Annotated in this window: 46 protein-coding genes and 2 pseudogenes (1 of these 48 running past the window's edge); 25 read left to right on the forward strand and 23 right to left on the reverse strand. The window is 63.1% G+C overall.

The genetic code is table 11. The annotated features are described in order from the left end of the window. Positions 1–198: 198 nt before the first annotated feature. Together hutC and NKI31_RS13125 are read right to left on the reverse strand one after the other, a co-directional pair. Complete coding sequence (hutC, locus tag NKI31_RS13120) at positions 199–939, reverse strand: histidine utilization transcriptional repressor HutC (RefSeq protein WP_023724862.1); 741 nt, start codon at positions 937–939, stop codon at positions 199–201. Next, a complete protein-coding gene (locus tag NKI31_RS13125) occupies positions 936–2288 on the reverse strand; it encodes a formimidoylglutamate deiminase (RefSeq protein ID WP_352651788.1) in 1353 nt (450 codons plus the stop codon). The genes hutC and NKI31_RS13125 overlap by 4 nt, the downstream gene beginning before the upstream one ends. A 90-nt stretch (positions 2289–2378) precedes the next feature. Between NKI31_RS13125 and hutI the strand changes: the two genes are divergently transcribed. The 10 genes from hutI to NKI31_RS13175 all read left to right on the forward strand — a co-directional run bounded on the left by hutI (position 2379) and on the right by NKI31_RS13175 (position 22727). Then, on the forward strand, positions 2379–3614 hold the full coding sequence (gene hutI, locus NKI31_RS13130; protein ID WP_352651789.1) for an imidazolonepropionase: 1236 nt from the start codon (positions 2379–2381) through the stop codon (positions 3612–3614). Beyond that, positions 3611–5149 (forward strand): histidine ammonia-lyase, encoded by a 1539-nt coding sequence (hutH, locus tag NKI31_RS13135; protein WP_352651790.1) that lies wholly within the window; start codon positions 3611–3613, stop codon positions 5147–5149. The genes hutI and hutH overlap by 4 nt, the downstream gene beginning before the upstream one ends. Before the next feature lies 1 nt (position 5150). Continuing rightward, positions 5151–5963, forward strand: a complete 813-nt coding sequence (hutG, locus tag NKI31_RS13140; RefSeq protein ID WP_352651791.1) for an N-formylglutamate deformylase — start codon at positions 5151–5153, stop codon at positions 5961–5963. 28 nt (positions 5964–5991) lie between these two features. Beyond that, positions 5992–7662 (forward strand): urocanate hydratase, encoded by a 1671-nt coding sequence (gene hutU, locus NKI31_RS13145; protein ID WP_352651792.1) that lies wholly within the window; start codon positions 5992–5994, stop codon positions 7660–7662. Between the two features lie 12 nt (positions 7663–7674). Continuing rightward, positions 7675–8274 carry a HutD/Ves family protein gene (locus NKI31_RS13150; protein ID WP_352651925.1) on the forward strand — a complete coding sequence of 200 codons (600 nt, stop codon included), beginning with the start codon at positions 7675–7677 and terminating at the stop codon, positions 8272–8274. Between the two features lie 289 nt (positions 8275–8563). Then, on the forward strand, positions 8564–17143 hold the full coding sequence (locus tag NKI31_RS13155) for a glycoside hydrolase family 94 protein (protein ID WP_352651793.1): 8580 nt from the start codon (positions 8564–8566) through the stop codon (positions 17141–17143). Positions 17144–17487: 344 nt separating this feature from the next. Continuing rightward, positions 17488–19260 (forward strand): glucan ABC transporter ATP-binding protein/ permease, encoded by a 1773-nt coding sequence (locus NKI31_RS13160; RefSeq protein WP_023672897.1) that lies wholly within the window; start codon positions 17488–17490, stop codon positions 19258–19260. A 174-nt stretch (positions 19261–19434) separates the two neighbouring features. After that, positions 19435–20196, forward strand: a complete 762-nt coding sequence (locus NKI31_RS13165; protein WP_023715243.1) for a heme ABC transporter permease — start codon at positions 19435–19437, stop codon at positions 20194–20196. Positions 20197–20388: 192 nt separating this feature from the next. Further along, positions 20389–21060 (forward strand): outer membrane protein, encoded by a 672-nt coding sequence (locus NKI31_RS13170; protein ID WP_023689643.1) that lies wholly within the window; start codon positions 20389–20391, stop codon positions 21058–21060. Positions 21061–21095: 35 nt separating this feature from the next. Then, entirely contained in the window at positions 21096–22727 is a 1632-nt protein-coding gene (locus tag NKI31_RS13175; RefSeq protein WP_352651794.1) for a tetratricopeptide repeat-containing sulfotransferase family protein, read from the forward strand. Between the two features lie 47 nt (positions 22728–22774). Here NKI31_RS13175 and NKI31_RS13180 read toward each other — a convergent pair whose 3' ends face one another. The 3 genes and pseudogenes from NKI31_RS13180 to NKI31_RS13190 all read right to left on the reverse strand — a co-directional run bounded on the left by NKI31_RS13180 (position 22775) and on the right by NKI31_RS13190 (position 24496). Next, complete coding sequence (locus NKI31_RS13180; protein WP_352651795.1) at positions 22775–23071, reverse strand: addiction module antidote protein; 297 nt, start codon at positions 23069–23071, stop codon at positions 22775–22777. After that, positions 23064–23368 (reverse strand): annotated as a pseudogene (locus tag NKI31_RS13185) (type II toxin-antitoxin system RelE/ParE family toxin). The gene NKI31_RS13180 and the pseudogene NKI31_RS13185 overlap by 8 nt, the downstream one beginning before the upstream one ends. Positions 23369–23437: 69 nt before the next feature. Beyond that, positions 23438–24496 (reverse strand): D-TA family PLP-dependent enzyme, encoded by a 1059-nt coding sequence (locus NKI31_RS13190; RefSeq protein ID WP_352651796.1) that lies wholly within the window; start codon positions 24494–24496, stop codon positions 23438–23440. Positions 24497–24646: 150 nt separating this feature from the next. On the opposite strand from NKI31_RS13190, the gene NKI31_RS13195 reads away from it, so the two are divergent. Further along, positions 24647–25333: a D-lyxose/D-mannose family sugar isomerase gene (locus NKI31_RS13195; RefSeq protein WP_023750474.1), complete on the forward strand. Its 687-nt coding sequence runs from the start codon at positions 24647–24649 to the stop codon at positions 25331–25333. 15 nt (positions 25334–25348) lie between these two features. Here NKI31_RS13195 and NKI31_RS13200 read toward each other — a convergent pair whose 3' ends face one another. From NKI31_RS13200 to NKI31_RS13235, 8 genes are all read right to left on the reverse strand, one after another. Continuing rightward, the gene (locus tag NKI31_RS13200; RefSeq protein WP_352651797.1) at positions 25349–25525 is read right to left on the reverse strand and encodes a hypothetical protein; all 177 of its coding nucleotides are present in this window, start codon (positions 25523–25525) and stop codon (positions 25349–25351) included. 123 nt (positions 25526–25648) lie between these two features. Continuing rightward, the gene (locus NKI31_RS13205) at positions 25649–26083 is read right to left on the reverse strand and encodes a hypothetical protein (RefSeq protein WP_155921574.1); all 435 of its coding nucleotides are present in this window, start codon (positions 26081–26083) and stop codon (positions 25649–25651) included. Positions 26084–26109: 26 nt separating this feature from the next. After that, positions 26110–26976 (reverse strand): RDD family protein, encoded by an 867-nt coding sequence (locus NKI31_RS13210; RefSeq protein ID WP_352651798.1) that lies wholly within the window; start codon positions 26974–26976, stop codon positions 26110–26112. After that, positions 26963–27982, reverse strand: coding sequence for a stage II sporulation protein M (locus NKI31_RS13215; RefSeq protein ID WP_352651799.1), 1020 nt, complete (start codon positions 27980–27982; stop codon positions 26963–26965). Before NKI31_RS13215 ends, NKI31_RS13210 begins: the two co-directional genes overlap by 14 nt. After that, positions 27979–29289, reverse strand: coding sequence for a DUF58 domain-containing protein (locus NKI31_RS13220; protein WP_352651800.1), 1311 nt, complete (start codon positions 29287–29289; stop codon positions 27979–27981). The genes NKI31_RS13215 and NKI31_RS13220 overlap by 4 nt, the downstream gene beginning before the upstream one ends. Next, positions 29286–30242 carry an AAA family ATPase gene (locus NKI31_RS13225; RefSeq protein ID WP_023715251.1) on the reverse strand — a complete coding sequence of 319 codons (957 nt, stop codon included), beginning with the start codon at positions 30240–30242 and terminating at the stop codon, positions 29286–29288. Before NKI31_RS13225 ends, NKI31_RS13220 begins: the two co-directional genes overlap by 4 nt. Then, a complete protein-coding gene (locus tag NKI31_RS13230) occupies positions 30229–31437 on the reverse strand; it encodes a hypothetical protein (protein WP_023715252.1) in 1209 nt (402 codons plus the stop codon). Before NKI31_RS13230 ends, NKI31_RS13225 begins: the two co-directional genes overlap by 14 nt. Further along, positions 31434–32066: a DUF4129 domain-containing protein gene (locus tag NKI31_RS13235; RefSeq protein WP_023715253.1), complete on the reverse strand. Its 633-nt coding sequence runs from the start codon at positions 32064–32066 to the stop codon at positions 31434–31436. Before NKI31_RS13235 ends, NKI31_RS13230 begins: the two co-directional genes overlap by 4 nt. A 145-nt stretch (positions 32067–32211) precedes the next feature. On the opposite strand from NKI31_RS13235, the gene NKI31_RS13240 reads away from it, so the two are divergent. Further along, on the forward strand, positions 32212–33069 hold the full coding sequence (locus tag NKI31_RS13240) for a hypothetical protein (protein WP_031253510.1): 858 nt from the start codon (positions 32212–32214) through the stop codon (positions 33067–33069). A gap of 145 nt (positions 33070–33214) precedes the next feature. Then, a complete protein-coding gene (locus tag NKI31_RS13245; protein ID WP_352651801.1) occupies positions 33215–33988 on the forward strand; it encodes a hypothetical protein in 774 nt (257 codons plus the stop codon). Positions 33989–34052: 64 nt separating this feature from the next. On the opposite strand, the gene NKI31_RS13250 is transcribed toward NKI31_RS13245, so the two are convergent. From NKI31_RS13250 to NKI31_RS13270, 5 genes and pseudogenes are all read right to left on the reverse strand, one after another. Further along, positions 34053–34406, reverse strand: a complete 354-nt coding sequence (locus NKI31_RS13250; RefSeq protein WP_023821145.1) for a tetratricopeptide repeat protein — start codon at positions 34404–34406, stop codon at positions 34053–34055. Between the two features lie 66 nt (positions 34407–34472). Continuing rightward, positions 34473–34877 (reverse strand): hypothetical protein, encoded by a 405-nt coding sequence (locus NKI31_RS13255; protein ID WP_352651802.1) that lies wholly within the window; start codon positions 34875–34877, stop codon positions 34473–34475. 173 nt (positions 34878–35050) lie between these two features. Continuing rightward, a complete protein-coding gene (locus NKI31_RS13260) occupies positions 35051–36691 on the reverse strand; it encodes an ABC transporter substrate-binding protein (protein ID WP_352651803.1) in 1641 nt (546 codons plus the stop codon). A 425-nt stretch (positions 36692–37116) separates the two neighbouring features. Then, positions 37117–38103, reverse strand: coding sequence for an alpha/beta hydrolase (locus NKI31_RS13265; protein WP_031196895.1), 987 nt, complete (start codon positions 38101–38103; stop codon positions 37117–37119). A 3-nt stretch (positions 38104–38106) separates the two neighbouring features. After that, positions 38107–38385: pseudogene (locus tag NKI31_RS13270) on the reverse strand (isochorismatase family protein); the annotation flags it as partial. A gap of 64 nt (positions 38386–38449) precedes the next feature. Here NKI31_RS13270 and NKI31_RS13275 point away from each other — a divergent pair. The 3 genes from NKI31_RS13275 to NKI31_RS13285 all read left to right on the forward strand — a co-directional run bounded on the left by NKI31_RS13275 (position 38450) and on the right by NKI31_RS13285 (position 40464). Then, the gene (locus NKI31_RS13275; protein ID WP_352651804.1) at positions 38450–38818 is read left to right on the forward strand and encodes a GFA family protein; all 369 of its coding nucleotides are present in this window, start codon (positions 38450–38452) and stop codon (positions 38816–38818) included. A gap of 150 nt (positions 38819–38968) precedes the next feature. Continuing rightward, positions 38969–39619, forward strand: a complete 651-nt coding sequence (locus NKI31_RS13280; protein WP_023667470.1) for a YiaD family glycine zipper/OmpA-like lipoprotein — start codon at positions 38969–38971, stop codon at positions 39617–39619. A gap of 236 nt (positions 39620–39855) precedes the next feature. Beyond that, positions 39856–40464 carry a hypothetical protein gene (locus tag NKI31_RS13285; protein WP_023681486.1) on the forward strand — a complete coding sequence of 203 codons (609 nt, stop codon included), beginning with the start codon at positions 39856–39858 and terminating at the stop codon, positions 40462–40464. 227 nt (positions 40465–40691) lie between these two features. Here the strand turns inward: NKI31_RS13285 and NKI31_RS13290 are convergent, their stop codons facing one another. Next, positions 40692–41822 carry a DegT/DnrJ/EryC1/StrS family aminotransferase gene (locus tag NKI31_RS13290; RefSeq protein ID WP_050588626.1) on the reverse strand — a complete coding sequence of 377 codons (1131 nt, stop codon included), beginning with the start codon at positions 41820–41822 and terminating at the stop codon, positions 40692–40694. After that, positions 41819–43465: a B12-binding domain-containing radical SAM protein gene (locus NKI31_RS13295; RefSeq protein ID WP_196813702.1), complete on the reverse strand. Its 1647-nt coding sequence runs from the start codon at positions 43463–43465 to the stop codon at positions 41819–41821. Before NKI31_RS13295 ends, NKI31_RS13290 begins: the two co-directional genes overlap by 4 nt. Before the next feature lie 79 nt (positions 43466–43544). Here NKI31_RS13295 and NKI31_RS13300 point away from each other — a divergent pair, with 79 nt between their 5' ends. The 5 genes from NKI31_RS13300 (at position 43545) to NKI31_RS13320 (ending at position 47541) form a co-directional block, all read left to right on the forward strand. Continuing rightward, positions 43545–44234 (forward strand): class I SAM-dependent methyltransferase, encoded by a 690-nt coding sequence (locus NKI31_RS13300; protein ID WP_196813703.1) that lies wholly within the window; start codon positions 43545–43547, stop codon positions 44232–44234. A gap of 64 nt (positions 44235–44298) precedes the next feature. Next, positions 44299–44967: an acetyltransferase gene (locus NKI31_RS13305; RefSeq protein WP_023738924.1), complete on the forward strand. Its 669-nt coding sequence runs from the start codon at positions 44299–44301 to the stop codon at positions 44965–44967. Next, complete coding sequence (locus NKI31_RS13310) at positions 44967–45920, forward strand: hypothetical protein (RefSeq protein WP_023738923.1); 954 nt, start codon at positions 44967–44969, stop codon at positions 45918–45920. The genes NKI31_RS13305 and NKI31_RS13310 overlap by 1 nt, the downstream gene beginning before the upstream one ends. An 86-nt stretch (positions 45921–46006) precedes the next feature. Beyond that, complete coding sequence (locus tag NKI31_RS13315; RefSeq protein WP_352651805.1) at positions 46007–46873, forward strand: hypothetical protein; 867 nt, start codon at positions 46007–46009, stop codon at positions 46871–46873. Then, positions 46870–47541, forward strand: coding sequence for a WbqC family protein (locus tag NKI31_RS13320; protein WP_352651806.1), 672 nt, complete (start codon positions 46870–46872; stop codon positions 47539–47541). Before NKI31_RS13315 ends, NKI31_RS13320 begins: the two co-directional genes overlap by 4 nt. Positions 47542–47583: 42 nt before the next feature. Here the strand turns inward: NKI31_RS13320 and NKI31_RS13325 are convergent, their stop codons facing one another. The 3 genes from NKI31_RS13325 to NKI31_RS13335 form a co-directional block, all read right to left on the reverse strand. Next, positions 47584–49197, reverse strand: coding sequence for a DEAD/DEAH box helicase (locus NKI31_RS13325; RefSeq protein WP_031243648.1), 1614 nt, complete (start codon positions 49195–49197; stop codon positions 47584–47586). A gap of 192 nt (positions 49198–49389) precedes the next feature. Beyond that, positions 49390–50157, reverse strand: coding sequence for an NAD kinase (locus tag NKI31_RS13330; RefSeq protein ID WP_023681482.1), 768 nt, complete (start codon positions 50155–50157; stop codon positions 49390–49392). Between the two features lie 444 nt (positions 50158–50601). Then, on the reverse strand, positions 50602–53577 hold the full coding sequence (locus NKI31_RS13335) for a caspase family protein (RefSeq protein WP_352651807.1): 2976 nt from the start codon (positions 53575–53577) through the stop codon (positions 50602–50604). Positions 53578–53863: 286 nt separating this feature from the next. On the opposite strand from NKI31_RS13335, the gene NKI31_RS13340 reads away from it, so the two are divergent. From NKI31_RS13340 to NKI31_RS13355, 4 genes are all read left to right on the forward strand, one after another. Next, on the forward strand, positions 53864–54898 hold the full coding sequence (locus NKI31_RS13340; RefSeq protein ID WP_352651808.1) for an extracellular solute-binding protein: 1035 nt from the start codon (positions 53864–53866) through the stop codon (positions 54896–54898). Between the two features lie 101 nt (positions 54899–54999). After that, complete coding sequence (locus NKI31_RS13345; protein ID WP_352651809.1) at positions 55000–56427, forward strand: amidase; 1428 nt, start codon at positions 55000–55002, stop codon at positions 56425–56427. A 69-nt stretch (positions 56428–56496) separates the two neighbouring features. Then, positions 56497–57186 carry a TetR/AcrR family transcriptional regulator gene (locus tag NKI31_RS13350; protein WP_023681477.1) on the forward strand — a complete coding sequence of 230 codons (690 nt, stop codon included), beginning with the start codon at positions 56497–56499 and terminating at the stop codon, positions 57184–57186. Positions 57187–57424: 238 nt separating this feature from the next. Beyond that, positions 57425–57671 carry the 5' portion of a DUF2569 family protein gene (locus NKI31_RS13355; protein ID WP_352651810.1) on the forward strand. The gene runs 212 nt beyond the window's last position, so 247 of the gene's 459 nt are visible here — the first part of the coding sequence; it begins with the start codon at positions 57425–57427; its stop codon lies off the right edge, out of view.

Here is a 57671-nt window from a genome sequence, read left to right on the forward strand (position 1 = left end):
TTTTGTTTTGGTGGAGTCTTCATACGCCCCCTCCCCCCCCCCCCCCCCGGGGGGGGGGGGGGTGGGGCTCGCGCCCCCCCGCTGGCTCCTGGCGGGGGGGGGGGGGCCGGGCCGCGAGGCTGCACCGACCCCACCCCGCGTCACAAGTGCCGCCTTGCGGCACTTGCTCCGCGACCCTCCCCTCGAGGGGGAGGGTAATCACCCCTGCGAAGGCCTGAACCTCGCCACCAGCGTGTGGCTCTCCGCGGCATAAGTGAACCTCACCTGCGTCACCGGGTGCTCCGCGCTCCAGGTCCGGCGCTCGACCACCAGGCAGGGCGCGCCGGTTGCGATGTCGAGCGCTTCGGCAATATGTCTGTCGGCCGCGACCGCGCGGATACGGTGCTCTGCCTCGCTCCATGGCACGCGGCCGATCAGCCAAGGGCCGGGGGCGATGTCGAGAAACTCCTCCTCGGCGGCTTCCGCGACGGCGGCGAGATTGATCAGCCGCTGTTCGTGCGCGAACGGCCGCTTGCCGGCAAAATGCCGGCATTCAAGCGCCAGCACCTGTCCGGCTGCGTCCAGTTCCAGCAAGGCGCGATCCTCGGCGCTGCTGCGCCTTTTCTGCCGCGCCAAGCGTTCGTAACGATAAGCCAGGCCAAGCGACTCAACCTCGATCCTGATGTCGTGGATTTCCAGCACCGCGGCCTGCGACTGCGGCTGGCGGACAAAGCTGCCCGAACGGCGGCGGCGCTCTATCAGCCCGGCCTTGGCCAACTGCGACAGCGCCTTGTTCACTGTCATGCGCGAGCAATTGTATTCGGCCGTCAACTCGTGCTCGAACGGGATGCGGTGACCCGGCGCCCAGGCGCCGGACATTATTTTCTCGCTGATGTCGGACAGGATGCGCTGGTGCAGCGAACCGCCGCCTTCCACCGCCGCTGTCTCTGATATGCTCATGCCGAAAGCGCCGTCATCACATGGCGAAAGCGCTCGGCGATCGTCTCACGCGCTGCATGCCGGCCGCCGCTGACCTGTTTTTTTCCGTGCACCCAGACGCAATCGACCTTGCCGCCATTGGCAAAGATCCAGGCGTCGAGGATCGCATCGCCACTTTTTCCGGCCAGCGAAGGATGGTTTTCGTCGAGGGAGACGAAATCAGCCGCGGCGCCGGCGGCGATCCGCGACGGGCCGGCGCCGAGTGCGGTGCTGCCGCCATCGAGGGCGGCGTCGAACAGAGCCCGCCCGGTCGAGCCGCCGGCCACCGCCAGCACATTGCGGGCGCGGTGTGCGAGGCGCTGCGAATATTCGAGCTGGCGCAATTCATCCGGCAGGCCGATCAGCACGTTGGAATCCGAGCCGACGCCGAAGCGGCCGCCATGTTCGATGAACAGAGGTGCTGAAAAGGTGCCGTCGCCGAGATTGGCCTCGGTGATCGGGCAAAGCCCGGCAATGGCGCCGCTTCTGGCCATGCCGGATGTCTCAGCCTCGGTCATGTGGGTGGCGTGAATCAGGCACCAACGCTTGTCGATCCCGGCATTGGCGAGCAGCCATTCGACCGGTCGCGCACCCGACCACGCCAGGCAATCCTCGACCTCCTTCACCTGCTCGGCGACATGGATGTGGATCGGTCCGTCCGGCGCAATGGCGGCAACAGCGCTGAGTTCCTCCGGCGTCGCGGCGCGCAGGCTGTGCGGGGCGACGCCGACGACAGCCTGATTCAACGCACGAACCGATTCGCGGCTTTTCTCAAGCAAGCGTTCGAACCGATCCACATCGTTGATGAATCGCCGCTGGCCTTCATTGGGCGCAGCGCCGCCAAAGGACGAATGCGCATAAAACACCGGCAGCAGCGTCAGGCCGATACCGGTCTCGGCGGATGCAGCGGCAATGCGCTCGGCCAATTCGGCAAGGTTGGCATAGGGATTTCCATCGCGGTCATGGTGGAGATAGTGGAACTCGCCGACGCGCGAGAATCCGGCCTCCAGCATTTCGACATAAAGCTGGGCGGCGACCCCCTCGACCTGGTCCGGCGTCATCGACAGCGCGAAGCGGTACATCACCTCGCGCCAGCTCCAGAAGCTGTCGGCGGAGGGACCGCGCAGTTCGGCAAGCCCGGCCATGCCGCGCTGGAAGGCGTGGCTGTGCAGGTTCGGCATGCCGGGCACCAGAATGGCGTGGCGTTCGTCACCGCGCCGCGGCGACGTGTCGACTTCGACGGTTGCGATGCGACCGTCCGTGACGACGATCCGCACCTTGTCATGCCAGCCATCGGTCAGCAGCGCCTGTTCCGCAAAGATCGCCGTCACGTTTTTCTCCGCATTCCCTGAACAATTGCACTTGCAGTGCTTTTCAATATGTATATACATAATCGCCATCCAATCAAACGGAAAAAGATGATGGCGGCACAGAACAAAAGCCGGGCAGGGGGCCTTCACCTTTGGCGCAATGCGCGCCTGGCAACCATGGCCGAAGGCGTTGCCGGACTTGGCATTGTCGACAAGGGCGCGATTGCCGCCCGCGACGGTCTCATCGTCTATGCCGGCCCGGAAGCCGACATGCCTTCCGCCTTGGCTCAGGGCGCCGCGACCACCGATTGCGAAGGCCGCTGGGTCACGCCCGGCCTGATCGACTGCCACACCCATCTCGTCCATGCCGGCAACCGCGCCAACGAATTCGAGATGCGGCTGGCCGGCGCCACCTATGAAGAAGTCGCCAGAGCCGGCGGCGGCATCGTCTCCTCGGTCAAATCCCTGCGTGCCGCGAGCGAAGACGAACTGGTTGCGCAGACTCTCCCGCGCCTTGACGCGCTGATGGCCGAGGGCGTCACCACGGTAGAGGTAAAGTCGGGTTACGGGCTCGATCTCGGAAATGAACGGAAGTCGCTTCGCGCCGCGCGGCAGCTGGACAAGCAACGCCCGGTCACGGTCCGCACCACCTTCCTCGGCGCGCATGCGCTGCCGCCGGAAGCAAAAGGCGACAAGGACGCTTTTGTCGATCTCGTCGCCAACACCATCCTCCCCGGAATCGCCGCCGAGGGCCTGGCTGACGCCGTCGACGGCTTTTGCGAGGGCATTGCCTTTTCGCCGGAACAGATTGCCCGCGTCTTCGACAAGGCCAAGGCGCTTGGCCTGCCGGTCAAACTCCATGCCGACCAGTTGTCCAACCTGCATGGCGCCGAACTCGCCGCCCGCTATGGCGCGCTGTCGGCCGACCATCTCGAATACACCGACGAGGCCGGCGCCGCAGCGATGGCCAAGGCCGGCACCGTGGCGACCATCCTGCCCGGCGCCTACTATTTCATCCGCGAAACCAGGAAGCCGCCGGTCGGCCTGTTCCGCCAGCACGGCGTCAAGATGGCGGTCGCCACCGACAACAATCCCGGGACGTCGCCGCTGACCTCGCTGTTGCTGACCATGAACATGGCGGCGACGCTTTTCGGCCTGACCGTCGAGGAGTGCCTGGCCGGCACCACTCGCGAGGCTGCCCGTGCGCTGGGATTGCTCGGCCAGACCGGCACGCTTGAAGCAGGAAAATCCGCCGACCTGGCGATCTGGGACATCGAGCGTCCGGCCGAACTCGTCTACCGCATGGGCTTCAACCCGCTCCATGCCCGCATCTGGAGAGGACAATGACCGAACTTAACCTGAAGCCCGGCAATGCGACGCTGGCCGACTGGCGCGCTATCTATCGTGGCGCCATGCCGAAGCTCGACGCCTCCTGCCGGCCAAAAATCAAGGCCAGCGCCGAGGCAGTCGCCCGCATCGTCGCCAAGGGTGAGCCGGTCTACGGCATCAACACCGGCTTCGGCAAACTGGCCAGCGTCCGCATTCCGGCCGAGGATCTAGAGACCCTGCAACGCAACATCGTTTTGTCGCATGCCGCCGGTGTCGGCGAGCCGATGCCGGTTTCGGTGGTTCGGCTGATGATGGCGCTGAAGCTCGCCAGCCTTGCGCAGGGCGCGTCGGGCGTACGGCCGCAAACCATCGAGTTGCTGGAAGCGATGCTGGCCAACGACGTCATCCCCATGGTGCCGGCGCAGGGCTCGGTCGGCGCCTCCGGCGATCTCGCGCCGCTGTCGCACATGACGGCGGTGATGATCGGCGTCGGCGAATGCTTTACACCGCATGGCCGCTTCCCGGCCAAGGTCGCTTTCGTCTCGCACGGCCTGGAGCCCGTGACGCTCGGCGCCAAGGAAGGTCTGGCGCTGCTCAACGGCACGCAGTTTTCCACCGCCTACGCGCTGGCCGCTCTGTTCGAGGCCGAAGTGCTGTATCAGTCGGCGCTGGTCGCCGGGGCGCTGTCGACCGACGCTGCCAAGGGCTCGGACGCGCCCTTCGATCGGCGCATCCATCTCCTGCGCAAACATCCCGGCCAGATCGAGACGGCGGAAGCGCTGCGCAACCTGATGGCCGGCAGCGCCATTCGTGAATCGCACCGCGTCGGCGATGAGCGCGTGCAGGATCCGTACTGCCTGCGCTGCCAGCCGCAGGTGATGGGTGCGGCGCTCAACGTGCTGCGCCAGGCCGCCGATACGCTCGGCACCGAGGCCAATGGCGTCACCGACAATCCGCTGATCTTCGCCGAGGACGATACTGCGCTGTCCGGCGGCAATTTCCACGCCGAGCCGGTGGCTTTCGCTGCCGACATGATCGCGCTTGCCGTCTGCGAGATCGGCTCGCTGTCGGAGCGCCGCATCGCCATGCTGGTAGACCCCGCGCTGTCCGGCATGCCGGCCTTCCTGACGCCGAAGCCCGGCCTGAACTCCGGCTTCATGATCCCGCAGGTGACGGCGGCGGCGCTCGTCTCTGAGAACAAGCAGAAGGCCTATCCGGCAAGTGTCGATTCCATCCCGACCTCGGCCAACCAGGAAGACCATGTCTCGATGGCCGCACACGGCGCTCGCCGGCTGATCGGCATGATCGAAAACGCCACGGCCGTCATCGGCATCGAACTCCTGGCCGCCGCGCAGGGCTGCGATTTCCATGCGCCGCTGGCGTCGAGTGCAGCTCTGGAAGCGGTTCGCAAGCTGGTCCGCGCCGAGGTGCCGCATCTCGACAATGACCGGCATTTCCACCCTGACATTGAAAAAGCCATCGCCATGGTGCGCAGCGGCGCTGCCATCAAGGCTGCGAGCGCGGTGACATTGCCTTCGATCTCGGGAGTCTGACATGACCGACTGGCTGACAGTGACGGAAGGCACGGCACCCCTGTTGGTGTCCATCCCGCACACGGGTATCGATCTCGCCGGCATCGACAATCGGCTGGTCTCGCCCTGGCTCGGCCGCCGCGATTGCGACTGGTGGATCGACAATCTCTACGATTTTGCCGCCGGCCTTGGCGCGACTGTCGTGCACACGTCGATCTCGCGCACCGTCATCGACGTCAACCGCGATCCCTCCGGCGCCTCGCTCTATCCCGGGCAGACGACAACGACGCTATGCCCGACCGAGACCTTCGACGGCGATCCGCTGTATCTGCCCGGCGCGGAACCGACGCCGTCGGAGATAGACCAGCGCCGCATAGCGTATTTCGTGCCCTACCATGAAATGCTGGCGGCCCAGGCCGTCAGGCTGCGCGGCCTGCATGAGAAGGTCGTCATTTACGATTGCCACTCGATCCGTTCGGTGCTGCCGCGGCTGTTCTATGGCACGCTGCCGGTGTTCAATCTCGGCACCAATGACGGCCAGACCGCGGACCCAATGCTTCAGGCGCTGGTCGGCCAGATCATGGCCGAAAGCGGTGAAAGCAATGTCATCAACGGTCGTTTCAAGGGCGGCTGGATCACCCGCTATTTCGGCAATCCGCCAGGCGGCTACCATGCGCTGCAAATGGAACTTGCCGATCGCGGCTATTTGCGCGAGCCCGAGAGCAAGGGCGAACCGGACAATTGGCCGGTGCCTTATGATGCCGAGTTCGCCGCGCCGATGCGCGCCACACTGACGAAAATCCTCCAATCCGCCATTGACTGGGCCGGGCGCTGAGACGCCGCCTTACTCCAAAGGGACAATGATGAACAATCCTCGCCACAACATCCGCGAAGTGCGCGCGCCCCGCGGCGACAAGCTCAACGCCAAATACTGGACGACCGAAGCGCCGCTGCGCATGCTGATGAACAACCTCGATCCCGATGTCGCCGAAAACCCCAATGAGCTCGTCGTCTATGGCGGCATCGGCCGGGCCGCGCGCACCTGGAACGATTTCGACAGCATCGTCGCCTCGTTGAAGACCCTCAATGAAGACGAGACGCTGCTGGTCCAGTCCGGCAAGCCGGTCGGCGTCTTCCGGACGCACACCGATGCGCCGCGCGTGCTGATCGCCAACTCCAACATCGTGCCGCATTGGGCGACCTGGGACAAATTCAACGAGCTCGATAAAAAAGGCCTGATGATGTACGGCCAGATGACGGCCGGCTCTTGGATCTATATCGGCACGCAAGGCATCGTGCAGGGCACTTACGAGACCTTCGTCGAAGCCGGCCGTCAGCACTACGATGGCAATCTTAGGGGCAAATGGATTCTGACCGGTGGCCTCGGCGGCATGGGCGGCGCCCAGCCGCTTGCCGCCGTCATGGCTGGCGCCTGCTGCCTGGCCATCGAATGCAACCCGGACTCGATCGATTTCCGGCTGCGCACCCGCTATGTCGACGAGAAGGCCGAGACGCTCGACGAAGCGATGGAAATGATCGAGCGCTGGACCAAGGCCGGCGAGGTGAAGTCGGTCGGCCTGCTCGGCAATGCGGCCGACATCGTGCCGGAAATGTTCAAGCGGGGCATCCGCCCCGACATGGTCACCGACCAGACCTCGGCGCATGACCCGATTAACGGCTATCTGCCCAAGGGCTGGACGATGGCTGAGTGGCGCGAGAAGCGCGTCTCCGATCCCAAAGCTGTCGAGAAGGCCGCCCGCGCCTCAATGCGCGAGCATGTCGAGGCGATGGTCGCGTTCTGGAATGCCGGCGTGCCGACGCTCGACTATGGCAACAACATCCGCCAGGTCGCCAAGGACGAAGGCTTCGAGAACGCCTTTGCTTTCCCGGGTTTCGTGCCGGCCTATATAAGGCCGCTGTTCTGCCGCGGCATCGGCCCGTTCCGCTGGGCTGCTCTTTCGGGCGATCCCGAGGATATCTACAAGACGGACGCCAAGGTGCGCGAACTCACCCCCGGCAACACCCATCTGCACAACTGGCTGGACATGGCACGTGAGCGCATCGCCTTTCAGGGCCTGCCGGCGCGCATCTGCTGGGTCGGCCTCGGCGACCGCCACAGGCTGGGGCTCGCCTTCAACGAGATGGTGGCCAGGGGCGAACTCAAGGCGCCCGTCGTCATCGGCCGCGACCACCTCGATTCCGGCTCGGTGGCTTCGCCCAACCGCGAGACGGAAGCGATGAAGGACGGCTCCGACGCCGTCTCCGACTGGCCGCTGCTCAATGCGTTGCTCAACACCGCGTCGGGCGCAACCTGGGTGTCGCTGCATCATGGCGGTGGCGTCGGCATGGGCTTCTCGCAGCATGCCGGCATGGTCATCGTCGCCGACGGCACGCCGGACGCCGCAAGGCGCCTGCAGCGCGTGTTGTGGAACGATCCGGCGACAGGCGTCATGCGCCACGCCGATGCCGGCTACGACATCGCCATCGAGTGCGCGAAGGAGCACCAGCTCAATCTGCCCGGTATTTTAGGCTGATTGGCTTAAATGATGCGCATCCTACGGGCCGCCGACTACCGCGTCATGCCGTGGAAGAATGGCGGCGGCACGACCACCGAGATCGCCGTCTCGCCGGACGGCGCCGGGCTGGACGATTTCGACTGGCGCGTTTCCATGGCGCGAGTCGAGGGCAGCGGCCCGTTCTCGGGGTTTGCCGGCGTCGACCGCACGCTTGCCGTGCTGGAAGGCGAGGGTATCGTGCTTGATATTGCCGGCCGTCCGCCGGCCGAAGTGACGGCGGCTTCCGCCCCGCTGTCCTTCCCGGCCGATGTGCCGACCACGGCCGCGCTGATCTCCGGTCCGATCACCGACCTCAACGTCATGACCCGCCGCGTGCGGGCCACGCACACGGTCGAGCGCCTGGTGGTTTCGGTTCCGACCGATATCCGGCCGACCAGCGCTATGACCCTGATCCTGCCGTTCGACGGCGAGGTCGGCCTCAGCGGCCCGACATCGTCTCGTCTTGGACCCCTCGACACGCTGTTGCTCGGTCCGCAGGCGAAACTACGGGTTGAACCGGTACGGCCGACGACCGTGTTCGTCATCCGGATAGCCAGGCTGGGCCAGCCGCACCGCCAGCACAACGATTAACGCCTGTTGCCAAACATGATCGCACGCCGGAGAAATCTGGCGTAAGCTGTTGTCTGGATCACGAAAAAGCCCGAATCCTTCCGTCGTTCCAAGGCGGACGGGAGGGCAGGGGTGCTCGTCCTTAAGTTGTCGAAAGCCCCACTTAAAATGTCGAAGGGATAACGCCTCTGGCGTGGTGCGAAGCAAAACTTTCGGCCAGTGTAATCATGCAACCAATTGCATTTGAATCGGTTTTAGGGACATTGCCGTGGCGGTGGCGCCGCATCGCGTCCCCCATGCGGAATTTTCAATGAATATCCAGACAAATCCTGCCCATATCGAAAAGTCCAGCGCCGGCTTCCCGGTCATCACCGAAGAGCCGATACGCTCCAATTTCCTGCCCGAAGAGCGGCTGCGCGCGCTGGGCGAAAGCCTTGCCAAGGGCGACCTCAAGGACCTGTTCGGCCTGACGCCGTTCGATTTCCAGGCCCGCATCCGCGACAGCGCCAAGAAAATCCTCGAAGTCTACCGCTCGACCAATGCCGCCCAGGCCAAGGGCGAAACCATCACGCCTGCCGCGCAATGGCTGCTCGACAACAATTATCTCGTCGAGGAGACCATTTTTCAGGTTAAGCGCGACCTGCCGCGCCGTTTCTACCGGCAGTTGCCGACCCTGGAAGTGGCCGATCGCGCCGCGGTGCCGCGCGCGCTGGCCCTGGCCTGGAGCTATGTCGCCCATTCCGACAGTTCGGTTTCGGCGACCATGTTCAAATCCATCGTCGAGGGTTTTCAGTCGGTCGAGCCGCTCAAGATCGGCGAGCTCTGGGCGCTGCCGTCGCTGCTGCGCTTCGTTTTGATCGAGAATCTGCGCCGCATCGCCGTGCGCGTCGACCGCACCAGGCAGATGCGCCATATCGCCAACGAGGTCGCCGACCGCGTGCTGGCGACCGACGACAATGCAGACCGCCGGAAGATCCTGTCGGGCTACGGCGCGCATGCGCAGGACACCACCTTCGCCACCCAGTTGCTCTACCGCCTGCGCGACGGCTCGCAGAATGCCGGCAGGGCGCTGGAATGGCTGGAGGTCGAGCTCGAGAAAACCGGCTCCGACGCCGAGGAAATCATCATTTCCGAGCATCGCACGCTGTCCAGCGGCAATGTCACCACCGGCAACATCATCCGCGGCCTGCGCCTCATCAACGACGTCGACTGGACGGTGTGGTTCGAGGGCGTCAGCCGCATCGACACGCTGTTGCGCGAGCGCACCGATTTCGCCGCGCTCGATTTCTTTTCGCGCGACCAGTACCGCACGTCGATCGAGCAACTGGCGCGCCGCTCCGACCTGTCCGAATTCCGTGTCGCCGAAAAGGCCATCGAGCTGGCCAGCCATGTTCCCGGGGTCACCGATGCCTCCGGCGTGCCGGATGCATCAGCCGATCCGGCCATGCATACCGATGTCGGCTTCTTCCTGGTCGGCCCGCGCCGGCCGGATCTGGAAAAGGCGATCGGCTACCGGCCGCCCTTCCATGTGACCTTCAAGCGCGCCTTCACCGCCACGGGCTGGCTCGGCATCGTTGTGCCGGTCTTCCTGCTGACGGTGCTACTGCTGGTTGTCTCCGGCAATGCGCTTGCCCATCTCGGCCTGTCGGTGGAATCCATCACGCTGATGCTGGCGCTGTTTGCGGTGCCTGCCAGCGAAGGCGCGCTCGCCTTCTTCAACACCGTTGTTTCACTGTTCCTGAAGCCGACGCGGCTCGTCGGCTATGATTACAAGCACGGCATTCCAGCGGCATCACGGACCTTGGTCGTGGTGCCGTCGCTGATCGGCTCGCGCGATGATGTCGAGGAAAACATCCGCAACATCGAGGTGCATCACCTCGCCAACACGGCCGAAGAAATCCATTTCGCGCTGCTGTCCGACTGGCCGGATTCCAAGACCGAGATCGACGCCGCCGACATCGAGATCCTGCAATATGCGCGCGACGAGATCGCCAGGCTCAATGCCCGTTATCCCTCGGAAGGCGCGCCGCGTTTCTATATCCTGCATCGCCGCCGGCTCTACAACCAGGCGCAGGGCGCCTGGATGGGCTGGGAGCGCAAGCGCGGCAAGCTGCATGAGCTGAACCTTCTCTTGCGCGGCGACAGCGACACCACCTTCCTGCCGCTCGACGTGCCGCTGCCGGAAAAGGTCGTCTATGTCATGACGCTCGACGCCGACACGCGCACCACGCGCGACGCCGTGTCGTCACTGGTTGGCAAGCTCGCCCATCCGCTCAACCGCCCGCATTTCGACGCGACAAAGCGCGTCGTCACCGCCGGCTACACCATCCTGCAGCCGCGCATCACAGCCTCGCTCACCAGCGGCGACGACGCTTCCTTCTTCCAGCGCGTCTTCTCGTCCAACAGCGGTCTCGATCCTTACGTCTTTGCCGTTTCGGACCTCTACCAGGACGTCTTCAGCGACGGCTCCTTCACCGGCAAGGGCCTTTATCACGTCGACGCTTTCGAGGCGGCGCTGCAGGGCCGCATCGAGGAAAACACCGTCCTCAGCCACGATCTGCTCGAAGGTGCGCTGGCGCGCGCAGCACTTGTCACCGATGTCGAACTGGTCGAGGACTATCCTACCCGCTACTCGGTCGACGCCTCGCGCCACCACCGCTGGGCGCGCGGCGACTGGCAGCTGCTGCGCTTCATCTTCTCGCCGCGTTCCGGCGTGCCGGCGCTGTCGCGCTGGAAGATGGTCGACAATCTGCGCCGCTCGCTCACCCCGATCTTCTGGGTGATGGCGGCGATCGCCGGCTGGACGCTGCTGCCCTTCACGCAGGCCGCGCAGTGGCAGGCGCTGCTGATCCTGTCGCTGTTCATGGCGCCGACCTTCGATGTCGTCAACGCCATCCTGCCCAAGAGCGGCGACCAGACGCCGCGCGGCCATTTCTCCGCGCTGGCGCACGACACCGTCTTCGGCACGGCCCTTGTGGCGCTGAAAGTGCTGTTGATGGCGCACAATGCCTGGATGATGGGCGACGCCATCGTGCGCACGCTCTACCGCCTGTTCGTCAGCCGCCAGAACCTGCTGGAATGGCGCACCGCGTCGCAGGCGCACAAGGGCGGCGACAACGATCTCGGCTCCTATTACAGCATGATGTATGGCGCCGTGATCATCGGCGTCGTCGGTCTCGCTATCCCCGTGTTGGCCGATTCCACCGGTGCCTTCGTCGCCTTCTTCTTCGCTCTGTTCTGGATCGGTTCGCCGGCGGTTGCCTGCTGGATCAGCCGCTCGGCCGAGACCGAGGACCGCCTGCGCATATCGCAGGCCGACATCCACGCGCTGCGCACCGTGGCGCGCCGCACCTGGCATTATTTCGAAACCTTCGTCACGGCCGAGCACCACAATCTGCCGCCCGACAATTTCCAGGAAAGCCCGGCGCCGGTTGTAGCGCCGCGGACGTCGCCGACCAATATCGGCGTCTACCTGCTGTCGGTGGTGTCGGCACGCGATTTCGGTTGGATTGCGCTCTCCGACGCCATCACCCGGATCGACGCCACGATGACGACCATCGAGAGCATGCCGCGCAACCGTGGCCACCTCTTCAACTGGTACGACACCACGACGCTCAAACCGCTCTATCCGCTCTACATCTCCGCCGTCGACAGCGGCAATCTCGCCGGACATCTGGTCGCGGTGGCGGCTGCCTGCGCCGAATGGGCGGAAGCCCCGTCCGTTCACCTGCAGGGCGATTTCGAAGGCGTCCTCGACACGGTGAGTATCCTCGACGAGAGCCTCGAGGAATTGCCTGACGACCGCCGGCAACTGCGGCCGTTGCGCCAGCGTCTGGCCGATCGCCTCGATGGCATGCGGCGCGCCGTCATGACCATCAAGGCGCAGCCGGAGATGGCCTCGATCCGCACCATTAACCTGGCCGTGCTTGCCGGCGAGATCCGCAAGCTCGCCACCGCCATCCACACCGAGGCCGGATCGCAGCGCAGCGACATTATCGCCGACTGGGCGGCACGGCTGGAAGCGACCTGCGAGGCGCATGTGCATGACTCGCACAGCGACGAAAACGCCGTCGAAGCCTTGCGCGCCAAGCTGCTGGCGCTGCGCGAACGCTGCCGCCGCTATGCCTTCGAGATGGATTTCTCTTTCCTGATGCGTCAGGAGCGCAAACTGCTGTCGATCGGCTACCGGGTCGAGGAGCATCAGCTCGATGAGAGCTGCTACGATCTGCTCGCCTCCGAGGCGCGGCTGACCAGCCTGTTCGCCATCGCCAAGGGTGACCTGCCGACGGAGCATTGGTTCCGGCTTGGAAGGCCGATCGTCGAGATCGGCTTCCAGGGTGCGCTGATGTCCTGGTCGGGCTCGATGTTCGAGTATCTGATGCCGCCATTGGTGATGAAGGAACCGCAGGGCTCGATCCTCAACCAGACCAGCAAGCTGATCATCAAGCGTCAGATCCAGTACGCGCGTTCGAAGAACGTGCCCTGGGGCATTTCGGAAGCGGCCTACAATGCCCGCGACCGCGAACTGACCTACCAGTATACCAATTTCGGCGTGCCCGGACTTGGGCTCAAGCGTGGCCTTGGCCAGAACACGGTGATCGCGCCTTACGCCACGATCCTCGCGGCGCAGTTCACACCGCGCGAATCCGTCCAGAATCTGGCCAGGCTGCGCTCCATCGGCGCTCTCGGCCGGCATGGCTTTTACGACGCCGTCGACTTCACGCCGCAGCGCGTGCCGGAAGGCACCGACCATGCCGTTGTCCTGAACTACATGGCGCATCACTCCGGCATGTCGATCGCCGCCGTTGCCGACGCCATCTTCGAGGGCCGGCTGCGCGACCGCTTCCATAGCGATCCGGTGATCGAGTCTGCCGAACTCCTGCTGCAGGAGAGGGCGCCGCGCGACATCCCGACCGCCACGGTCAGGACCGAAGCCGACGAGCGTTCGAAGGACGAGACCGAGGTCGAGAGCCCGGACTCGCGCATTATCCTCGACCCGCTGAGGGCGTTGCGCGCCACCAGCGTCATGTCCAATGGCCGCTACTCCGTCATGGTCTCGGCCACCGGTTCCGGTTACAGCCGCTGGGGCGAACTCGCCGTCACCCGTTGGCAGCCCGACCCGACCGAAGACCGGCTCGGCTCCTACATCTTCCTGCGCGACGCCGGCAGCGGCGACTGGTGGTCGGCCACCGCAGAGCCGAAGCAGGCGACCGGCGAGAGAGTGCAAACGCTGTTTTCCGACGACAAGGCGAGCTTCGTCAAAACAGTGGGCTCGCTGCGTTCGGAGGTCGAATGCATCGTCATCTCGGAAGGCAATGGCGAGGGACGGCGCGTCACGCTCTACAACGACGGCGCCACTGACCGGCATATCGAGGTGACCTCCTTTGCCGAGCTGGTGCTGGGCAACGAAGCCTCCGACAATGCCCATCCTGCGTTCTCGAAAATGTTTATCGAGACCGAGATCGCTGCCAATAACGGCGCCATCTTTGCCACCAGGCGCAAGCGCGAGAAGAACGAGCCTGACGTCACCATGGTGCATTTCGTCACCGATCCGTCCGGGTCGGCGCGCGATGCCGAGGCCGAAACCGACCGCCGTGCCTTCATCGGCCGTGGCCGTACCATCGCGGAAGCGGCGGCCTTCGATCCCGGCGCCAAGCTTGGCGGTCACCACGGCTTCACCCTCGATCCGGTAGCGGCCCTGCGCCGCCAGGTGCGGGTGCCGGCCAACAAGAAGATATCGCTGACCTTCTGGACCGCCGTCGGCGCCAACCGCGCCGAACTGGACGAGGCCATCGCCAGGCTCGACCATCCCGAAAGTTTTGCTCGCCAGGCGATGCTTGCCTGGACGCGTTCGCAGGTGCAGACCCGCCATCTTGGTCTCAGCCTGACCGACGCCGCCAACGTGCAGAAGCTGGCGCGCTTCCTGATCTACCCCGATCCGTTCCTGCGCCTTCCCGGCGAATCCATCGCTTCGGGGCTGGGCAAGCAGTCCAGCCTGTGGCCGACCAGCATTTCGGGCGATTTCCCGATCTTCCTGGTCCGCATCGGCGACGTGGCCGACCTCGAAATTGTCGCCCAGGCGCTGCGCTTCCAGGAGTATATGCGCGCCCGCGGCATGATGATCGACTTCGTGGTCGTCAACGAGCAGGCATCGTCCTATGTCCAGGACCTGCAGCGCGCGGTCGAGACGCTGTGCGAAAACAGCCGCCTGCGCGGCAAGGAACTCGGGCCGCGCCAGCACATCTTCGCCGTGCGCCGCGACCTGATGGACGAGGCGACGTACAAGACGCTGCTGGCGGTTGCCCGCGTGGTTCTGCACACACGCAACGGCACCATCTTCGACCAGATCGAACGCGCCGAGGCGGCAGCCTTGCAAGCACGCGATGCCCTGCAGCCGGCGGCCCCCGCGTCACTGCGCGAGCCGTCTCTGCCGGTGCCGGCGGCGCCTGCATACCATGCCGCGTCCGACAGCAGCGCCGACGGCAGCGGCCTCAGCCAGTGGAACGGCTTCGGCGGTTTCGAAGGCGATGGCCGTCACTATGTCACGCGTCTCACCGGCCGGCGCACGACTCCGCAGCCCTGGATCAACGTCGTCTCGAACGCCTCGTTCGGCTTCCATGTCTCGGCCGAAGGCGCTGCCTTCACCTGGAGCCGCAACAGCCGCGATTACCAACTGACGCCATGGTCGAACGATCCGGTCACCAACCGGCCGGGCGAGGGCATCTACATCTACGATCAGGCCAGCGGCAAGGCATTCTCGCCGCTGGCTGCCGTGGTCCGCGATCCCTCGATGACCTATGAGACATGGCACGGCCAGGGCTTCTCGACCTTCCGGTCCAAACGCGGCCCGCTGTCGATGGATCTGACGCACGTCGTCGATCCCGTCGATCCAGTGAAGATCACGCGGCTGCGCATCCAGAACTCGGGCTCGGCGCCGGCGCGGCTGCGCGTCTATGCCTATGCCGAATGGGTTCTCGGCAGCCATCGCTCGAGCACGGCTGCGACCATCATCCCGTCCAGGGATCCAGCGACCGGCGCGCTTCTGGCGCAAAACCCCTACGGTCTCGATTTCGGCGACCGGGTGGCCTTCCTGGCCGCCACTGGTCCGGTGCATTCGGTGACAGCCGATCGCGGCGAGTTCATCGGCAGGCATGGCACCAGCGCCTTCCCGCACGCCGTCGTCAGCGGAGCCGGCCTGTCGGGCCGCGTCGAGGCCGGCGACGATCCGTGCGCAGCTGTCGCCAGCGATGTCGACATCCCCGCCGGCGGCGACGTCACGCTGGTCTGGCTGCTTGGCGACGCCGCCACATCAGCCGAGGCGAGCGCGTTGGTGCAGACCCATTCGGGCAAGGATTTCGACCAGCGGCTGGCCGACAATGAACGCGTCTGGCGCGGCTTCCTCGACACCATCCAGGTCGAGACGCCCGACAAGGCGCTCGACGCCATGGTCAATCACTGGCTGCCCTATCAGAGCCTGGCCTGCCGCATCCGCGCCCGCTCGGCCTTTTATCAGGCAAGCGGCGCCTTCGGCTTCCGCGACCAGCTGCAGGACACGCTGGCCCTGCTTGCGCATGATCCGAAACTGGCGCGCGACCAGATCCTCAATGCGGCGCGCCGGCAGTTCCCCGAAGGCGATGTCCAGCATTGGTGGTTGCCGCGCACCGACGCAGGCGTGCGCACCATGATCTCCGACGATGTGGTCTGGCTGGCGCATGCCACCAATCGCTACATCGAGGTGACCGGCGATACAGGGATCCTGAAGGAGCAGCTGCCTTTCATCGACGGGCAGGTGCTGGGCGAGGGCGAGCACGACGCCTTCTTCACGCCGGAAATCTCCAAGACGAACGCGTCGCTCTACGACCATTGCGCGCGTGCGCTCGACCTTGCGGTCAAGCGCAGCAGCCCGGCCGGGCTGCCGCTGATCCTCGGCGGCGACTGGAACGACGGCATGAACCGCGTCGGCGAAGCCGGCAAGGGGGAGAGTGTCTGGCTCGGCTGGTTCCTTTTGACGACGCTGGGCGACTTTACCACCGTGGCCAAGGGGCAGGGCGACACCAAGCGGGCGCAGGCCTGGACAAAACACGCCGATGTGCTGAAGCGGGCGCTGGAAAGCACCGCCTGGGACGGCCAGTGGTATCGCCGCGGCAGCTACGACGACGGCACGCCGCTTGGCTCGCATAATTCGGACGAGTGCAAGATCGACTCCATCGCGCAGTCGTGGAGCGTGCTCTCCGGCGAGGGCGACCCCGCGCGCTCGACCACGGCGATGCAGCAGGCGACGAACCTGCTGGTCGACGACAAGCTCAAGATCGTCAAACTGTTTACCCCGGCCTTCCAGAACACGAGAAAGGACCCTGGTTACATCAAGAGTTATCCGCCGGGCGTGCGCGAGAACGGCGGCCAGTACACCCATGCGGCGACCTGGTTCGTGATCGCGCTCGCCGAAATGGGCCGCACCGACGATGCCTATCGCTGCTTCTCGATGCTGAACCCGGTCAACCATGCGCTCGACGATGCATCGGCCGAGCATTATCGCGTCGAGCCGTACGTCGTCGCCGCCGACATCTATTCCGGTGAGGACAAGGGCGGTCGCGGCGGCTGGACCTGGTATACGGGCTCAGCGGGATGGCTCTACCGTGCTGCGGTCGAAGGCATTCTGGGCATTGAGCGGCGGGGCAAGCAGATCACGTTCCGGCCGAAACTGCCCAGCCATTGGGACGGCTATTCTGCCACGCTCAAGATGCTGGGGTCGGAGATCAAGGTTCGCGTCATCCGCGACAAAAAGGCCAAATCCATCTCGCTCGAAGTCAATGGAACCAAGACAAAGTCTTCCGGTTTTCAGCCGAAGGCCGGCGACAAGACCGAGGTGGTCGTCAAGATACCCGCGTAAAATCAAGGGCTTCAGATTGTTGACGCGCGCCTTTCGAGGCGCGCGTTTTCTACTTGGGCATGCTCCTGGCGCAGTACGGCGTGCCTTCCCGGATACCGGCGGGCCAAGCGTGCAATGATTAAAAATGTGGCAGCGCTAGATGCTGCCATGATTTTGCCGCAAGACTGACATTTCACCTTTTATCTCAAACCGTTAGGTGATCACGGCAGATTTCGCAACGTCGTCATCTTTTGTTCGCAGAATGGGAACGGAAGAGGTAGACGGGCATTGTTTTGCGACCCGTTAACCGGTACGTGTCAAGAAATGGTGCGGTGCACAATAATGTTTTGGGCGGAGTAGCTGAAGTGTCACTTCTGCAAATCTACTGGAGAGCGCTGGGTTATCTCGCAGCCGACAGGAAGCGCGTTGCGTTTATCTGCGGTGCGAATGTCGCGCTCGCCATTATCGCCATCCTCGAGCCGATCATGTTCGGCCGGGTAATCGACGCCATCTCCGATAAGGGTTCGGTGTTTTCGACGCTGGCGCTGTGGGCCGGTCTCGGCGCCTTTAACATCGTCGCCTTCGTGCTGGTGGCGCGCGGCGCCGACCGTTTTGCCCACAAGCGGCGCAGCGAGGTGCTGTGCCAGTCGTTCGAGCGCGTGATCACCATGCCGCTCGCCTGGCACCACCAGCGCGGCACCTCCAACGCGCTGCACACGCTGCTGCGCGCCGTCGAGACGCTGTTCAGCCTGTGGCTTGAATTCATGCGCCAGCATCTGTCGACGGCGGTTGCGCTGGCTCTGCTGATTCCGACCGCGATAAGCATGGATCTGCGCATGTCGCTGGTGCTAATGGCGCTGGGCGTTCTCTATGTCGGCATCGGCCGGCTTGTGATGAAGCGCACCAAGGCGGGCCAGGCCGCGGTCGAGCGTCACTACCATCAGGTCTTCGCGCATGTGACCGACTCGGTCAGCAATGTCGCCGTGCTGCAGAGCTACAACCGTCTCGGCCACGAGGCCGATACGCTGCGCCGCTATGTCAAGAACCTGCTCGACGCGCAGAACCCGGTGCTCGACTGGTGGGCGATGGCCAATGCGTTGCACCGCCTGTCGTCGACCATATCGATGATGGTTGTGCTTTTGATCGGCGCCTATCTGGTCACCCATGGCCAGCTCAAGATCGGCGACGTCATCGCCTTCACCGGCTTTGCCACGCTGCTGATTGCCCGCCTCGACCAGATGTCGGCTTTCGCCAACCAGATTTCGGAAGCCCGCGCCAAGCTCGAGGACTTCTATCACCTCGAGGATTCGGCCGCCGACTCCGCCGAGCCGGACGGCTTGCGCGACCTCACCAACGTCACCGGCCACGTCCGCTTCGAGAATGTCGGCTTCGAGTTTGCCAATTCGAGGCAGGGCGTCGACGACGTCTCCTTCGAAGTCCAGGCCGGGCAGACGGTTGCCATCGTCGGCCCGACCGGCGCCGGCAAGACGACGCTGATTAACCTCTTGCAGCGCGTCTTCTCGCCGTCTCATGGCCGTATCCTGATCGACGGCATCGACACCCGCACGGTGACCCGCAAGTCGCTGCGTCATTCGATCGCCACCGTCTTCCAGGATGCCGGCCTGCTCAACCGCTCGATCGAGGACAACATCCGCGTAGGTCGTGCCGAGGCGACTTATGACGAGGTTCACGCCGCCGCCAATGCGGCTGCCGCGCAGGATTTCATCCTTGCCAAGAGCGCCGGCTATGACACCGTCGTTGGCGAGCGCGGCGGCCAGCTTTCGGGCGGCGAGCGTCAGCGCATCGCCATTGCTCGCGCCGTGCTCAAGGACGCACCGATCCTGGTGCTCGACGAGGCGACCAGCGCGCTCGATGTCGAGACCGAGGACCGCGTCAAGGAAGCCATCGACGAACTGAGGCGCAACCGCACCACCTTCATCATCGCCCACCGCCTGACCACCGTCCGCGACGCCGACCTGGTCGTGTTCATGGACAAGGGCAAGGTGGTCGAGATGGGCGGCTTCGCCGAACTGTCGCTGCGCAATGGCCGTTTCGCCAGCCTGCTGCGCGCCGGCGGCCTGCTCAACGACGAGGAAGTCCGCCGTCTCAGCCGCACGGTGAATATCGAAGCTGCGTAAGCTTTTTTACCTCCCCCTTGTGGGGAGGTCGGACCCGTAGGGTCCGGGTGGGGGTAGTGCCCCACCACCCCCACCCCGCTGCTTCGCAGCGACCCTCCCCACGAGGGGGAGGGTAAATAAGACTGCGACACTCCCTCGATTGCCCCGAACGCGCCGCCGGTCTATCTAGACCTTATGAGCGATACCTCCTCACGCCTCGCCGGCTGGACCGACCTCGCCAACCCCACGCGCTTTGTCGGGCTGGCCGACAGGCTGGTGCCGTGGCTGGCGTCGATCGCCGCGATCCTGCTCGCCATCGGTCTCTATATGAGCTTTGCCGCGCCTGAGGATTTCCAGCAGGGCATCACGGTGCGCATCATGTATATCCACGTGCCTTTCGCCTGGCTCGCCATGATGTGCTACACGGTGATGGCCGTCGCCGCGCTCGGCACGCTGGTCTGGCGCCATCCCTTGGCCGATGTCGCGCTGAAGTCGGCAGCCCCGATCGGCGCCACCTTCACCGCGCTTGCGCTGGTCACCGGCTCGATCTGGGGCAAGCCGATGTGGGGCACCTGGTGGGTCTGGGACGCGCGTCTGACCTCGGTCTTCATCCTCTTTCTTATGTATCTCGGCATCATCGCGCTGACGCGCGCGCTGGATGACGCCAGCCGCGCCGCCTGGGCTGCCGCCATCATCACGCTGGTCGGCTTCATCAACATCCCGATCATCAAATTCTCGGTCGACTGGTGGAACACGCTGCACCAGCCGGCCTCGGTGTTCCGGCTCGGCGGGCCGACGATCGATCCCAGCCTGCTATGGCCGCTGCTGGTGATGGCGCTCGGCTTCACAGTGCTGTTCTTCGCGCTGCATTTGACGGCGATGCGCACCGAGATCCGCCGCCGGCGGGTCATTGCCATGCGGCGCATCGCGGCGCGGCAGGCAGAGCAACGCGACTAGGCGGTTCTCTTTTCCGGCACTCGAATGACAACCGAAACAGCAGCCTTTGCCTGTCTCCGTCTAAATTAGAATGTGCTGCTATGTTGCTGTATAGCAACGAGGGTTCCTGAAAGAGTGCCCTGACTGCGTCTGCTTATTGACAGCTCCAACCGCAGGCGAGCAAGTAGCTGGAAGGCTACGAGGGAATCGACGATGAAACTGCTTCTACTGGCTGGTGTGTCGACAACGGCATTGGTGCTTGGCTGGAGTTCGGCGTACGCCGCCGACGCGATCGTCGACGTTCCGAGGGCAGAGGATCTCTGGTACGTCACGCTCTTCGGCGGCGCCAGTTTCCCGAACCATGTGAAAACGGACTACAATGGTACTGGGTATTCAGTCGATCTTGATACCGGGTTCGTAATCGGCGGCGCTGTCGGTCGGCGCATCAACGATGTGTTTCGTGTCGAAGGCGAACTGTCCTACGCGCGCTACAAGGCAAGCGAATACAGCTACACGGGCGTCGGCAACTATCCGGCTTCCGGCAATCTGTCGGCCACCTATCTTCTCGCCAACGTCTGGGCCGATGTTGCGCATTTTGGTGATGCCAAACTCTATGTCGGCGGCGGTCTCGGCGCGGCCTATGTTACCGCCGATACTCACTTTGATGGCCACGCCTTTGGATACGGGCCTGGCGGCTGGGGTTTCGCCGGCCAGGTGGGCGCCGGTGTTACCTACGCGGTAACGCAGAATGTCGACCTCGATTTCGGTTACCGCTTTAAGGCCGTGACAAGCGTGGATCTAGACGACAATGATGGCGGCGGCACATACGAGAACGCCAAATTGTACTCCCACAATCTCCAGCTTGGCGTTACCCTGAAGTTCTGATCGGTTCGTCGCAGGCCGCGACCGGGATTTGACGGATGCCGCTCTTGCCACGCCGGCAACCCCTGGGCCTGCCGGCAATGATCCCAGCCTCGCTGCCGACCGCCGGTGAGCCGGCGGAAAAGACATTGCAGCGCGGCATCGACCTGCAACGGCGCAAGCGTTTTCGCGAGGCCGAGTTCTGCTACCAGACGGTGCTTCGCACGCAGCCCAAAAATGCCATGGCGCTGAACCTGATGGGCACTCTGGCCATCGAGGCCGAGCATCATGCCGCCGCCATTGCCTATATGGAAAAAGCGGTCAAGCTCGAACCGGACAACGCCATCTTCCGCAACAATCTCGGCAACGCCTACAATGTCACCGGCAACGTCGACAAGGCGCGCAGACATCTGAGAAAGGCGATCGAGCTCGATGGAGGGCTCATCGAAGCGCTGTGCAATCTCGGCCGCTCCTACCGCAGCCAGCTCGAGGGCGACATTGCCGAAGGGTTCTATCGCCGGGCGCTGGCTATCGACGGCCAGTCGGTGATGGCACTTGCCGGTATGGGTGATTTGCTCACCGACATTGGACGGCCGGCCGAGGCGGTCGAATGCTTCAGCAAGGCCCTTGCCATCGACCCGGGCCATGTCGAAGCGCTGGCCGGAATGGCGCTGGCGCGCCGGGCGGTCAAGGATGATCCGACGCTGCCTCTAATACGGGCTCGTCTGGAATTGCCGACGACCACCGATCGCGAGCGGGTGGTGCTGCACCATGCCGCCGGCAAGATGCTCAACGATCAGCGCGAGTATCGCCCGGCAATCCGCCATTTCGCGAGGGCCAAGGCGATTTCCGGCAATGATTTCGATATCGACCGGCACACCCAGCTTTACGACAGCTTCATCGACACTTTCGACGCCGGCTTCTTCGAGGCGCGAGCCAATTTGGGAAATCCATCCAGACGCCCGGTCTTCATCGTCGGCATGCCACGGTCGGGAACGACGCTGACCGAGCAGATATGCGCCAGTCATCGCGATATCCATGGCGCCGGGGAGTTGTCGACCATTCGTTCACTTGCCGGCGAACTTGGGTTCGACAAGCTCGACCCAGCCATTTTCACCAAGGCCATGGCGGCGCTCACTGCGGCCAAGGCCAAGGAGCTTGGATCGAAATATCTCGACGATCTCAAAAAGCGCAACAACACGGTGCGGCTTGTCGTCGACAAGATGCCGCATAATTTCGAGCTGCTGGCCTTCATCAGCCTGATCTTGCCGAATGCCCGCATCATCCATTGCCGGCGTGACCCGATGGACAATTGCGCGTCCTGTTTCATGCATAATTTTTCCGAGGCGCACGGCTATAATGCCGATCTGACCAAGCTTGGGCAGTATTACCGGCAGTATGACCGCCTGATGCGCCATTGGGCCAAGGTCATCCCGCTGGATATCCACGACATGCCCTACGAAGAAACGGTCGCCGATTTCGAAAATCGCGCCCGCGGATTGATCGGATTCCTCGGCATCGAGTGGGACGATGCCTGCTTGCGTTTCAACGAAACCGAGCGCACGATCCGGACGCCGAGCCGCTGGCAGGTGCGCCAGCCGATCTATTCATCCTCGGTCGAGCGCTGGAAGCTGTATGGCGACGCGCTGGATCCGCTGAAGGCGGCGCTGGGTCCGGTTTATCCGTCCTGATTTCAGTTGGCCCGAACAACCTCGCGCTCGACGCGCGCTGGCGTAGATTAGACCTGAGTTGCACCGTGCTTTGGGGCCAAATGAAAGCCGAATGCTTTCATGACCGCCAGTGTGGTTTCCAGCGTAGGATTACCGTTTTCGCTGAGCGAGGTATAAAGATGCTCGCGAGCCAAGCCGGTCTTTCTGGCAATGTTGCTCATCCCCTTGGCGCGGGCAACGACACCGAGGGCGGCCGCGACGAATTTGGCGTCTCCGGTTTCCATTGCCTCTGCCAGAAACGCCTCGATTGCCGTATCGGAATCGAGCATTTCGGCGGGATCGAAATCATAGATTTTTTCAACCATTGTCGTCACTCCATTCTACGGCCAGGCGCTTTGCTGTCCGTATGTCGGTTTCTTGTGAACTTTTATCCCCGCCGCACAGGAGCAGGATGACCGTTTCACCGCGCTTGTGAAATAAACGCGATAGCCGGGCCCATAGTGAATGCGCAATTCACTGATGCCTTCACCCACTGGGGCCACGTCGCCGGGATTTCCTACAATCAAACGTTGCAGCCGAACGGCAATTGCCGCCTTGGCTCTTCCGTCTTTCAGCTTTTGGTGCCACCTCCGAAAGGTGGCTGTCTGCTTCAGGATTGCCATGGGGACTAGTAAGTTATAAATTACAATTCGTCAATGTCGAAATAGGGCGAGCCTCCAAAACGAAAAGCCTCACCCCATCCGCCCACGCGCTTCCACCTTCAGCGTTTCCAGCACCTTGTCACCGTCGATCAGATGCACCTGGTCGAACAGGTTGGTCACGACGCAGCAATGATCAGGCACCACGCGAACGCGTTCGCCGATGCGCAGGCTCGCGCCATTCGCAAGCGTGACCGTGCCATGTTCCTCGCTCAAGCTGGTGACGCGGGCGCCGGGCATGCCGAGCAGCTCGCCAAAATCGGGGAGCCCCAGCGTGTCGCTGGACAGCGCCTTGCTGCCGCTGTCGAGGATGGCGCGGGCCGGCGTCGGATGGCTGACCACGGTGGCGAGCACCGTCAGCGCACAATCGTCGAGCGTGCCGACGCCTTTGGCGACCTGGTAGCGGTCGAGATAGATGTAGGTGCCGGGGCGGTATTCGGTGACCACGCTGTCCTCGCCGGAGCGCCACATATCCGGCGTGCCGCCGCTGGAGATGCGTTCACAGGCGAGATCCGACGCCGCAAGGGCCTGCTTGGCGCCGGCCAGCCAGGATTCGGCCTCGGCGGCGCGGCCTGCCGCGGGGTAGGTCATCAGTCCGCCGAAGGTGAGCCCCTTGGCCTGGTCGATGATTTTCGCCAAGGCCAACGCCTCGGCGGCGCTCTGCACACCGCAGCGGCCCATGCCGGTGTCGCATTCGACCAGGACGGGCAGGGGGTGCCCGGTATCGGTGAAGGTGGCGGCGAGCCCATCCAGCGTTTCGAGGCTGTCCACGGTCACTGACAGTGTCACACGGCCATGCAGCGCCTTGAGGCGCTCCAGCTTGGCGCGGCCAAGGATGTTGTAGGGCAGGAAAATATCGGTCAGCCCGGCATCGGCCATCACCTCGGCTTCGCCGATCTTCTGGCAGGTGATGCCGACCGCGCCGGCCGCCACCTGCTTCTTCGCCCAATAAGGCAGCTTGTGCGTCTTGATGTGCGGCCTGAGTTTCAGCCCGTGGCGGTCGGCATGCGCCTGCGCTCGTGTGATGTTGGCTTCGGCGCGGGCTGCGTCGATGAGGATCGCCGGCGTGTCGAGGTCGTCTATGCCTTGCATGAAATATCACCCTGGGAAATCTGGCTGACTTATGGCCCCTATCCGCACGGATGTCATGGGGCCAGCACGCAGTTTGCGTCGACACCGCAGCGCTGTTCGGCTATGCGCTTCAGATAACTCCAGGGAACGCGACGCGAAGGGATCACGATCATGAAACGCTCCACCGTCAACGACATCATCCGCGATGCAGACGCCTTCATCCGCTCGTTCGGCTACATCATGCCGCCCTTCGCCTACTGGAGCCCGGAAGAGATGAAGGCGCGCAAGGCCGACTCCGCCGCCATTTTCACCTCGCGGCTCGGTTGGGACATCACCGATTACGGCCAGGAAAAATTCGACGAACTCGGCCTGTTCCTGTTCACCGTTCGCAACGGCGTCTATGCCGACATGAAGAAGGGCATGGGCATGCTTTATGCCGAGAAGATCATGATCTCGCGCAAGGATCAGCTGTCGCCGATGCACCGCCACAACATCAAGGCCGAGGACATCATCAACCGCGGCGGCGGCAAGCTCGTGCTGGAACTGTTCATGCACGATCGCGACGGCGGCATCGATCCGAAGGCCGAAGTGACGGTGCCGGTCGACGGCACCATCCACAGGCTGCCGGCAGGCGGGCTCCTGAAGCTCGACCCGGGCCAGAGCGTGACGCTGCTGCCCGGCGTCTGGCACGCCTTCTGGGCCGAGGGCAAGGATGTGCTGATCGGCGAGGTCTCGACCGTCAATGACGATCTCACCGACAACGTCTTCCGCGAGCCGATCGGCCGCTTCTCCAACATCCACGAGGACGTTGCGCCGGTGCACCTGCTGGTGTCCGACTATGAAAAGTGGGTGGGGTAGGCGGCCTCGCCGCTTTTACTTCGTTTGATTGAGAAGTGCGCCCAGCCCGCGCACTTCGGCGATCAGGCGAGGCATGTCCTGCCGCGCCGCAGCCATGAAATCCTGGTCTTCGGCCGTGGCGCTGGCCATTTCGATATCGTCGCCGCGATCCGCGCCTTCGTCGGTTTGAATGAAATTCGATCTGCTCAGCAAATCCCGACCCTCGACCCATGATTTCCATGGGCCGGGCTGAGCTGCGGCAGCACGCGCGCCTCCATTTCCTGGAGTTCGAGCTCGGATGGAGAGGTGTTCATGGTGACCGATTACTCGACGCTGTTAACGACAAAGCGAAATGCACTCTCGAACAGCACGCCCGAGATCCTCTGGCGTATCTGTTGAAGACAAGATCGTGTCCAGCGGCACGGCACTCTCTCTGTTGACTTTGGCATAGGGGGTAAGTGTGAATTTGTCGTCCCTTCCCTGGTCGACCGACATCTGACGGGATTTCCGAAGGAGGGAGTTGTACGACTTGAAGCCGAACCGCGAAGCCGAGCTGTCAAGAAGAACCGTGTGTACGATGTCGTCGGGCACATCGCTGGCATAAGCACCAAGCGCGTTGAGTGTTGCTAGACCGATCTCTTTGTCGGAGACCGAAGGTAGCTCGCCAATCAAAATGACGGGACCTGCGAACTTCTCCCAGCCGTCGCGGGTGGTAGCCATCGGAATTGCAAACACACTTTTATCAACTATGTTCAGGAAGCAATGTCTCATGTATCGACTCCCATCTGAGGCACAGCTCACCGCTGATACTTATCCGCCTTGCGGTTGCCCAACAGCAGCTTGCGTTCGAGCTGTGCCCGCAGCTCTCCGTAATAGGCGGTGAGGAAGGCCCTGGAATCGACGGCATCGACCATCATGCCGATCTTGCGCCCGATCGTCTCGGCCACCGCTTTCAGCGCGAAATAGTCGTCGCGGCGCAGCACCTCTTCCAGCTTGTGCAGTTCGGCGATGCCATAGGCATCGAGCTGCGCCTGGGTGAAGCGGAAGGCGCGGGTGGTGGTGTCCTTGCGTTGCGACAGGTCTTCGACCAGCGCCAGTTTCGGCGCCTCGACCACCCAGGTTCCGGCCAACAGGTCGCCGATGCGCATGCGGTCGCGGTTGAACAGCGGGAAGAGCGCAAACAACAGCGTCCACACCATTCCGAAGATCGTCGACAGCGTGTCGGCGAGCCCCATCTCGCTGCGGCCAAGGATGATCGACAGCGGCAGGAATATCTCGATCTCGCGCATCAGATTGCGGGCAATGACCTGATCGATCGACAGGCCGGCGCCGCTGCGCGACGCCACCCGGATGCCGAGCATCCGTTTGCCGGGCGTGGCGGCACGGCGGCCGGCTTCGAAGACGATGAAATAGGCGTTGCGCAGGAAGAAGATCAGGATGATCCAGACGATGAACAGCGGCTGCGCGCCTTCGCCTTTGAGGCCGGCCAGCCCGAACAGTGCAATGATCGAGATCACGATCGCCGTGACGATGATGATGACAAAGTCGAGCAGGAAGGCGGCGGCGCGGGTGCCGGCATCGGCGAGCTTTATCCGGAGATCGACGCCTTCGGGCGTGATCAGCGGCCGTATCGTCGAGACGGCAGCACGCCTAGCGGTCGCCATGCCGCACCACCCTGAACAAATAGAAATAACAGAGCCACAGCGTCAGCATGCCGCCGCCAATGGCATAGCGTGTGACGTCGCTGGTGATCACCTGCCTGCCGATGCCTTCGAGCAGGCCGGCGAACAGAAGCATGATCGTCACCCCGACCATGGTGGTTGCTGCCACGCGCCCGGCATCGGCTGCGGCCGTCATCCGCGTCAGTTCACCGGGGAAGGCGATACGCGTGCCGATACGCATGCCGGCGGCGCCCGCCAAGGCGATCGCGAAGATCTCGGTGGTGCCGTGGATGGACAGCCATCCGCCCAGCTCGATGCCAAGCCCCTTGGCGACGTAGATTTGGAACATCGCGCCGAGCAGGCAGCCATTCATCAGGATCAGGAGCACGCTCGGCACCGCGAAGGCAAAGCCGAGCGCAAAGGCCAGGATCGCCACCTGGACATTGTGCGTGAACAGATAGGCGGCGAAGCCCGACAGGAAATTGCTGTCGGCGCCGTCATAAAGCACCTGCCGCAGCACTTCCGCCGATGCATCCGGGTTGCGCCCGCCGGCCAGGCTCGGCGGAATGATGGCGTCGAACCAGCCCTTGTCTTTGGCCACCAGCCAGTAGCCGGCGCCGGCGCCGACAAAGGTCAGGACTACCGACAGCAAGGTCTCGCGCCACAAATCGCGAATGGCATGCGGCCAGTCATGCAGGAAGAAGTCGCCGATGCGCTGCCGCAAGCCGCGACGTGCGCCATAGAGGTAGAAGTAGCCGCGCAGGCACAGCGCTTCGAGATAGCTGACCAGCGCATTGTCGAGCGAGGTCGCCCGCGCCACCGAAAGCGAGGACAGCGCCGAGCGGTAGAGCAATGGCAGCGACAGCAGTTCGTCTTCCGATAGCGTGCGTGGCGCACGTTTCTCGACCCGGGCAAGCAGCGCCTCGAACGCCTTCCAGTCGGCCTCGCGCTCCGAACGGAAGCTCGCCAGCGACTGGCGCACCGCATCCTTGCCGACCAGCGCGTTCACAACAGATCCTCTCGCTTGAGCTCGAGATAGCGCTCGACCAGTGCCGGCCCGAGCCTCTGATGGTCGGCTTCGATGACATGCGCGCCGAGCAGCCTGAGCCTGCCGATGACGACCTGCCTTTCGCGCAGCAGCCCGCCGGCGACGACGGAGCGCGCCACATCCTCCGGCGTGTCCGGCGGCATGTCGGCCAGTGTCTCCAGCTCGACATCCTTCATCATCATGAACAGCACCAGATGCCGTTCGGTGAGCCGGCCTACGGTGCGCAGCATCAGTTCGGCGCTGATCGGATCGACAAAATCGGTGAAGATGATCACCAGCGAGCGCCGGTCGAGCCGCGCCGCCAGCGTCGTCAGCGCCAGGGTGAAATTGGTCTCTTCGGTAGAATAGTCGATCTCCGCCGCCCGCTTCTGGATCATGGCGAAGCTGGCCGAGCCGCGCACGGCGCCGCTGGAAACGCGCGGTCGCGCGTCGAAGCCGAACAGGCTGACCATGTCGCCGCCCTTCAGCGCAATGAACGCCGACAGCAAAGCGGCGGTGACGGCGCGGTCGACCTTCGGCACGCCGTCGACGGGCTCGCACATCAAGCGGCCGCTATCGATGGCCAGCACGATGTTGTTGTTCTCCTCGATGCGGAATTCGCGCGCCAGAAGCCTGCCGTGGCGGGCGCTGCGCTTCCAGTCGATCATGCGCCGGCCCATGCCGGGCTGGTAATCCTTGAGCGCCTCGAATTCGCGGCCCTGGCCGGCTCGGCGCTGCGCATGGCCGTCGGGCAGCGCCTGTCGCTGCAAAAGCGTGATCGCCTCGTCGCGGGCGCTGCTGACGTCGGGCAGCACCGCCACCTTGCTGTCCATCGGCAGCACCACCTGGTTCCAGACCAGCCCGAACGGCCCGGGCCAGCGCACCCACAAGCGGTCGAACCTGGCAATGCCGCGCCGCAGCGCCTGAAATCTGAGATCGAGCGATGCGCTGCCGGCCTCGGCGGTCGATGCGCCGCCGGTGCCGCCCAGCGGTTGCAGCCGCTCGTCATGGCCAAGACGCGCCTGCACGGCGCGCGGCCGTCCGCCGAGCCTGGCGGTGACATTGACGGTGAGCTGGCCGCCGACGCTGACCTGCGGCGGGGCGTGGATGCTGGCGTTCAGAGAAGCCCGTCCGCGCCCGGCGGCCGCGTCCACGGCCAGGAAAGCAAGCAGCGCGCAGATCCACAACAGGCCGAGATACCACAGCGACGGCAGCGCGAGCGCGATCAGGAAGGCCGGTATTGCACCGGCCGCACCTGCCCAGACTGCCCGGCCGCTCGGATAAATCAACGTGGCGCTTCCGTCTGGTCTACAAGGTCGGTCACGATCTGTTCGACCAGGCGGCCGTCGATCTGCGCCGCCGGCGACAGGATAACGCGATGGCGCAGCGCCGGCACGGCAAGCGCCTTGACGTCGTCGGGGATGACATAGGCACGCCCGTCGAGCGCTGCCCGGGCCCGTGCAGCTCTCGCCAGCATGGCGCCCGCGCGCGGGCTGGCGCCGACCTCGAGGTCGGGGCTTTCGCGCGTGGCCCGCACCAGCCTGGCGATATAGTCGACGACATCATCGACCAGCGTAACCTCGCCGACGGTCGCCAACGCCTTTTCCAGCGTCTTGCGGTCGGCCTGGGCCTTGATGCCGTACTGCTTGATGTCGTGCGAGGCGGTGCCGCCGCCATGGTGGATGATGATCGCCTTTTCCTCTTCCGGGCCGGGGTAGCTCACCCGGTGCTTGAACAGGAAACGGTCGAGTTGGGCCTCGGGCAGGGGATAGACGCCCTGATGCTCGATCGGGTTCTGCGTCGCCACCACCATGAAGTTCGGGCCGAGCGCATGGGTGGTGCCGTCGAAGGTGACGGCATGTTCCTGCATCGCCTCCAAAAGGGCGGCCTGGGTCTTGGGCGGCGTGCGGTTGATTTCGTCGGCGAGCAAAAGGTCGCAAAAGATCGGGCCGCGCGTCAGCGTGAATTGCCCGGTCTGGAAATTGTAGATGTTGGAACCGACGATATCGCCGGGCATCAGGTCGGGTGTGAACTGGATGCGGCCATAGGCGACGCCCAGCGCCTGGGCAAAGCAGCGCGCCGTCATCGTCTTGGCCGTGCCCGGCGGTCCTTCGAGCAATATATGCCCGCCGGCGAACAATGCCGTGAGCATCAGATCGACCGTATCGTGTTGCCCGGTGATGGCCTTGGCCACCTCTTCCCTGATCTGTGTCGCCAGGGCCTTCACATCATCGACGTTCACCGAGCCTCCTTGCCGTCCAGTCGTGCAGCTTTTCGGCTGCATCATGCATTTGTGTCAGGGTCTTTGCCGCGTTCGCAGCTTGCAGGCGGGTCGTGAACCCGCCGGCTTCGTCCTTGTCGCGGGAATCGAGCCAGCGGTCGAGCGCTTCGCCCTGCAAACCGTGCGGCGCGCCGAGCAGCGCGCCGGCGCGCACGCGTGCCAGTGCTCCATAGCGGTCGCCCAGTTCCTCCAGCCGGCCGGCGCGGCGCAACAGCATCGCCGTGGTATCGACCAGCGCGCGCTTGCCGAAGGCGATGGCGCGCTGATCGGCCCGTGGCGGCCCGAACCGGCCAAGGCCATGCAGGAAGGCAAGTGCCGCCGCCGCCAGGATGGTCAGCGTCAGCGCCAGGAAGGGCGGCTCGACCAGAAGCTTGGCGAGATCGTATTTTCGCCCGACGCCATGCAGCGTCAGGTCGAACATGACGGCACCCTCTTCGGGCTGGAGGAGCTCGATCAGCTTGAGCGCCGCCGCCGCCTTGTCGGGATCTTTCAAGCCAGCGTTGTTGATGAGATCGGGGTCCGTCAGAATGTAGAACCGCTCGTCTTCGACCTCGGTCAGCACGGCCTTGCCGTTGCCGGCGGCAATCAGCGGGTGTTCGTCGGCCACCCATTGCAACTGGCCGGGAACGCTGACCATTTGCCCTGAGACGTCGAGTTGCTTGACCGTGGTCTCACCTTCGCCGAGCTTGGCCTTGGCGATGCGGCCGAGCCAGTCGTTGACCACCACATCCGGCAGCCGCTGGATCTTCATCTCCCAGCCTTCGTGCAAGGCCAGCGGCAAGGTCGCCCATTTGGGCAGCACGAACAGCGTATCCAGGCCCTTGCGAAGCTTGATGATGTTGGCAAGCGCATCCGGGTCGCTGTCGGGCGAAATGGTGACGATCAGGAGGTTCGTGTCGATCTGAAGATCGCTGTCGGACCGCGCCATGTCGGGCGCTTCGCCGGTCAGCTCCAGCCATTGCGCCAGACCGGCATAGCCGATGCCGCTCTTCGACAGCGGCGTTGCGCCACCGACGCTCGGCTGGCGAAAGTCGGGCGCATAGGTGGACAACAGGAAGAAGCCTGCGGCCGCGAGCAGGCTGGCGAAAATGCCCCAGAACAGCGTCCTGCGGCTGAACGGTTCCTGCTGGGCGATGTCGGCTGTCGCGTCACTCACGTCCAGGCATCCCTGAAGACGAATCGCTCATAGGCGCTGCGCGCCTCCTGCCAGCCCTCGGGCCCGACCGGCCGGCGCGCGAACAGAGCGGCCTCGACGATGCGCGCGATCTGGGTAAAGGCGCCACGCGCCCGCGTTGGCAGCGACGCCGCTCCCGCGATATCGCGCGCGGTCAGCGACGGGCGCAGAAAGTCGGGCAGGCGGCCGGCAATGTCGGCAACGCTGCGGCGCAGCAGGAGATGCACCGCCTCGTCATACTCGCCCCGGGCGGCGAGCGCATCGGCTTCCGACAACAGGATCTGCGCGGCGCCAACGTCGGGGTGCCATATCGCTTCCGCCTCGGTCACGCTCTTTTTGCGCCACCAGGGCAGGCGCCAGGCGACGCCTTTCACTTCAAGGACAATTAGCAGCAGAATGATCGCGGCACCTGTGATCACCGCGCCCCAGAACAGGTAGATCATGTACGGGCCGAGCGATTTCAGGAACTCGCCCAGCGGTCTCATCCACTCGGGTGTCTCGGGTGGTCTGTAGGCCGGCAGGTCGAACTGGATCGAATCGTCTGACAGCAACTGCTTGTGCAGTTTGGCCAGCCATTCGGCTTGCGCAGCGTCCGGCTGTGCAGCAGTCACCTTTTCGCCCCCCCTGCAACCTGCGGTTCGCGGGCCGACACTGACAATACGCCAAGGCAATTGCAAGCGGCGGCAACCGCAAGTATCAATATCGGTGATTTATACTTTCTGATTTCGGGTATCCATTAGTCGGGGGGAATGTAACATGACGTCAATCGCGAGCGAGCGGCCGGAACGGTTCAGCATCGGCAGGGCTTTCAGCAATACGTTTTCGGTAATCGGACGAAGCTTCGTCCCACTTGCCGCCATCGTCGGCCTTTTTTCGACGCTGCCTGCGCTGCTGTACAACATCTGGAGCTTTAGACAGATTGCAAAGATAGCAGTACCTGGGGCGAGCTTCGAGCAATCGGCTATGGCGGGCTATGGTGCCGTTTCGATGATTGCCGGCCTGGTGCTCCTGATCTTGGCCTTTCTGGCGCAGGCGGCGCTGGTACGAGCGACAATCGAAGATTTGAACGGCAAGCGCCCGTCGATTGGCGATTGCATTCAGATAGCCCTGCGCAGCTTCCTCCCCACGCTCGGAATTGGTCTTGTGATCATCGTGGCAATGTTTCTGGTGGCGATGATATTAACGGTCATCACCATGGCCATCCCCATCGTCGGCGGTGTGATTGCACTTCTGTCGCTCATCCCCATAGCCATGTGGCTGATCAGCATATCGGTGGCTGTGCCTGTCGCAGTTCAGGAAAGGCCTGGCGTCTTCGCCTCGATTTCGCGAAGCAGGGCGCTGACGAAGGGAAGCCGCTGGCGGATATTCGCGCTGTTTCTGGTCCTCGGCATTGTTGCGATAGGGCTACAAGTGGTTTTCACCTTGCTGTTTCAGGCTGCTATTGCGAGCGGCGGGATCAGCACGACCGGTCTCATTGCCGCTGCCATCGGAAGCAGCCTGCTGTCGACAATCGTTTCGGCGGTGATTTCGGTGGCGATTGCCGTCACCTATGTCGAGCTGCGCCAGGTCAGGGAAGGCACCAGCGTCGACGAACTGGCGGAGATCTTCTCGTAACGAAGGTTTTGGCCCGAGAACAGCCAGTCATGTTGGCGCGATTGGCCGGGATCTAGCTCGGGCCGGAAGGGGTAATCATGGCATCGACGGCGTCGGCGCGGCTGAGAAGTTCCAGATCGGCAGGGTTTTCAACAACACCTTCGCCGTGATCGACCGCAATCCCGGTCTGATGATTGCTTTGGCGGCGCTTTTCCTGGTCCTCCCAGCAGTTGCGCTCAATCTGTCGAACCACTGGAATGGCGGCCCCAACGGCTACATCGCCACACCTCCACTCGGCGCGAAGTGGGTCATTATGAGCAGCTCGTTCTTATCGCTCGTTTTAAGCCTGATCTATTTCGTTTGCGCGCTGTTGCTTCAGTCCTCGCTGGTGCAAGCGACGATAGAGGACCTGAACGGCAAGCGCCCGGCGATCGGCGACTGCATCCAGATAGCCTTGCGCAGCATAGTCCCGACGCTGGGGGTGGGGCTGATTGTCTTTTTGGCCATGATCCTTGGCCTCATCGTGATGGGCATCGCCGGAATGTTGGTCCCGATCTTCGGAGCGATCATTGCCTTCGTGGTGTTGCTCGTTGCCGGCATCAGGTGGCTGCTCGGCATACCGGTTTCCGTGCCGGTGCTGATGCAGGAGCGGCTTGGCATGTTTGGCGCGATGTCGCGCAGCCGTGCTCTGACAAAGGGCAGCCGCTGGCCGATGTTCGGTGTCTTTCTGATCCTGTTTTTGGCGGCGCTTGCCTTCCAGATGATGTTTGCCTTGCTGATCGGCCTGATTTTCGCTTTCTTCAGCGGCCTCTCGACGGTCGCCCTGATTTTCGGCGCTATCGGAAGCGTCCTTATCGCGACGGTCGTGTCCACGGTGGCATCGGTGGCCATGCGGTCGCCTATGTTGAACTGCGCCAGGTTAGGGAAGGCACCAGCGTAGACGAACTGGCGGAGATTTTCTCTTAGAAGGCGAAGCCGACTCGGCTGGTCGGGCGGCGGGGATTTCAGTGACAACAGCTTGGCCCCGCCTCCGCGCTCGTCCGACACAGGCACGACGAGGTGATCGCCACATCCCGCGCGAGCTGGACATGGTCGAAGCAGCGTTTGGCCGCACGGTCTGCCTCGTCCTTGCCGTGCTCGTTCCAGGTGAGGTTGTAAAAAGGCCCGGCGGCATAGGCGATGCCCCAATGCACGAAGGCGCAATCAGGATCTGTCTCCAGCGCCTTCTCGAAGCACTTTATGCCTTCCTCATGGTTGAAGCCGTAGCACCAGTTCAGCCCGATATCGAACCAGCGCTGCGTCTCGGCCGAGGCGGTGGAGATTGGACGGCGATAGGTGCCGAGGTCGAAGTGGTCCATGCGTTCTCGTGCAAAATATCGCGGCCAAAGTGTATCAGGCCTTGAACTCAATGTTGGGGTGCTGACCTAGGTAAAGTGCGAAGCAATCTGTTCGACAGGGTCCTTGTCTGGGCGCACCAAAAGCCAGAAGATCAGCCCTGTAGCGCCACCGAATATCCCTATGAAGGAGCATGCATAGAGAACTCCGCCGATTCCCAATGGAGGACTCCACTTAATGAGGCCGAAGACAAACGCTGGAACAAAAACTGCCAGAAAGCCAACGACGACGTATACCCAAAAAAACTGCCAGCGCCGTCGGGTGAGGACATAGAAGGCCGGAATTCCTACCACCGCCTCCACAACATAGAAAACAAGGGTTACGAAGATGAAGCCCGACAATGGCCCCGTCTCAGGGTGGTTCGCATGCCAATTGTAGCCGGGCAGGATCGCCGGAATAATGGGTGCAAGAATGAAAGCCCAACGGGCGCGCATGTGTATTCTCCGGAATGACGCGAGCCCACAGCGGCGCCTCGTCGACACACCAGACCGATCCACGATCGCCGCGTCAAGACAAACACCGTCGTAAATGCTCGGAGTGCGCTGCAGGTATTTACCTGAGCGACATACCGCTCAGGTGCCAGCCGGTATGCGGCGTCCCCGAACGATCACCCCTCCAGCCACACCTTCTCAAAATGCTGCTCCAGCGACTGGTGCTGTTCGCAGCCCTGCACGCCTTTGCGATAGGTGCGGTAGACCGAGCGCCAGTAGGGCTGGATGATGATGCCGGCATCGCGCAGATTCTGCTCGATCCTGGCCATGATCTCCTTGCGCTGGGCGGCGTCCGGCGTTGCCAGCGCCTTGTCGAGAAGCGTGTCGAATTCCTTGTCGGCATAGGCGCTTTCGTTCCAGGCGGCGCCCGATTTATAGGCCAGCGCCAGCACCTGGACGCCGAGCGGGCGGCCCAGCCATTCGGTTGTGGAGAAGGGGTATTTGCTCCAGTCGTTCCAGAAGGTCGCGGCGGGCAGCACGGTTCGCTTGATCTTCAGGCCGGCCTCGCGCATCTGCGCGGCGATCGCATCGCCGGTGCTCTTTTGCCATTCGACGTCGACCGAGATCAGCTCGAATTCGTGGTCCGTCTTGCCGGCCTCGGCGAGTAATTTCTTGGCCTGTTCCGTGTCGCGCTTGGCCGGGCCGATATCGGCAAATTCCGGGTGCATCGGGCCGACATGGTGATTGTCGGCAGGCTTCCCGCGGCCGCCGAGGCCGAGCGCCAGCACGGCCGAATTGTCGACCGCAAGCTGGGCGGCGCGGCGCACCTTGACGTCGTCATAGGGCGCGTTGCCGACATTGAAGCGGGCAACGATGGTCGAGCCGGTGGCGATCTCGGAATTCAACAAGCCCATCTGCTCGGTCTGCGACACGGCGTCGGACGCGGTCTCGTGGTCGGTGTCGATTTCGCCGGATTCGAACGCCGACAGCATGGCGTTGGGGTCGGAGCCGTAATCGACCCATTTGATGCCGTCGAGGTAGAAGTCGCCCTTCCACCAGGGCTTGTCCTTGCGCTTCACCTCCGCACTGGTCTCGGCATTCCAGCTGCCCAGTTCGCAAGGGCCGGTGGTGATCGCCAGCGCCTTCATCGGGTCGTCGCCGCCCTCATAGGAGCGATGCATGATCAGCGCGGGATAGTCGGCCATGCCGGCGATCAGCGAAATGTCGGGTTTCGGCAGATTGAGCTTTACGGTGAAGTCGTCGACCTTCTCGATGCCGCCATCGACCGGCTTCTTGGTGTCGGCATTGACCAGCGCGCCCATGCGCGCGGCGACCGAATTGCCGGGGACGGAAGCGTCGCACCAGCGGTTGAGATTGTGGATGACGTCATCGGCGTTGAAGACGTCGCCATTCGACCAGGCGATGCCCTTGCGCACATGCAGCGTCAGCGTCCTGGCGTCGTCGCTGGTTTCCCAGCTTTCGAGCAGCCACGGCTCGAAGGTGAAGTCGCGGTTCCAGCGCACCAGATATTCGTTGCAGTGGCGCGCCACATTGGACATCTCGACACCGTCGAAGGTGCGCGGATCCTTGAAACCCTTGACGTTCATGGCGACGCGCAAGGTGCCGCCGCGCTTCGGCTCCTCTGCCCGGGCGGGCGACGCGCTGAGGCCGCCCAATGCCAGTGCTCCGGCCGCGCTGACGCCGAAGCCGGCCATGATGGCGAGATATTCGCGCCGGTTGACGCCGCCCTTTGTGAAATCTTGGGCGACGGGTTTGGCCTGCGGGTGCAAATTGCGGTCGGTCAGCATGAATTTCATCGTCGTTCCCTCTTTTGTTGGGCGCCCCGACGGTCCGCCTCCGCTGGGGCGGATGCGATCATCGGGCGCCGTTGCCTGAGCAGGTGATGATAAAGCGGGCCGACCCCGGGAAATGTTCGCTTTTCCGCAATTCTTGTGCGCCACTCCGCAGTGGGAGTGCAGACAATCTCCACCTTGTGGGCGCGGCAATCGCATATGGATTTCGGCGCTTTGCGCTCTACGAATACCCCCACGCTTAATCCCTCCCCACAAGGGGGAGGGAGACTTCGGCAGCGCCGAACTCGGCAGATTGGCCACGTTGAGCGCCGCAATATAGCGGGCGGCAGCGTTCCCTCCCTTGTGGGGAGGACTAGGGTGGGGTCCTCTTCGCAAAAATCTCATATGCGATTGCCTGCCCACGAGGGGGAGATCAGCGCTTCGCCGCCTCAATATGGCCAGTCGTTCTTGCCGAGCACGGCGACGGCGGCGATGGCTGCAAGCGTGCACACGAACGCCTCGCCGGCGCGCGGAACATTTTTGCGGGCGCGCAGAAAACTGTGCACGAGGCGGTTCTCCTCATACCACCAGGCGCGGCCGCCGGCGGCAACGACGCGGTCGCGATAGGTCTCGCCGTCCGACGACAGCGGATCGCACTGGGCAGTGATGATGACAGTCGGCGGCAGGCCGGAGAAGTCGTTGTCTTTCAGCGGAGAAAAAGTCGGGTCGTCGGGCGACTGTGCCGGGGCAGCGCGAATGGTGCGGTAGAACGCGATGTCGCGCAGCGTCAGCAACGGTGCCTCGGCATGTTCGACATAGGAGCCGGCACTCTCGTCGCCGCCGAGGCCGGGATAGATCAGCACCTGGCCGGCCGCCCGGCGCAGGTGGCGGCGAGACGCGTGCGCGACCGCGGCGGCAAGGTTGCCGCCGGCGCTTTCGCCGACGAGCACGATCGGCAGGTCCGTTGTCACCGCCGCCCATTCGAACACGGTCAGCGCGTCGTCGAAGGCGGCCGGGTGGGGATGTTCCGGCGCCAACCGGTAGTCGGCCGAGACAACGTCGAAACCGGTGCCGGCGCAGATCTCGGCGCAGATGTCGTCATGGCTGTCGAGCCCGCCAAGCACAAAGCCGCCGCCATGATAGTAGACGATGACGGCGCGCACGGGCTTGCCCGCCATCCGATAGTAGCGGATCGGGATGGCGTGCCCTGCATCGGCGGCGATGATGCCGCCGCTGGCCGAAACCCCTTTGGGATAACCCTGATGGAAGGCGCGGCACATCGCATCATAGACCGACCTTTGCTCGGCGATCGGAAGTTCGGCGATTTCTGGCGGGAACCAGTCATTGACCAGGTCGATATACTCCCACAGCGCCGGATCGAGCAGGGTGGCGTATTTCCCCCGCCTGGCGGTCTTGAGCTTGTGGACCGTGCCCATCTCTCAGAGCTCGCCGTAGAGCCGTTCGGCGTTTTCAAACGTGAAGCGCAGCGGTACCGAGCCTTCGACCTGCCATGCATCGATGGTGTCGCCCGCCATCAGCCGGCACGCGTCTATCGTGTTGGTGACGGCGCCGCCATAGAGCCGGTTGGCAAGGTTGAGGATGGCGGTCTGGTGCATGGCGGCACTGCCGCTGCCGCAGGCATCCTTGACCAGAAGCACGCGAAAGCCGGATGCCACCGCGTCCTTCACGGTGGCGTCGATGCAGGCCTCGGTCCAGACCTCAGGAGCCTTCCTTTATGGTGCCTTGCCGCATGGGTGGCGGCAACGGAGAGGAAAGCTTTTCATGACCATCAAGGCCAGCTGTCATTGCAAGGCGACGACGTTCGAGGTTTCGCAGGCGCCCGAGACGGTAACACAATGCACCTGCTCGTTCTGCTCCAAGCGCGGTTCGCTGTGGGCTTACTACGTTCCGTCGCAATTCAAGCTCACCAGCTCGCCGGAAAACGTTTCCTTCTATCAATGGGGATCGAAGACCGTCAAACACAGGTTTTGCGCCATTTGCGGCTGCGGCACCTTCACCGAAACGCCGGACTGGTCAACCGGCAAACCGGACTTCGACAATCCCAAGATATCAGTCAATTCGCGGCTGTTCGACGATTTCGACCTCGATAAGGTCGAGGTGGTCGTCATTGACGGCAAGAACCTCTGGTAGGCCAGCACCAGCCACCGAAGCGGAAGAGTGGCGCGAGCGGGGAAAAGCCGCTTTCGCCGCTCGGTTTTTCGCCGCATTTCATGTTACAAGACCGGAGAAGGGCTTATATGCGCGAGCCGCAAAGGCCGCGCTTTGGAGAGGGACGATTCTATGAAAAAGACTGTGCTCGTCGCCGTTGCGACGGCTGTGCTGGTGAGCGCCTGCACCACGACCGATCCGTACACCGGCGAACAGAAGGTTTCGAACACCGCAGCCGGCGCCGGCCTTGGCGCCCTGGCGGGTGCGGGCCTCGGCCTGCTTGCCGGCGGCAATGACCGCCGCAACGCGCTGATCGGCGCCGGTATCGGCGCGCTGGCCGGCGGCGCCATCGGTGCGACCATGGACCAGAACGAGGCTGAACTGCGCCGCCAACTCGAAGGCACCGGCGTCAGCGTCACCCGCACCGGCGACCAGATCATCCTCAACATGCCGTCCGACATTACTTTCAACGTCGACCAGGATGCGGTGAAGCCCGGCTTCTACCAGGTGCTGAACTCGGTTGCGCTGGTGCTGAAGAAGTTCAAGCAGACCACGGTCGACGTGTTCGGCCACACCGATTCGACCGGTGGCGACGAACACAATTTCGATCTGTCGCAGCGCCGTGCATTGGCGGTCGCCAACTATCTCTCAGGCCAAGGTGTCGATTCGCGCCGCTTCGCCGTCACCGGATTCGGCAAGACCCGTCCGATCGCGTCCAATGGAACGGCGGCCGGCCGTGCGCAGAACCGGCGCGTCGAGATCCAGCTTTCGCCGCTGACCTGAATTGTTCGGCATCGAAATGCGAAGGCGGCCCCCGCAAGGGGCCGCTTTCTTTTTGGGCTCCTGTGGTCCGTCAAAAGGTCTAACGCATTAGAGATTTCTAATAATTCCTTTCCGGAGGCCTTGGAAGGGATTAGCATTGGTGCGGTTCCAGAGGGGATGGGGCGATACAAACGGCCGCGCAGTCACTTAGTCGGCCCCGGTCCTGCACGGCCAGATAGGAAATCTGGGAGGAATGCATGACAAGAACAGCTCGTCTTGGGCGTTGCGGCGTCCTCATTTTGACAGGTCTGGTCTCCGCTTGGTGCGCAGCGGCCACGGCTCGAGCCGAGGACGCCAACAAAGCCGACATTGAAGCGTTGAAGAAATCGCTCGCCAAATATGAAGACTACACGGTCGCCGTCCGCGACCTTTATCTGTCGACTGTCGGGTGCGTCTATTACAGCGGGGACAGGATCGAGGGCGCAATGGACTATCCGAAGGGCGCTATGGGCATCCATTTCGTCAACGTCCCGAGTGTCGGTCAGAAACTCGATCCGATGCGCCCCAATGTGCTGATCTACGAGCCGACCAAGAAAGGCTTGAAATTGGTTGGCGTGGAATGGCTGGTGCCCCTGACGCCAGACACCAAGGAACCTCCAAAACTATTTGGCCAGACCTTCATGGGACCGATGGAAGGGCACTATCCGCTCATTCCGAGGGAGTTCGTCCACTACGACCTTCATGCCTGGCTGTTCAGAGACAATCCGAACGGCATGTTCAGTCCGACCAACCCGAACGTGAAATGCAGCAAGGCAGAGTTTCCGATGCTGGAAAAACCGACCAAGATGATGCCCGGCCCGATGTGACGGACGGGCCAGGATAGGAGCGTGCCAAGAGTGCAAGCTGGCCGGCTGCATTTGAGAGCGCTCGGGATCGGGCTCGGACGACGATGGGCATGAGGGCCGGCGCGCATGAAGGCTGCCCGCATGATGTCGTCGCGGAAGCCGACAATGGCGGCAAAATTGCGCACGCGCCAGCATCGCGCTGGGCGCTAAGGGGCCGTTTTGCCTTAGGAGTCGACCAGACATTCGGCTCAGCCCGCAGCAGCCACTTCGCTGAGGATCGAGCAGATGCGGGAGATTGTTTCATCCGCAAGATCGGTCCAACAGGGTAGCCCCAGTTGAGTCGCTACCAGTATGTCAGTGGTCTGTAGCGGCAGCCTGGGAAAATGTTCGAAGGCTGCGTGCCGATGCAGACCGCCACCCCACCACCGGCGCACACCAACCCCTCCTTTCGCCAGCGCCGTGAGCGCCCGGTCCATCGAACCAGGCCGCAGGCCAATGGTGACGGTGGAGGATATCCATTTTTCACCGAACCCCTCCGGCAAGCTCAGCTCGGAAATCGACCCCAGCGAGCGGCTATAGCTTGTGGCAACGCGCTTGTAGGCGGCACGCGTATGTGGCCACAGCTCAAGTGCGGCCAGGCCGACGGCCGCACCATACTCGCTGAGCTTGCCGTTCAGGGCCGGTCTGACCGCCTCGCGCGAATTTGAAAAACCAAAGTTGGCACCCTCCGCGATTTCCTCGATCAGAGAGCCGTCGTCTGACGCGATAAAACAACCTTCGCCGATGCCGAGTGCCTTGGTGGCATGCAGGCTGACGACTGCCGGAACCCGCGATGGCGTCAAGGTGTCGAAGGCTGCGGCTGCGTCAATTACCACGGCAAGACCGGTATCGCTCTTGAACCGATCCCAGTTCGCGACACCAATCGGGCGGCCGAACGGCATGACCGGCATGACCGCTCCGACGCCGCCGGGAGCCTGGCGGAGGAGTTCTGCCGCGCTCTCGGGCAACAGTTGCTGGCTGTCCAGGTCTACGTCGACCAGCCATGGAACGAGCCCTGCGAGGACCGCCGCGTGCGCGCTGGCCGCGAAGGTCCAGGACGGCATCATGCAGAGACTTCCCTTCGCCGGTTTCTGCGCCATCAATGCGAGCGCCAACCCCAGCGTTGCGTTTGCGCCACATACGACATGGCCTGCAGCGGTCCGAGTCTTGAGAGCTTCCTGGAAACGCCGGTTCAACGGACCGTTGTTGCTGTACCAGCGAGTTGCATCGATCTCGTGCAGATAGGGAAGGATGCTGTCGCCTGTCGGCAGTCGCGGGCGCGACACGGGAACATCGGGCGCTGGGCCGGGATCGGCATCCCACAATCCGTCGGCGTTCAAGCTCTACCGCCTGCGGTCTTGTCCAGATAGAGGCCTTCATTTGCGGGTATGGGCCGCAAGGTTTCGGGCCGGCTGGTCCCGATCTCGATCTTACTGCTGGTCCGCGAGATGGTGTAAAAATGCCAGTGATCGGCGCAAAGCAGCACGAAACTGGCGAATGGTATCGCCTCGCGGCCGCAGAGACGCCGGTTGCGGCGCCAATGCCTGACATAGGCGCCGCCCAGCGACATCGCGCTGCGCTTGGCAAGCAAAGCTCTGAAGAGTCGGGCAGCCATCAGGATGGCACCGGCCAATTCCGCAATCCGGGTCACGCCGGAACGCTTCCGGCCGATCAGGGTTGCAAGCGTCGCCCGGCTCTTGCGAAAGCCTGGCGATCCGAAATAGCCATCCACAAGGCGGCTGAAGTAGGCGTCCGGCTCGTAAAGGCGCTGCACCAACCTGTCATAGCCGGCCCTCAGCGCTTCGCGCGTCATCTTCTTCGGGCGGAAGCTGACATAGGGGTCGCTGAGGTCCAGCCGACCCTCCATCTTCAGCCGCCCATAGAGCGGCGTCGTGGGGATCGGGCACAAGATTGCCACAGATGCTTGCGCGATACCGATTTGCTGAATGAACTCGAACTGCTCATCGAAGATCGCCTCATCGTCGCTATCGAAACCGACGATGAAACCCGCCTGAATCACCAGCCCGCTGTCGCGGATGCGCTGCAATTTGTCGATCATGCTGTCGCCACGAACGTTCTGGATCTTCCTCGTTTCCATCAGCGACTTGGCGCGGGGCGACTCGATGCCGACAAAGACTTGGCGGAAATTGGCCAGACGCATCAGATCGAGCATTTCCGCGTCGTCACCCAGATTGATGCTGGCTTCTGTCGAAAAGGCCAATGGATAGCCGTTTACCTTTTGCCAATCGATCAGGCCTCTCAGGAGTTCCTTGGCCTTGACCTTGTTACCGATGAAATTGTCGTCGACCAGAAAACAGGTACGGAAGCCCGCCTTCACGATCGCATCGAACTCGCGAATCATTTGCGCCGGCGACTTCAGGCGTGGCCGGCGACCGAAGATGGTAATGATGTCGCAGAATTCACAAAGGAACGGGCATCCTCGCGAGAACTGTAGAGACGCTACCACGTAGCTTCCAGATTTCAGCAGGTCATATCGAGGCGTGGGGACGGTCTCCATATCGGTTTTCGCGTCCTGCTCGTAGCGCTTCTGGACAGGCTCTCCGCGAGCGAAAGCCGTCAGGAAGCGAGGCCACGTTTCCTCGGCTTCGCCGATGAAGCGCACGTCGCAGCGGTCGACAAACTCCGCCTCCGACACCGAGACATAGGGACCGCCCGCGGCGACGGTAATCGGTAGATCGCGCAGTCTCTCGAGGATTTCAAACATGCGGTCGCGCTGCACGATCATGCCGGTCACGCCGACGATGTCGAAGGCACCGAGCCGCTCGAAATCCAGGTCCTCGACATTCTCATCGAGCAGGACGACATCACAATGATCCGGAGCAAGCGCCGCAAGGGCGGGCAGGGAACCTGTCACGATCCAGCTGCCTTTTTGGCCAGGCAGAACGGGAAGCACCTCGTCCCGGCTCCAGACGGAAGGGCGGAACCGCGGATTGATGAGGCAAACCCGAAGCTTGCGCGGCAAAGGCATATTCGAAGTGTGCATCGAGTATAAGCCTGTGAGTGAGCGATTCAGTGACATGATGTTTCGCGCAGATTATAGAGTGATATACAAGCCAGCCGACGCCTTCTATTGCCAATTAGACGAGGTATTCCAATTGCCCGACAGTGGTCCATACGACGCGCTGGTCGCCCACTACGAGGCGTGTCTTGCACGTCATGGCGATACGCCCCAGGGAGTCGACTGGCCGGATGCCGGGGGGGCAGCGACACGTTACCGCATAATGGCCGAGGCGATGCGTGAGCGCGACCGGGTCGATGTGCTGGACTTCGGCTGCGGCGCCGGCCACTTCCTCGACTATTTGCGCCAATCCGACGATCGCAAACTGCGATATCGGGGGCTCGATCTGTCCGCACGGTTCATTGACCTGTGCCGGCGCAAATATCCCGGCGTGACCTTTGACTGTATGGACGTGATGCAGAATGAGGTGGTTGTGCCCGAGGCCGACTACATCATCATGAACGGGGTCTTCACGGAGCGTTGTGGCGTCGCCTACGAGACGATGTTCGACACCATGACCCGGTTGATCGCAAGGGTGTTCCCGCATGCCCGCAAGGGAATGGCCTTCAACCTGATGTCGAAGCACGTCGACTGGGAACGCGAGGACCTTTTTCACGTGCCTTATGATCGGATAAGCCACTTCGTCGTCGGTCAATTGTCGCGTCATCACCTCATTCGCGCCGACTACGGGCTCTACGAGTACACGGTTTACGTCTACAAGGCTGCCGCGTAGCCGACGATCCGCGGATTTCCGGCTTGCGGGTCAAGAATATAATGGGCATAGGCGCGGGGGCGGCATGGCGGACGTGGTTATTTTTGGGATGGGCCAGATCGCCGAGGTCGCGTGGGCCTACCTCGACAGGTTCGGAGAGGATCGCGTCGTCGGTTTTACTGTCGACGAAGACTTCCTCACACAAACCGAGTTCAAAGGTCTTCCCGTGGTCGCCTGGGAAAAGCTTGAGGACCGATTCCCGCCTGAAACCGTCAAGCTGCTTGGTCCGCTCAGCTACCAGAACCTCAACGAGTTCCGCCGTGATCGGCATAAGCAGGGCCGGGCGCGCGGGTACAGCTTCACGCGCTTCATCCACCCCTCTACGCACAATATGGCGGACACGGTTGGTGAAAACTGCTTCATTCTCGAGAATTGCACGCTGCAGCCGTTTGTCCGCCTCGGCGAAGGCATCATGATGTGGAGCGGTAGCCATGTCGGTCATCACTCCATCGTCGAGGATTTCTGCTTCGTCTCGTCGCAGGTGGGGCTGGCGAGCGGTGTCCATATCGGCACGTGCAGCCTGATCGGCGGCCAGGTCGGCATCGACAACGGCATCACGATCGGTGCCGGAAGCTATATCGAGTCCCGTTGCATGATCCGGCGCGATGTGCCCGCCAACAGTGTAGTGCGTCATCCCTCGGACTTTCCGAAGCCCTATTCCAGCGCCCGTATCAAGTCGATGAAGTTCCGCTGATGCCTGGCCGTCAGAGGAAATGGACCCGGCAGGGGTTGCTGGTGCCCATAAAGGCGGGGCACGGGTGGTGGGGCAGCTACGCGCAGGTTCCGACGGTCCTCGCCCTTTCGCCTCGGCTTTGGCGCATCTATTTCGCCGGGCGCAATAGCGCCAACCGGTCATCCATCCTGGCCGTTGATGTCGACCCGCAAGACGGCATGCGTGTGTTGGGTGAGTATTTCGACCCGATCATGGAGCCGGGCCTGCCAGGCACTTTCGATTGCTCGGGGCTGGGGCCCTCCTGCGCGGTGATGATCGGTGGGCGCGTGCATCTGTATTATTCGGGCATCTACCCACGTAGCGATGTCAGCTTTCAGATCGCCATCGGGCTCGCCACCAGCGATGATGGGCTGAATTTCGAGAGAGCATTTGCGGGGCCGGTCCGCAGTATCGGTCCGGCAGATCCCTATTTCGTGTCAACGCCCTTCGTTGGTGCGATCAAGGGCGGCTATCGCATGTGGTATGCGAGCGGCACCGGTTGGGTGGAGACCAGAGGTGTCCGGGAGCCTGACTATGTGCTCCGCAGCTGTGTTTCGCCAGACGGAATTCTGTGGGAAACAGGCTCGGTCCCGGTCCTAGGTGACGACCTCGGGGACGGGAACAGCCAGACGCGTCCCTGGGTCACGCATGAGGCTGGCGGTATACGGCTGTGGTACAGCCGCCGCGGGCGGGACTTTCGCGATGGTGGCAATGAAGCCTACCGCCTTTTTTCCCGCCTGATAGATGTCCGGGATGGCATGGCTGGCGAGGCGGAACCTGTGATCTTCAGCAATCCGCCGGCGGCCGGCGACTTCGACAGTTGGATGCAGGCCTATTGTTGCGTCATGCGACGCGCTTCCGGTGAAGTGATGTTCTACAACGGCAACGGGTTCGGCGAGGCCGGCATCGGCTGGGCGACTCGCGATTTGACATGACGGGGACCGGCATGACTTTCGAATTTCGCATCCCGATCCTGCCGGAGCCGGAATTTTTCTCAAACGTCAAGCTGGCAGCTTTGTCGTTGGCCAAGCTCGGCGGCGTCTATGCGGCCGCCCCCATTGTGGTCTCTGTTGGCGGGCATGCCGACATCGACGAACTCCATGCCGCCAACACCTGGTCCTCGGCCTTCCCGGTAACGTGGCGCCCCGTGCCGCGTGCTATCAGCGACCGGGGTTTCTCCTCGGGCTTTGACCGCTATGCCGAGGCGCCGCGCGGCGATGTCATCATCCTCGCCGACGCCGACGCCTGCCTGATGCGGCCGATCGACGAGCTTTTGCAACGCATGCGCGACGCTGATCGGCCGAGTGTTGCCGGCCTACCGGCGCATTTCTCGCCATTTTCGAGAGATGGCTCGGAAAACAACGCTGCATGGCGTCGGCTTCTTGAGACGCTCGGCTTTGCAGATACGCCTCTCAACTGGCGATATTCCGAGTCGTCGGATGGCGCCTTCGGCGGGTGCCCCGCCTACATCAACTATGGCTTCGTCGTCTTCAACAAAAGCGCTTTCAGCGCCATTCAGCCACTGATCCGCCCGCTTACCGCGCGCGTACTGGATTATTTGAGGGATCAGCCCTCGATCTTCTTTTCCGGCCAGATCGCGCTGTCGCTGGCCATCCTGACGGTCGGGGCCGATGCGTTGCCTCTCGGGCCGGAATACAATTGTCCAAACTCCGACGAGATGCTGGCGCACGGGCTGCGCGACCCGGCGGATATCCGGGTGCTGCATTATCTTCGCCGCGAGCAGTTCGATCGCCACAGCTTCCTGTGCAACCGCGACGAATTCGACGCCTTCTGTTGCAAGTCGTTCGCATCGCCGGTCCTTCAAGCGTTCCAGCAGCACGTTCGAAGCTTGCCTCATTGCTTCTATGGCGAAGGCAAGACGCAGTGACGGGCAAGCTCACCATTGCTGTCATGCAGCCATATTTCTTCCCGCATGCGGGCTATTTTCGCCTGATGGCTGCGAGCGACGTCTTCGTTGTTTTCGACGATGTCCAGTTCCCGCGCCGGGGACGGGTGCATCGTTGCGAAATGACACCGGGCCGCTGGCTGACATTGCCGCTCGCGCCTATGCCGTTCGATACACAGATAAAGGATCTGCGCTGGGCGGACGGCGCCCGAACCGCTCTGGACAAGCGCCTGGCCGCTTTCGGCCTGCCGGGCCAGGCGACAACGCCGGCCGCGGAGCGGATCAGCCGCCATCTGACCGGGTCGCTTGGCGACGTGACAAGCTTTCTCGAGAACGGTCTTCGGCTCGTCGCCGACGCGCTCGAACTCAAAGCAAACATCTTGCGCAGTTCCAGCCTCGGCGTTGATCCCGCCTTGCGAGGGCAAGCGCGCATTATCGGCATCGTTCGAGCGCTCGGCGGACAGCGCTACATCAACGCTGCCGGTGGGCGCCACCTTTATGCCACCGAGAACTTCCAGCAGGCGGGCATCGATCTGCAGTTTCTCGTGCCCTACGCAGGGAGGTTCCCCCACATCCTGCCTGCCTTTTTTGGCAATAACCTCGCCGACCTTCGCGACGATGTTCGAAACACGTGCCAATGGGGGCCGTGAGCAATTGCCGATCACTTGGCAGCTATTTTAGGACTGCGACGATCAGACCTTGGCGACGATCTTCATGAAGGCCGGCATGTCGTCGCCGAAGCCGACGGTGCCGTCATTGTCTTCACCGCGGTTGTTGCCGCGGGCAGGGCGGCTGTTGCTGGCGCGCTGCGGCCTTGTGTCGCCGCGTTCCGGGGCGCGGTTCTCGTTGTTGCGATCGGAGACCTTGCGGTCGCTGTTTTCGGAGCGAATCGCTTCCTTGCGCTGATGCCGTTCGCCGATGTCGGCGACCGCGGCCTCGGCTACCACCGGCTGTTCCTCGCGCGCGGCATCTGCCGCCGGCGCGTCGTCGCTGCGCTTGGCATGGCGTTCGCGCGGCTTGCGCTCGCCACCGTCCTTGCGATCATGGGGCTTGCGGTCCTCGTCCTTGCGGCCGGCGCGGCGCGGAGCGCCACGGCCACGGCGGGGCGCTTCGTCCTCGCCGCCTTCGCTGGCGACCACGGTCGACAGGTCGCCGTCATGCCACTCGATCTTGTTGCCGATCAGCCGCTCGATGGCGTCGATGTATTTGGTGTCGGACTTGGTGGCGATGGTGAAGGATTTGCCCGAGCGTCCGGCGCGGCCGGTGCGGCCGATGCGGTGGACATAGTCTTCGGCGTGGATCGGCACGTCGTAGTTGAAGACGTGGCTGACGTCGGGAATGTCGAGGCCGCGCGCGGCGACGTCGGACGCCACGAGATAGCGCAATTTGCCATCGCGGAAATTGGCCAGCATCTGCATGCGGGCGCGCTGGTCCATGTCGCCATGCAGGGCGCCGGCGTCGAAATCATACTTCAGCAGCGAGCGGAACAGCTCCGCGACCTCGACCTTGCGGTTGCAGAAAATGATAGCGTTCTTCAGCTCGGCGTCTTCGGCCTTTATCAGATTGCGTAGCGTCTCGCGCTTGTCCCACGGCTTGGAGCCGGACTTGACCAGGCGCTGGATGATGTTGGTGGCAGCGGATGCCGCCTTGGACACCTCGACGCGCACCGGCGCATGCAGGAATTTCTCGGTGAGCTTGGTGATCTCCGGCGGCATGGTCGCTGAGAAGAACAGCGTCTGCCTGGTGAACGGGATCATCTCGCAGATGCGCTCGATGTCGGGGATGAAGCCCATGTCCAGCATGCGGTCGGCCTCGTCGATGACGAGGATCTCGACGCCGTTGAGCAACAGCTTGCCGCGCTCGCGGTGATCGAGCAGACGGCCGGGTGTGGCGATCAGCACGTCGGCGCCGCGCTCGAGCTTCTTGTCCTGCTCGTCGAAAGAGACGCCGCCGATCAGCAGCGCGATGTTGAGCTTGTGGTTCTTGCCGTATCTGATGAAATTCTCTTCGACCTGCGCGGCGAGCTCGCGCGTCGGCTCGAGGATCAGCGTGCGCGGCATGCGTGCACGGGCCCGGCCTTTTTCGAGGCGGGTCAGCATCGGCAGCACGAAGGAGGCCGTCTTGCCGGTGCCGGTCTGTGCTATGCCCAGAATATCCTTGCCGAGCAAGGCATGCGGGATGGCGCCAGCCTGGATCGGCGTCGGCACGGTGTAGCCGGCATCGGTGACTGCGGAAAGGACCTTCGGCGACAGGCCGAGGTCTGAAAAGGTCAACGCTTCTGGAGCGGTCGTGGTGTCTGAGGACAAGAGTTGCTGTCTTTGGCTGGTTCGGGGAAGCGCAACGGCATCCGTCGCGGCAAGCACAGCGTGCCTGCAAGATTGGTATTGCGATTAGGCGCAAGCCCGCGATTTGTCAACAGAAACGGGCGGGATTGGCACGATTGTCAAAACGTAAGCTTAATCGCGATGCTTAATTAGGTAGTCACTCTTTGCGCCGGCTCAATAGCGAAACTGCTCGGCGAGAATGCGTTCGTTCCACGAATGGTTGGGATCAAACAGCAGCGTCGCCGTCGCAGTCGGCGATTCCCGGACCGTCACGGAAGCCACCGCCTTGACCTCGGTATGGTCGGCGGCGGTGTTCACCGGGCGCTTTTCCGACTCCAGAATATCGAAGCGTACGGTCGCCTTGTTGGACAACAGGGCACCCCGCCAACGGCGTGGCCGGAACGGGCTGACCGGGGTCAGCGCCAGCAGCGGCGCATCCAGCGGCAGGATCGGACCGTGCGCCGACAGATTGTAGGCGGTCGAGCCGGCCGGCGTCGCGATCATCACGCCGTCGCAGTTCAGTTCCTCGATTCGTACCTGCTCATCGACGGTGATGCGGATCTTTGCCGTCTGGTAGGACTGACGCCACAGCGCCACCTCGTTGATGGCGAGTGCCGAAACCGTCTCGCCCTCATGCGTCAACGCCAGCATCTCCAGCGGGCGGATCGTTTCGGCGACCGCGGCCGCGATGCGCTCGGTGAGGCCGCCTACGCGGTACTCGTTCATCAGGAAGCCGATGGTGCCACGGTTCATGCCGTAGACCTTCTTTCCCGTGCTCATCGTGTCGCGCAAGGTCTGCAGCAGGAAGCCGTCGCCACCCAGCGCCACCACCACCTGGGCGTCGTCGAAGGATGCCTGGCCATAGCGGGCCGACAGGCTCTCCATCGCCGCCTTGGCATCGGCAGTGTCGGAGGAGACGAAGGCGAGATTGGCTTTGCTCATGACATTCCGATGGCGGTCGGCCGATGGCGGTCGGCGGCGGTTGCGTGGGGTAGCATGGGCAAGCGCATCTGCAAAGGGAGGCATCGTCCGGCGCAGTTGCGGCCGCGGCGAAACGGAATCGGCGGCTCGCGCTTCATGTCGCCGGAACGGCGAATGTGATGGTTAAGTGCGAGCTTAAGCACTCGTAAAGCCTGATCGATCATGTTAGCCGACAGAGGATGGGTGGCTGGGGGGCTAGCCAGTCGAGACCTGTCTATTGCCGGTGACACGCCTGATTATCGTCTTCCTTGTGATGGGAAGTTTCGCCCTTCTCTTTGCGGAGCTTGTGCGGCAGTCCGAAGACATGAGCTCCAGGCCGATGGCCTCACGCTGCGGCGGCGCCGGCGTGCCATGCCCGCAAAACGCATTGTAGGCGAAGCCAATCCGCCAACGACGATCCGTCGCCTACTGCCCGACAATCCTCAGATTGGCGTTGCCGTAGAATGTGTAGGCGAGATAGGTCGGATCGCCGGTCCGGTAGAATTCTCTGCGGACATCCTGCAGGATCTCGGCCAGATAGACCGGCCCGTCCTTGATCCGCGTGCTGATGCCGCCATAGAAATCGGTCGAGAAGGCCGCTGCCGCGCGGTCGGTCAGTGGCCACATGCCGCCGATGAAGCCGGAAGCGCCGCCCGCCAGCACCGCCGGACCCCAGCCCTGCACGAAGCCGCCGAGCATCTGGGAACGGCCTGTGTCGCAGGCGTTGAAGAAGTAGAACGGATTGCCCTTGCCATGCGCGGTGGCGACCAGCGCAGCCCATGTATCCGGGTCGAGCGACTGATCGACGAGATCGATGGCAAAGACCGGCCGGCCACTGCTCGGCTGGTTGACCTCGCCATGACCGGAGAAATGAATGAAACCGGTCGAGACTTCACCGACCAGTTTCTCGAAAGAGATGAAATCGCCATCGAAGCGGCGGTAGCCGTAAAGCTTGCTCAGCGCCGCGATCTCGTCCTGTTGGAAGCGCAGCGAGCGTTTGTCGACATAGGAGGGCGCGACAGCCGCGACGCCGGTGAAGGTCATGCGGTCGAGCGGGTTGTCGACCTGTGAGGCACTGCTGCGCGGAGCCCAGCGCGCCAGCCGGTAGCCCATGCCGAGAAAACCGTCGGCGACGGCGCCGTCGGCGCTGCGCGGGCGGATCAATTCCCAGGGCAGCGTCGGGCTGTTCGAGGTGATCTGGATCGAATGGAGTTCGCCTTTGCCGCGCAGCGACCAGAACACGTCCTTGAACGGTTTCGGCACATAGTCGCGGTAGAGCGCATCGCCAAAACCTTCGGCGGCGAGCGTGACAAAGCGCTTTTGCGCCCCCGTATCGCTGCTTGCGGCAGGCTGCTGCAGCGAAACGGCGCCGCGCAGGCTCAATCCGAGCTGCAGCAGGCGGCGGTATTCGGAGTCCAGCCATGCCGCCATCTCAGGTGGCGTCGAGAACGTATCGGTCACCGGACCGGCCAGATGCGGCGAATGGATGATGATCTGCCCCGAACCCAGCCCGCTCGGATCGTCATAGAGGATGGTCACGTCGAGATCGGGGACGTCATCGCCGGCTGCGCCGCCGAGCGTCACATTGCCAGTTACCGCCGGCTGCGGCGGCGCTGCGGCCAGCATCAGCATGGCAGGTGCTGCGGAGCGTTCGGCTGCGGCGCTCCGAGCGGCTGCCTCGACAGGCGGCGTGCGACGGATGACAACGGACCGCGACGCCGATCCGAGGAACCTCCCGGCGCTGTAGATGCGTGCGATGAACTGGGACGGCTTGCTGTCGTTGGCGGTCGGCCGCGCCTTGACGTCGAAGCGGACGAAGTCGCTGTCGCCCTGGCGGTAGAGCGTCGTTTGCCGGCTCCATTTGCCGCCGTCGGTGAGATCGAAGCCGGAGGCGAACAGATCGATGTCGATCGGCCATTGCTCGGCTCCCGCCGGCATCGCCATGGCCAGGGCGCCATCTTCTGTCACCGACGAGCCCGGCGCTGCCTTTACCTTCACTTCGGGCGTCAATTGCTCCTCGGTCAGAGCGATCGAAACGGTCACCGTCCCGCCGGCGACAATCTCATCCGGCGCATCGATGGTTGGATGGCGCACCACCTCGACAGCGCCCGTCTCGGGTTGTGGAAGGGCGCCGCCGGAAGGAGGGCTTTGCGCCTGGTCGATGGGCGGCGGCGCTGGTTTCGGTGGCGCCTGCGCCTCCGGCTGACTTTCGGTGCCGGTCGCGGGTGGCGGGGCCGATGTCATGCCGTCCTCAGGGGGGATCCCTGCCTTATCGGGGGGCGGTTCGGCGCCGGTGGCTTCGCCATCCTGCGGATAGGTCCCGCCGAGATTGTTCTGGGCAGCGGCCGCAGCCGCGTCTTCCAGACGTTGCTTTTCCTCTTCGTATCGTTGCCGAGCCTGCTCCTCCTGCAATTGGCGCTGCTGTTCCTGGCGTTTGTATTCCTCGTAGAGCGCCGCCTCCTTCGCGCTGTCGCCCATCGCGGCATCGGGACTGCCGGAGCCCGGTGCAACGTCCATGGGGTAGGGCTCCTGACCGCTGTCATCGGCGTAGTCGCTGCCGTCAGGCTCCCAACCCCCACTCCCGGAGATGTAGCCGCCGCTCGCCATCGCCGGCGGTGCCGGTTCCGGCACAAGCGGCAGCGCCGGTGCCGCGCCGGCCATCTGGTCCGGCGTCAGCACAAAGGCAGCGTCTGCCGAGCGGCCATATGCCATCCATGGCCACTGGGCGCCTGACGTTTTGTCGATAGTGGTTTGCCTGACCGAGGCGAGGATGATGGCTATGTCCGCGCCGCGCTTGACCAGCGCAGCGGTGAGCGCATCGGCAAATACGGTGACGGGGCGGGCTTCGTCCAGTGCAACGGTTCCGGGTTTGGCCGACAGGGCGACGATGGCGTGGGTGAGGGGATCGACCGCCGCCAGACCCTGCATCACGCCGGAAGTAGGGTTGTGGCCATCGCCGGGAATGTCGAGCAGAACCACCTTCAATGTCGGGGTTGCCTCGAGCGCCTGCATGAACAGATCGAGGGGCAATGCCATCTGGTCGACCGTTTCCTTTGAATCGATCCGGGTGCCGCGCGTCAGTAAATAGTTCCTGCCGTTGGCCTGCGCGGTGTGGCCGACATAGTAGAAGATGCCGACGGAGTCCGGATTGGCTAGGGATTGGGCGAAATCATGCATGGCGCGCGCGACATCGGCGCGATCGCCATCCGACACCTGCCGGACGGCGAAGCCAAGCGATCGTAGTGTCGCTGCAACGAGTTCGGCACTGAGGTCGGCGTTGGCGACTGCCGGTGAGCCCTCATAGGCCGGATTGGCGACAACCAGCGCTATCCGCTCTTCGCCGCGCGCAGCGGAAAAGAACGCCATGGTCATCAGCAGCACGACCGCCAGAAAAAGGCGCATGACCGTAGTCCAAACCCTGCAGGCTGCGGCGCCCACGCCACGGCTTGCCCCAATTCATCAATGGCCCCGAGCTTGACCATATCATGTCGGCTTCGCCGGCGCACTGCCGGTGCCGATGACGCAGTTGTGTCGCTAAAAGATATTGACTGTATGTTCAGTAATTAATACCGTTGCCCGAGATACCGAGTTGGTCAGCCGGCATTCGCCGGTGAATGACCACCAGGACGAAGGGAACTTACGGACTCGAGGCGCAATCCCGCCAGTCCCAACAATGGGAGACATAAGCATGCAGTTGAAATTGACCGCCACGGCGCTCGGCCTGTCGCTGCTGGCGATGACCGGCATTGCCCACGCCGAAGGCGAACTCCAGATCTACAATTGGGGCAACTATACCAGCCCGGACCTGATCAAGAAGTTCGAGGAGACCTACAAGGTCAAGGTTACCGTCACCGACTACGACTCCAACGATACGGCTCTGGCCAAGGTCCGCCAGGGCGCTTCCGGCTATGACATCGTCGTTCCATCGGCCAGCGTGATGCCGATCTGGATCAGCGAAGGCCTGCTCTTGGAAACCGATCCCAACAAGATGGAGAACTTTAGAAACGTCGATCCGAGATGGGTCGACGTGCCGTTCGATCCCGGCCGCAAATACTCCGTGCCGTGGCAATGGGGCACGACCGGAATCTCGGTCAACAAATCGATATATGCGGGCGATCCGAACACCTCGGCGATTTTCCTCGATCCGCCGCCGGAACTCGTCGGCAAGATCAATGTCGTGCCCGAAATGGGGGACATCATGTTCCTCGCCATTGCCTATGAGGGCGGTAAGTACTGCACCGACGACAAGGTGCTCTTGAAGAAGGTGCATGACAAGCTCATCGAGGCGAAAGCGAAATGGCTGTCGCTCGACTATGCGGCCGTCGACGGTCTCGGCAGGGGCGACATTGCCGCCGGCGTCAACTGGAACGGCATATCGCTGCGCGAGCGGCTGGAGAACGACAAGATCGTCTACGGCTATCCCAAGGAGGGCTTTCCAATCTGGATGGACAATGTCGCGGTGCTCATGGATGCCAAGAACGTCGAGAACGCCAAGCTCTTCCAGAATTTCATCATGGACCCCAGGAATGCAGCGATGATCTCGGCCTTCGCGCACTACGCCAACGGCATCAAGGGCTCCGAGCCCTTCCTGCCGGCCGATATGAAGGGCGCGCCCGAAGTGGATGTTCCGGCCGAATTTGCCGACAAGGGCCAATTCATGCCGGCCTGTCCCGCAGACGTCCAGGCGCTCTACACCAGGATCTGGACCGATCTGCAGAAATAGCGGGCCCGCCAGCCGAAGCTGACCACCAAACATCGGGCCGCGGATCGCGGCCCTGCCATCGCCAATGCCAGATGCCGTAAAGCCGCCGCGGGAGATTTTCGATGTCCGATCTCGACCTTTGCTACATGCCGGCCAGCGAGGTGTTGCGGCTGTTCAAGGCGAAGAAACTGTCGCCTGTGGAACTGATGCAGGCCACCATCCGCCGCGCCGAGGCGACCAAGGCGACGATCAATTGCCTTACCTTCACGCATTTCGACGAGGCGATGGCTCTCGCCAGAAAAGCCGAAGCGAAATACGCCAGGGGCGCCAGGACCGGCGCACTCGAGGGCCTGCCGATCGGCATCAAGGATGAGAGCTACATCAAGGGCAAGCCGACCTCGCATGGCTCGCTGCTGTCCGGGGACGCGCTTGGCGGCCATACCTCGACGATGAACGAGCGTGTCATGAAGGCCGGCGGCATCGTCCACGCCCGCACGGCGACGCCCGAATTCAGCTGCGCCGGTTATACCTGGTCGAAGCGCTGGGGCGTCACGCGCAACCCCTGGAACCCGGATTTCACGCCGGGCGGTTCGTCGGGAGGTTCGGCGGCAACGCTGGCCTCCGGCACGTCGTCGATCGCAACCGGCTCGGACATAGCGGGCTCAATCCGCATCCCTGCCTCGGCCTGCGGCCTGGTCGGCTTCAAGCCGCCTTACGGCCGCAATCCCGATGAGCCGCCGTTCAATCTCGATTTCTACTGCCACACCGGGCCCTTGGCCCGAAACGTCGGGGATGCGATCCTGCTGCAGAACGTCATGGCCGGGCCGAGCCCGCTCGACATCGCCACGCTGCGCCCGAAACTGCGCCTGCCGCTCGACTACAAGCCGATCAAGGGTTGGAAGATCGCATTCTCCATGGATCTCGGGTCCTTCGAGGTGGATGCGGACGTGCGCAAGAACACGCTCGCTGCCTGCGATGTGTTCCGCTCGCTCGGCGCCACCGTCGAGGAGGTGGACCTCGGCTGGGGCGACGAGGTGCTCAAGGCCGGCATGGCCTATCTCGAACATCTCTTCGGCGCCTCGCTGTCGCCGCTGCTCGCCAAGCAGGGCAAGGACATGACCAGCTATGCCAGGCAGTTTGCGCAGGACGGCCAGAAGTCGAAGGCCACGGACTTTGTCGCAACTTTGGACGTGGCGGCCAGGATGTACCAGACGCTGGGGCCGTTGCTGGAAAAATACGATGTGCTGATCTGCCCGACCAATGCGCTTCCCGCAGTGCCGGCGGAATTCGATCAGACCAAAGGCAAGGTCGAGATCAATGGACGAGAGGTGAACCCGTCGCTGGGCTGGGTGATGACGACGCCGTTCAACATGCTGAGCCGCTGCCCGGTTCTGTCGATCCCGTCGGGCCGCGCCGCCAAGGGCGTGCCGACAGGCATCCAGATTGTCGGCCGCACCTATAGCGACGCTGACGTGTTCCGGGCGGGTATGGCCTATGAGACGGCTCGTGGTCAGTGGTACACGAATGCCGGGACACGCCCGACGCTGTGAGTCCGCAGGGCGCCGGCATGCCAAGGCAGCGGCGGGATGTTTCGGCCGCCGGGGAAAGGACTGACGACAATGGCGCAACGCATAGCCACTCCGGATGCGGGAAAAAGCAAGGCGGCCAAGGGTGCGGCGAACGACGCCGCGCCCAAGGACCGCCGGCGCGAGCGCGGCGAAGCGAGCGTCCAGCGCATCATCGACGCCACCATCGAGCTCATCGCGGAGGAGGGGCTGGCCAGCGTCACCATGCAGCGCATTGCCGGGCATGTCGGCTCGTCCAACGCACTGGTGGTCTTTCATTTTCGCAGCAAGGAGAACCTGTTCCGGGCCGTCCTGCAATATCTCAGCGACCAATATGACGCGCTGTGGCTGACGCTGGTGCGGGCGCCCGGCCTGTCGCCGGTCGAGCGGGTCTTGGGCGCGGTCGATTGCGCGCAACGCTTTGCCCGCCAGCATCCGAATTGGGTGTCGGTCTTCGTCGTGTTCTCCAGCGACCGCAAGAGCATGCAGCTCTACAACGAGATAGGCCTGCCCAGCGATCTCGCCTACACGGCCGAAGCGCGCGAACTGCTGATCGAGATTTCGCGCAGCGGCGGTTACACCGGCGTCGACATAGACACGCTGTCGGAGAGCCTGAATTATCTGGTTCACGGCGCCTGGTATTGGGACCATCTCAACCCGTCCAGCCGCGACACCGACGTGCTGCGCAAGACCATGCTGCTCCTGCTGCACCAGGCCTTTCCGCGGCATTTTGACTTGGGGTGAGATGCGGCCATTGCGAGCGACGACAGCGTCCTCTGCAAACCTAACCCGAAAATCTCTACGATGCCTTGATCTCTGTAAAAACGCTTGCACAATCCAGAGGTGGCGAGCTAAACAACCCAGGGATGCATTCGAGGGTGGGTAAATGTGGCATTGGGCGATACTTCTGTTGCTGATTGGCGTGCCGGTTTTCTTCGCCGTCCGGTCGTCGCGCAAATCCTCATAGAGCCCAGATGACCTCGTGGGGTTCGGCGGCTGGCTGATCCTGCTGGCGATCAGCCTGTCCCTTTCGCCGTTGCGCACACTTGTCGATATGGCCAGTCTGGTCAAAACCTACCAACAGCTTGTTACAGTGCCCAACGGGGCCTTGGCCATCTATGGCGAGGCAGCCCTCAATCTGGCATTTCTGGTGCTTCAGCTGGTCGTGCTTGTTTCGATGCTGCGGCGAAGCCACCGCTTCCCGCAGCTGTTCATATGTCTGTGGTTTG

Source organism: Mesorhizobium sp. M0659, assembly GCF_040320605.1.
Taxonomy (GTDB): Bacteria; Pseudomonadota; Alphaproteobacteria; order Rhizobiales; family Rhizobiaceae; genus Mesorhizobium.

Excerpts from the sequence above, each read along its gene's own strand:
- NKI31_RS13195 (WP_023750474.1), top strand. The coding sequence starts at position 24,647 with ATGAAACGCTCCACCGTCAACGACATCATCCGCGATGCAGACGCCTTC.
- NKI31_RS13210 (WP_352651798.1), bottom strand. The coding sequence starts at position 26,976 with ATGGCGACCGCTAGGCGTGCTGCCGTCTCGACGATACGGCCGCTGATC.
- NKI31_RS13260 (WP_352651803.1), bottom strand. The coding sequence starts at position 36,691 with ATGAAATTCATGCTGACCGACCGCAATTTGCACCCGCAGGCCAAACCC.
- NKI31_RS13330 (WP_023681482.1), bottom strand. The coding sequence starts at position 50,157 with ATGAGCAAAGCCAATCTCGCCTTCGTCTCCTCCGACACTGCCGATGCC.
- hutU (WP_352651792.1), top strand. The coding sequence starts at position 5,992 with ATGAACAATCCTCGCCACAACATCCGCGAAGTGCGCGCGCCCCGCGGC.
- hutG (WP_352651791.1), top strand. The coding sequence starts at position 5,151 with ATGACCGACTGGCTGACAGTGACGGAAGGCACGGCACCCCTGTTGGTG.
- NKI31_RS13155 (WP_352651793.1), top strand. The coding sequence starts at position 8,564 with ATGAATATCCAGACAAATCCTGCCCATATCGAAAAGTCCAGCGCCGGC.
- NKI31_RS13240 (WP_031253510.1), top strand. The coding sequence starts at position 32,212 with ATGACGTCAATCGCGAGCGAGCGGCCGGAACGGTTCAGCATCGGCAGG.
- NKI31_RS13345 (WP_352651809.1), top strand. The coding sequence starts at position 55,000 with ATGTCCGATCTCGACCTTTGCTACATGCCGGCCAGCGAGGTGTTGCGG.
- NKI31_RS13335 (WP_352651807.1), bottom strand. The coding sequence starts at position 53,577 with ATGCGCCTTTTTCTGGCGGTCGTGCTGCTGATGACCATGGCGTTCTTT.
- NKI31_RS13305 (WP_023738924.1), top strand. The coding sequence starts at position 44,299 with ATGGCGGACGTGGTTATTTTTGGGATGGGCCAGATCGCCGAGGTCGCG.
- NKI31_RS13265 (WP_031196895.1), bottom strand. The coding sequence starts at position 38,103 with ATGGGCACGGTCCACAAGCTCAAGACCGCCAGGCGGGGGAAATACGCC.
- hutI (WP_352651789.1), top strand. The coding sequence starts at position 2,379 with ATGGCGGCACAGAACAAAAGCCGGGCAGGGGGCCTTCACCTTTGGCGC.
- NKI31_RS13150 (WP_352651925.1), top strand. The coding sequence starts at position 7,675 with ATGCGCATCCTACGGGCCGCCGACTACCGCGTCATGCCGTGGAAGAAT.
- NKI31_RS13280 (WP_023667470.1), top strand. The coding sequence starts at position 38,969 with ATGAAAAAGACTGTGCTCGTCGCCGTTGCGACGGCTGTGCTGGTGAGC.
- NKI31_RS13250 (WP_023821145.1), bottom strand. The coding sequence starts at position 34,406 with ATGGACCACTTCGACCTCGGCACCTATCGCCGTCCAATCTCCACCGCC.
- hutH (WP_352651790.1), top strand. The coding sequence starts at position 3,611 with ATGACCGAACTTAACCTGAAGCCCGGCAATGCGACGCTGGCCGACTGG.
- hutC (WP_023724862.1), bottom strand. The coding sequence starts at position 939 with ATGAGCATATCAGAGACAGCGGCGGTGGAAGGCGGCGGTTCGCTGCAC.
- NKI31_RS13285 (WP_023681486.1), top strand. The coding sequence starts at position 39,856 with ATGACAAGAACAGCTCGTCTTGGGCGTTGCGGCGTCCTCATTTTGACA.
- NKI31_RS13275 (WP_352651804.1), top strand. The coding sequence starts at position 38,450 with ATGACCATCAAGGCCAGCTGTCATTGCAAGGCGACGACGTTCGAGGTT.
- NKI31_RS13255 (WP_352651802.1), bottom strand. The coding sequence starts at position 34,877 with ATGCGCGCCCGTTGGGCTTTCATTCTTGCACCCATTATTCCGGCGATC.
- NKI31_RS13175 (WP_352651794.1), top strand. The coding sequence starts at position 21,096 with ATGCCGCTCTTGCCACGCCGGCAACCCCTGGGCCTGCCGGCAATGATC.
- NKI31_RS13340 (WP_352651808.1), top strand. The coding sequence starts at position 53,864 with ATGCAGTTGAAATTGACCGCCACGGCGCTCGGCCTGTCGCTGCTGGCG.
- NKI31_RS13165 (WP_023715243.1), top strand. The coding sequence starts at position 19,435 with ATGAGCGATACCTCCTCACGCCTCGCCGGCTGGACCGACCTCGCCAAC.
- NKI31_RS13180 (WP_352651795.1), bottom strand. The coding sequence starts at position 23,071 with ATGGTTGAAAAAATCTATGATTTCGATCCCGCCGAAATGCTCGATTCC.
- NKI31_RS13310 (WP_023738923.1), top strand. The coding sequence starts at position 44,967 with ATGCCTGGCCGTCAGAGGAAATGGACCCGGCAGGGGTTGCTGGTGCCC.
- NKI31_RS13205 (WP_155921574.1), bottom strand. The coding sequence starts at position 26,083 with ATGAGACATTGCTTCCTGAACATAGTTGATAAAAGTGTGTTTGCAATT.
- NKI31_RS13350 (WP_023681477.1), top strand. The coding sequence starts at position 56,497 with ATGGCGCAACGCATAGCCACTCCGGATGCGGGAAAAAGCAAGGCGGCC.
- NKI31_RS13190 (WP_352651796.1), bottom strand. The coding sequence starts at position 24,496 with ATGCAAGGCATAGACGACCTCGACACGCCGGCGATCCTCATCGACGCA.
- NKI31_RS13170 (WP_023689643.1), top strand. The coding sequence starts at position 20,389 with ATGAAACTGCTTCTACTGGCTGGTGTGTCGACAACGGCATTGGTGCTT.